Source organism: Roseateles sp. P4_D2 (assembly GCF_056401875.1).
The window spans coordinates 278,829-336,106 of sequence record NZ_JBFUIM010000005.1 but is presented as its reverse complement, the minus strand read 5'-3'; the positions used below and the strand labels follow the sequence as shown (position 1 = coordinate 336,106).

The 57,278-nt window shown below is 68.4% G+C and carries 45 protein-coding genes and 2 tRNA genes (2 of these 47 cut by a window edge); 22 read left to right on the top strand and 25 right to left on the bottom strand.

Going from position 1 to position 57,278, the window contains the following annotated elements; translation table 11 throughout:
- The 5 genes from pgsA to AC1DW0_RS11550 all read left to right on the top strand — a co-directional run.
- A protein-coding gene (gene pgsA, locus AC1DW0_RS11570; RefSeq protein ID WP_056201673.1) for a CDP-diacylglycerol--glycerol-3-phosphate 3-phosphatidyltransferase crosses the window boundary here: on the top strand, window positions 1-287 show its 3' portion. 280 nt of this gene lie to the left of the window's left edge; the window shows 287 of its 567 coding nt (coding positions 281-567); the start codon falls outside the window, past its left edge; the stop codon is at window positions 285-287.
- Window positions 288-513: 226 nt separating this feature from the next.
- Window positions 514-786: an HU family DNA-binding protein gene (locus AC1DW0_RS11565; protein ID WP_056201680.1), complete on the top strand. Its 273-nt coding sequence runs from the start codon at window positions 514-516 to the stop codon at window positions 784-786.
- Between the two features lie 25 nt (window positions 787-811).
- A tRNA-Val gene (locus AC1DW0_RS11560) sits at window positions 812-887 on the top strand.
- Window positions 888-991: 104 nt separating this feature from the next.
- Window positions 992-2,905 carry a SurA N-terminal domain-containing protein gene (locus AC1DW0_RS11555; RefSeq protein WP_056201682.1) on the top strand — a complete coding sequence of 638 codons (1,914 nt, stop codon included), beginning with the start codon at window positions 992-994 and terminating at the stop codon, window positions 2,903-2,905.
- Between the two features lie 28 nt (window positions 2,906-2,933).
- Window positions 2,934-3,009, top strand: a tRNA-His gene (locus AC1DW0_RS11550).
- Between the two features lie 80 nt (window positions 3,010-3,089).
- On the opposite strand, the gene AC1DW0_RS11545 is transcribed toward AC1DW0_RS11550, so the two are convergent.
- Together AC1DW0_RS11545 and AC1DW0_RS11540 are read right to left on the bottom strand one after the other, a co-directional pair.
- Complete coding sequence (locus AC1DW0_RS11545; RefSeq protein ID WP_477945938.1) at window positions 3,090-3,524, bottom strand: hypothetical protein; 435 nt, start codon at window positions 3,522-3,524, stop codon at window positions 3,090-3,092.
- 102 nt (window positions 3,525-3,626) lie between these two features.
- On the bottom strand, window positions 3,627-4,088 hold the full coding sequence (locus AC1DW0_RS11540; protein WP_457325938.1) for an Lrp/AsnC family transcriptional regulator: 462 nt from the start codon (window positions 4,086-4,088) through the stop codon (window positions 3,627-3,629).
- Window positions 4,089-4,219: 131 nt separating this feature from the next.
- Between AC1DW0_RS11540 and AC1DW0_RS11535 the strand changes: the two genes are divergently transcribed.
- Complete coding sequence (locus AC1DW0_RS11535) at window positions 4,220-6,463, top strand: aminotransferase class V-fold PLP-dependent enzyme (protein ID WP_477945936.1); 2,244 nt, start codon at window positions 4,220-4,222, stop codon at window positions 6,461-6,463.
- A gap of 35 nt (window positions 6,464-6,498) precedes the next feature.
- On the opposite strand, the gene AC1DW0_RS11530 is transcribed toward AC1DW0_RS11535, so the two are convergent.
- Complete coding sequence (locus tag AC1DW0_RS11530) at window positions 6,499-7,578, bottom strand: NAD(P)/FAD-dependent oxidoreductase (RefSeq protein WP_477945934.1); 1,080 nt, start codon at window positions 7,576-7,578, stop codon at window positions 6,499-6,501.
- A 157-nt stretch (window positions 7,579-7,735) separates the two neighbouring features.
- On the opposite strand from AC1DW0_RS11530, the gene AC1DW0_RS11525 reads away from it, so the two are divergent.
- The gene (locus tag AC1DW0_RS11525) at window positions 7,736-8,929 is read left to right on the top strand and encodes an MFS transporter (RefSeq protein WP_457353016.1); all 1,194 of its coding nucleotides are present in this window, start codon (window positions 7,736-7,738) and stop codon (window positions 8,927-8,929) included.
- Here AC1DW0_RS11525 and AC1DW0_RS11520 read toward each other — a convergent pair.
- The 6 genes from AC1DW0_RS11520 to kynB form a co-directional block, all read right to left on the bottom strand.
- Window positions 8,919-9,842, bottom strand: coding sequence for a DUF3616 domain-containing protein (locus AC1DW0_RS11520; RefSeq protein WP_477945932.1), 924 nt, complete (start codon window positions 9,840-9,842; stop codon window positions 8,919-8,921). The two genes, AC1DW0_RS11525 and AC1DW0_RS11520, sit on opposite strands and share 11 nt — an antisense overlap.
- The gene (locus AC1DW0_RS11515) at window positions 9,842-11,659 is read right to left on the bottom strand and encodes an aminopeptidase P family protein (protein ID WP_457394880.1); all 1,818 of its coding nucleotides are present in this window, start codon (window positions 11,657-11,659) and stop codon (window positions 9,842-9,844) included. Before AC1DW0_RS11515 ends, AC1DW0_RS11520 begins: the two co-directional genes overlap by 1 nt.
- Window positions 11,660-11,770: 111 nt before the next feature.
- Entirely contained in the window at window positions 11,771-12,445 is a 675-nt protein-coding gene (locus AC1DW0_RS11510) for a Type 1 glutamine amidotransferase-like domain-containing protein (protein WP_477945929.1), read from the bottom strand.
- 86 nt (window positions 12,446-12,531) lie between these two features.
- Window positions 12,532-13,359 carry a tryptophan 2,3-dioxygenase gene (gene kynA / locus AC1DW0_RS11505; protein ID WP_477945927.1) on the bottom strand — a complete coding sequence of 276 codons (828 nt, stop codon included), beginning with the start codon at window positions 13,357-13,359 and terminating at the stop codon, window positions 12,532-12,534.
- A 102-nt stretch (window positions 13,360-13,461) separates the two neighbouring features.
- Window positions 13,462-14,715 (bottom strand): kynureninase, encoded by a 1,254-nt coding sequence (gene kynU / locus AC1DW0_RS11500; RefSeq protein ID WP_457353006.1) that lies wholly within the window; start codon window positions 14,713-14,715, stop codon window positions 13,462-13,464.
- Complete coding sequence (gene kynB, locus AC1DW0_RS11495; RefSeq protein ID WP_457353004.1) at window positions 14,712-15,353, bottom strand: arylformamidase; 642 nt, start codon at window positions 15,351-15,353, stop codon at window positions 14,712-14,714. The genes kynU and kynB overlap by 4 nt, the downstream gene beginning before the upstream one ends.
- Window positions 15,354-15,614: 261 nt before the next feature.
- On the opposite strand from kynB, the gene AC1DW0_RS11490 reads away from it, so the two are divergent.
- Window positions 15,615-17,222: a rhamnogalacturonidase gene (locus AC1DW0_RS11490; protein WP_477945925.1), complete on the top strand. Its 1,608-nt coding sequence runs from the start codon at window positions 15,615-15,617 to the stop codon at window positions 17,220-17,222.
- 76 nt (window positions 17,223-17,298) lie between these two features.
- On the opposite strand, the gene AC1DW0_RS11485 is transcribed toward AC1DW0_RS11490, so the two are convergent.
- Window positions 17,299-17,538 (bottom strand): hypothetical protein, encoded by a 240-nt coding sequence (locus AC1DW0_RS11485; protein WP_477945923.1) that lies wholly within the window; start codon window positions 17,536-17,538, stop codon window positions 17,299-17,301.
- Window positions 17,535-18,473, bottom strand: a complete 939-nt coding sequence (locus AC1DW0_RS11480; RefSeq protein WP_477945921.1) for a LysR family transcriptional regulator — start codon at window positions 18,471-18,473, stop codon at window positions 17,535-17,537. Before AC1DW0_RS11480 ends, AC1DW0_RS11485 begins: the two co-directional genes overlap by 4 nt.
- Before the next feature lie 142 nt (window positions 18,474-18,615).
- On the opposite strand from AC1DW0_RS11480, the gene AC1DW0_RS11475 reads away from it, so the two are divergent.
- From AC1DW0_RS11475 to AC1DW0_RS11465, 3 genes are read left to right on the top strand one after another with little or no spacing between them, the layout of a single operon-like run.
- Window positions 18,616-19,500 carry an MBL fold metallo-hydrolase gene (locus AC1DW0_RS11475; protein WP_457353000.1) on the top strand — a complete coding sequence of 295 codons (885 nt, stop codon included), beginning with the start codon at window positions 18,616-18,618 and terminating at the stop codon, window positions 19,498-19,500.
- A gap of 5 nt (window positions 19,501-19,505) precedes the next feature.
- Window positions 19,506-20,201 (top strand): DsbA family protein, encoded by a 696-nt coding sequence (locus tag AC1DW0_RS11470; RefSeq protein WP_477945918.1) that lies wholly within the window; start codon window positions 19,506-19,508, stop codon window positions 20,199-20,201.
- A 13-nt stretch (window positions 20,202-20,214) separates the two neighbouring features.
- The gene (locus AC1DW0_RS11465) at window positions 20,215-20,607 is read left to right on the top strand and encodes a nuclear transport factor 2 family protein (RefSeq protein ID WP_477945916.1); all 393 of its coding nucleotides are present in this window, start codon (window positions 20,215-20,217) and stop codon (window positions 20,605-20,607) included.
- Window positions 20,608-20,623: 16 nt separating this feature from the next.
- Here the strand turns inward: AC1DW0_RS11465 and AC1DW0_RS11460 are convergent, their stop codons facing one another.
- The 4 genes from AC1DW0_RS11460 to AC1DW0_RS11445 form a co-directional block, all read right to left on the bottom strand.
- The gene (locus AC1DW0_RS11460; protein WP_477945915.1) at window positions 20,624-23,749 is read right to left on the bottom strand and encodes a hypothetical protein; all 3,126 of its coding nucleotides are present in this window, start codon (window positions 23,747-23,749) and stop codon (window positions 20,624-20,626) included.
- On the bottom strand, window positions 23,746-29,049 hold the full coding sequence (locus AC1DW0_RS11455; protein ID WP_477945913.1) for a hypothetical protein: 5,304 nt from the start codon (window positions 29,047-29,049) through the stop codon (window positions 23,746-23,748). The genes AC1DW0_RS11460 and AC1DW0_RS11455 overlap by 4 nt, the downstream gene beginning before the upstream one ends.
- Window positions 29,050-29,307: 258 nt before the next feature.
- Window positions 29,308-30,429: an ABC transporter substrate-binding protein gene (locus tag AC1DW0_RS11450; RefSeq protein WP_056201733.1), complete on the bottom strand. Its 1,122-nt coding sequence runs from the start codon at window positions 30,427-30,429 to the stop codon at window positions 29,308-29,310.
- A gap of 657 nt (window positions 30,430-31,086) precedes the next feature.
- Window positions 31,087-31,725 carry an FMN-dependent NADH-azoreductase gene (locus AC1DW0_RS11445; RefSeq protein ID WP_056201736.1) on the bottom strand — a complete coding sequence of 213 codons (639 nt, stop codon included), beginning with the start codon at window positions 31,723-31,725 and terminating at the stop codon, window positions 31,087-31,089.
- A 103-nt stretch (window positions 31,726-31,828) separates the two neighbouring features.
- Between AC1DW0_RS11445 and AC1DW0_RS11440 the strand changes: the two genes are divergently transcribed.
- Together AC1DW0_RS11440 and AC1DW0_RS11435 are read left to right on the top strand one after the other, a co-directional pair.
- Window positions 31,829-32,716, top strand: coding sequence for a LysR substrate-binding domain-containing protein (locus AC1DW0_RS11440; protein WP_056201739.1), 888 nt, complete (start codon window positions 31,829-31,831; stop codon window positions 32,714-32,716).
- Window positions 32,717-32,970: 254 nt separating this feature from the next.
- On the top strand, window positions 32,971-33,924 hold the full coding sequence (locus AC1DW0_RS11435; protein WP_477945910.1) for a hypothetical protein: 954 nt from the start codon (window positions 32,971-32,973) through the stop codon (window positions 33,922-33,924).
- Here the strand turns inward: AC1DW0_RS11435 and AC1DW0_RS11430 are convergent, their stop codons facing one another.
- From AC1DW0_RS11430 to AC1DW0_RS11415, 4 genes are all read right to left on the bottom strand, one after another.
- A complete protein-coding gene (locus AC1DW0_RS11430; protein ID WP_477945908.1) occupies window positions 33,925-35,172 on the bottom strand; it encodes a hypothetical protein in 1,248 nt (415 codons plus the stop codon).
- 125 nt (window positions 35,173-35,297) lie between these two features.
- Window positions 35,298-36,074: a GH12 family glycosyl hydrolase domain-containing protein gene (locus AC1DW0_RS11425; RefSeq protein ID WP_477945906.1), complete on the bottom strand. Its 777-nt coding sequence runs from the start codon at window positions 36,072-36,074 to the stop codon at window positions 35,298-35,300.
- Window positions 36,075-36,268: 194 nt separating this feature from the next.
- The gene (locus AC1DW0_RS11420) at window positions 36,269-37,903 is read right to left on the bottom strand and encodes an alpha/beta hydrolase family protein (RefSeq protein ID WP_477945904.1); all 1,635 of its coding nucleotides are present in this window, start codon (window positions 37,901-37,903) and stop codon (window positions 36,269-36,271) included.
- A 118-nt stretch (window positions 37,904-38,021) separates the two neighbouring features.
- Window positions 38,022-38,897: a LysR family transcriptional regulator gene (locus AC1DW0_RS11415; protein WP_477946039.1), complete on the bottom strand. Its 876-nt coding sequence runs from the start codon at window positions 38,895-38,897 to the stop codon at window positions 38,022-38,024.
- Window positions 38,898-39,036: 139 nt separating this feature from the next.
- Here AC1DW0_RS11415 and AC1DW0_RS11410 point away from each other — a divergent pair, with 139 nt between their 5' ends.
- From AC1DW0_RS11410 to AC1DW0_RS11400, 3 genes are all read left to right on the top strand, one after another.
- On the top strand, window positions 39,037-40,215 hold the full coding sequence (locus tag AC1DW0_RS11410; RefSeq protein ID WP_477945902.1) for an acyl-CoA dehydrogenase: 1,179 nt from the start codon (window positions 39,037-39,039) through the stop codon (window positions 40,213-40,215).
- Between the two features lie 268 nt (window positions 40,216-40,483).
- Window positions 40,484-41,218, top strand: coding sequence for a DUF6445 family protein (locus AC1DW0_RS11405; protein WP_477945900.1), 735 nt, complete (start codon window positions 40,484-40,486; stop codon window positions 41,216-41,218).
- 212 nt (window positions 41,219-41,430) lie between these two features.
- Window positions 41,431-41,889: a YybH family protein gene (locus tag AC1DW0_RS11400; RefSeq protein ID WP_477945898.1), complete on the top strand. Its 459-nt coding sequence runs from the start codon at window positions 41,431-41,433 to the stop codon at window positions 41,887-41,889.
- Window position 41,890: 1 nt separating this feature from the next.
- On the opposite strand, the gene AC1DW0_RS11395 is transcribed toward AC1DW0_RS11400, so the two are convergent.
- From AC1DW0_RS11395 to AC1DW0_RS11370, 6 genes are all read right to left on the bottom strand, one after another.
- Window positions 41,891-42,673 (bottom strand): glutaminyl-peptide cyclotransferase, encoded by a 783-nt coding sequence (locus tag AC1DW0_RS11395; protein WP_477945896.1) that lies wholly within the window; start codon window positions 42,671-42,673, stop codon window positions 41,891-41,893.
- A gap of 4 nt (window positions 42,674-42,677) precedes the next feature.
- Entirely contained in the window at window positions 42,678-43,019 is a 342-nt protein-coding gene (locus AC1DW0_RS11390; protein WP_477945894.1) for a low molecular weight protein tyrosine phosphatase family protein, read from the bottom strand.
- A complete protein-coding gene (locus tag AC1DW0_RS11385; protein WP_477945892.1) occupies window positions 43,016-44,404 on the bottom strand; it encodes a TolC family protein in 1,389 nt (462 codons plus the stop codon). Before AC1DW0_RS11385 ends, AC1DW0_RS11390 begins: the two co-directional genes overlap by 4 nt.
- Before the next feature lie 170 nt (window positions 44,405-44,574).
- Window positions 44,575-46,590, bottom strand: a complete 2,016-nt coding sequence (locus AC1DW0_RS11380; RefSeq protein ID WP_477945890.1) for an ATP-binding cassette domain-containing protein — start codon at window positions 46,588-46,590, stop codon at window positions 44,575-44,577.
- 1 nt (window position 46,591) lies between these two features.
- Window positions 46,592-47,743, bottom strand: a complete 1,152-nt coding sequence (locus AC1DW0_RS11375) for an efflux RND transporter periplasmic adaptor subunit (protein WP_477945888.1) — start codon at window positions 47,741-47,743, stop codon at window positions 46,592-46,594.
- Between the two features lie 177 nt (window positions 47,744-47,920).
- A complete protein-coding gene (locus AC1DW0_RS11370) occupies window positions 47,921-49,828 on the bottom strand; it encodes a glucokinase (RefSeq protein WP_477945887.1) in 1,908 nt (635 codons plus the stop codon).
- 350 nt (window positions 49,829-50,178) lie between these two features.
- On the opposite strand from AC1DW0_RS11370, the gene glk reads away from it, so the two are divergent.
- The 6 genes from glk to AC1DW0_RS11340 form a co-directional block, all read left to right on the top strand.
- Complete coding sequence (gene glk / locus AC1DW0_RS11365; protein ID WP_477945885.1) at window positions 50,179-51,171, top strand: glucokinase; 993 nt, start codon at window positions 50,179-50,181, stop codon at window positions 51,169-51,171.
- Between the two features lie 455 nt (window positions 51,172-51,626).
- A complete protein-coding gene (locus AC1DW0_RS11360; RefSeq protein ID WP_457446346.1) occupies window positions 51,627-54,416 on the top strand; it encodes a TonB-dependent receptor in 2,790 nt (929 codons plus the stop codon).
- 221 nt (window positions 54,417-54,637) lie between these two features.
- Window positions 54,638-55,930 (top strand): alpha-amylase family glycosyl hydrolase, encoded by a 1,293-nt coding sequence (locus AC1DW0_RS11355; protein WP_457352955.1) that lies wholly within the window; start codon window positions 54,638-54,640, stop codon window positions 55,928-55,930.
- Entirely contained in the window at window positions 55,927-56,673 is a 747-nt protein-coding gene (locus tag AC1DW0_RS11350) for a sugar nucleotide-binding protein (protein ID WP_457352953.1), read from the top strand. Before AC1DW0_RS11355 ends, AC1DW0_RS11350 begins: the two co-directional genes overlap by 4 nt.
- Window positions 56,666-57,049 (top strand): RidA family protein, encoded by a 384-nt coding sequence (locus AC1DW0_RS11345; protein ID WP_457352951.1) that lies wholly within the window; start codon window positions 56,666-56,668, stop codon window positions 57,047-57,049. The genes AC1DW0_RS11350 and AC1DW0_RS11345 overlap by 8 nt, the downstream gene beginning before the upstream one ends.
- Window positions 57,050-57,080: 31 nt before the next feature.
- On the top strand, window positions 57,081-57,278 hold the 5' portion of the coding sequence (locus AC1DW0_RS11340; RefSeq protein ID WP_477945882.1) for a PA4780 family RIO1-like protein kinase. The gene runs 642 nt beyond the window's last position; 198 of the gene's 840 nt are visible here — the first part of the coding sequence; it begins with the start codon at window positions 57,081-57,083; its stop codon lies beyond the right edge, outside the window.

The following is a 57,278-nucleotide window of genomic DNA, read 5'->3' as shown; positions in this document are numbered from 1 at the left end:
TCGCCCTGGTCATCGTCGGCCGCGAGATCGCGATCTCGGCCCTGCGCGAATGGATGGCCCAGATCGGCGCTTCACGCAGCGTTGCCGTGCACATGGTCGGCAAGCTGAAGACGACGGTGCAGATGGTGGCCATCCCCTTCCTGCTCTATGACGGCCAGCTTTTCGGCCTCATTCCGACGCGGCTCTGGGGTACCTGGCTGATCTACGCAGCCGTCGTGCTGACCATCTGGTCCATGGTCTATTACCTGCAGAAGGCCTTGCCGGAAATCCGTGCCAAGGCCCGCTAGGGCGCCGTCCTGGTTCACGCCGGACGCCGAGTTGTATCGGGACTTTTCCCGCCCCGCCCACCGCCGGACGCGCGTCTAGAATCCGCTTCCCCGCGCGCGCCTTGGCCGCTTGTAGTCGGCCTGTCACAGGCTGCGCAGTGCGCGGGATCGACATCTGCATCGCAGTCTTGCGGCCGGTCACGGTGCAGGGCTCAACAGTCCGCTGAATCGTCATGAGGGGGCACGAGTGAACAAGTCCGAATTGATCGAGCACATCGCCAAGCAGGCCGACATCTCCAAGGCTGCTGCAGGCCGTGCGCTCGAAGCCGTGATCGGCGGCGTCAAGACGACGCTGAAGAAGAACGGCACCGTCTCGCTGGTAGGCTTCGGCACCTTCAGCATCACCAAGCGTGCTGCGCGCGCCGGCCGCAACCCACGCACCGGCGATACCATCAAGATCAAATCGGCCAAGGTGCCCAAGTTCAAACCCGGCAAGGCGCTCAAGGACGCCGTGAACTGAACCTTCGGCCAATCCCGGTTTCCCCGGGCGCTTAGCTCAGTTGGTAGAGCACCTCCCTTACACGGAGATTGTCGGCGGTTCGAGCCCGTCAGCGCCCACCACCCGACCCCAGGGCGGCGTCAGCCGTCTCGCATTTAGAATGCGGCTCCCTCGAAGGCGAACCTCGGTTCGCCTTCGTCGCGTTTGATCCTCAAGGCTCCCCGAGATGTTTGAATTCGTCCGCACGCACAACCGCCTGTTCCAGTTCGTCCTGCTGTTGCTGATCCTGCCGTCCTTCGCCCTCGTCGGCATGCAGGGCTACACCAGCATGATGGGTGGTGCCAACACCGGCGTGGCAAGCGTCGATGGCCGCAAGATCACCCAGGCCGAATGGGACGTCGCCCAACGTGAGCAGGCCGACCGCATCCGCCGCCAGAGCCCGGGCGTCGATGCCAAACTGCTGGATACGCCGGAAGTGAAACGCCAGGCCCTCGAGAACCTGGTCAACGAGCGCACGCTCAAGGCCGCCGCGGAGCACCAGCACTTCACGCCCAGCGCTGAGTCCGTCAACGCCCGCTTCTGGAATGACCCGCAGTTCGCCTTTCTGCGCAACCCCGACGGTACGGTCAACAAGGCCCTGCTCGCGGCCCAGGGCATGACGCCTTCCATCTTCATGGAGCGCCTGCGTCAGGACTACGCCGTCCGTCAGGTCACGGCCCCCATCGAGTCCTCGGCTGCCGTCGGCGCCGCCAGCCCCAAGCTGGCCTTCGACGCCCTGCTGCAGCAACGTGAGGTGCAGCTGCAGCGTTTTGACGTCAAGGACTTCGCTGCCAAGCTCAACCCGAGCGATGCCGACGTCGAGGCCTTCTACAAGGAACCGGCGAATGCCGCCAAGTTCCAGCTGCCCGAATCGGCCCAGATCCAGTACGTCGTGCTCGACCTGGACGCGCTGAAGAAGGACGTCAAGTTCAGCGAAGACGACCTGCAGAACTACTACAAGGAAAACGCAGCACGCTATGGTGTGCCCGAGGAGCGCCGCGCCAGCCACATCCTCATCAAGGTGGAGCGCAATGCGCCAGCCGAAGAGCGCGCCAAGGCCAAGGCCAAGGCTGAGGAGATCCTGGCGCAAGTGCGCAAGAACCCCGGCGAGTTCGCCGCGCTGGCCAAGAAGAATTCCCAGGACGAAGGCTCGGGCGCCAACGGCGGCGACCTCGACTTCTTCAGCCGCGGCGCCATGGTCAAGGAGTTCGATGCGGCGGTCTACGCGATGAAGCAGGGCGAGATCAGCAACCTTGTCGAGACCGATTTCGGTTATCACATCATCCAGCTGACCGGTACCCGCGGCGGCGACAAGAAGCCCTTCGAGGCCGTGCGCACCGAAGTCGAGAACGAAGTGCGCAAGCAGCTCGCCCAGCGCCGCTACTCCGAGGCTGCCGAGCAGTTCGGCAATCTCGTCTACGAGCAGTCCGACAGCCTGCAGCCCGCAGCCGACAAGCTCAAGCTGCAGGTCCAGACCGCCACCGTGCAGCGCCTGCCGCAGCCTGGCGCAGCGGGCCCGCTCGCCTCGCCCAAGCTGCTGGAAGCCGTCTTCGGCAACGATGCACTGCGCAACAAGCGCAACACTGAAGCCGTCGAGACCGGTCCCAGCCAGCTCGTGTCGGCTCACGTCACCCAGCACAACCCGGCCCGCGTGCCGCCGCTGGCCGACGTGAAGGACAAGGTGCGCGAGCAGCTCGTGCACAAGCTCGCCGCCGATCAGGCCAGGAAGGCCGGCGAAGCCCGCCTGGCCGCGATGAAGGCCAACCCGGCGGACACCGCCGGCCTGGAAGTTGCCGTCTCCGTTTCGCGTGCCAAGCCGCAGAACCTGACGCGCACCCAGCTCGAAGCCGTGCTCGGTGCCGATGCCGCCAAGCTGCCGGCCGCCGTTGGCGTGGCGGCCGACGACGGCGGTTATGTCGTCGTGCGCATCAACCAGCTGCAGCCACGCGACGCCGCCGTCATCGACGACAAGCGCGCAGCCCAGCAATACGCCGGCGCCTGGGCGCGTGCCGAAGGCGCCGCCTATCTGGCCGCGCTGAAGGCGCAATACAAGGCCGCCATCAAGGTCGAGGCACCGGCCTCGGCGGCCAGCGCACCCTGATTTATCGGTTATACTTTTTGGCTCTGCGGTGGCTGTAGCTCAGTTGGTAGAGTCCAGGATTGTGATTCCTGTCGTCGTGGGTTCGAGTCCCATCAGCCACCCCAAATAAAGCAAGGACCTGGAAGCGAAAGCCTCCAGGTCCTTTTTGCTTTTGGGCGGCCGCCGTACGCGGCCGGTTCACGCCTCAGCGCATCGTGTAGCCGCGCCCGTCCATGCAGGCTTCGACGGCGCGTTGGAACACACCGGCGTCGGACATGGCGGCCTGCTGAGTCGTCGCCCAGCGGTTGCATTCGCGGCTGTCGGCTTCCAGTTGGACGCCGCTCTGGCCGTTGCGCGGATAGATGATCGGCACGGCACGCGACGGCTGGGTGTAAACCGGTTGCACGGGCTGCACATACACCGGCTGCGGTGGCGGGGGCGGCGGCACATAGACCACCTCGCGCTCAGCCTGATTCGCCATCGCGATCAGCGGCACCGCCACTGCCAGGCCGAGGACCAAGCCACCGAGGCCGGGGCCTCGGTAATGATGGTGATGGTGGTAGTAGCGGGGGCCGGCGCTCGCCAGACCTTGGGCGGCCAGCAGGGCCAGAACAACAGAGGCGCGGACAAAAGTCTTCATGGCGGGCTCGCTCAGGTCGAATGCGGTGAACTTAACGCCGCACCGCCTGTACGGTGTACTGCGGCTGCCCGCAATTTGCAACACGCCGTAGCAAATGACGCGTCAACCGGCATAGCCCAAGGGCAATGCCGTCGTCAGCTTGAGTTCCTCCATGGCGAAGCTGGAGCTGACGTCGCGCAGCTGAGTGCCGGCGATGAGGCGCTTGTAGACCCTGTCATAGGCGGCAATGTCGGGCACCACCACCCGCAGCAGATAGTCCACGTCGCCGCTCATGCGATAGAACTCGACGACCTCGGGGATGGCCTGCACCGTGGCCTTGAAGGTCTCGAACCAATCCTGGCTGTGGGTGCTGGTGCGCACCGAGACGAAGACGGTGACGCCGACATTCACCTTCTGCGCGTCCAGCAGCGCCACCTGGCGTGTGATGACGCCCGATTCCTTCAGACGCTGGATGCGCCGCCAGCACGGCGTCGTCGACAGGCCGACCTGCTGCGCCACCTCGGCCGTCTGAAGCTCGGCGTTCTGTTGAAGGATTTCGAGGATGCGGATGTCTATGGAATCCAATTTCATGGAATCGATCATATAAAGTATTGCATGCTCGGCTCGGGCGATTGAAAGCCGGCTTGTGCAAACCGTTTGTGCCCAATGCTGGCAACAATACCGCCAGCGCATCCACTGCCGCAGCGGCCAGCACCATGGAAATCTATCTCGACGCCAACGCCACCACGCCCGTCCTGCCGCAAGCCCGCGAAGCCGCCATGGCCGCGATGGCCGATGACTTCGGCAACCCCAGCAGCGTCCACAGCACCGGGCTGAAGGCGAGGGCGCTGATGGACGGCGTTCGGGCCCGTGCTCGCCGCGTGCTCGGGGCGAGCTCGGGCAAGCTGCTTTTCCTCAGCGGAGCGACGGAGGGCATCCAGACGGCCGTGCTGTCGGCGCTGAGCGCCTTGAGGGACGTGCCAACCCGGCCCAAGCTGCTGCTCTACGGCGCCACCGAGCACAAGGCGGTGCCCGAGGCCATCAAGCACTGGAATGCGCTGCTCGGCCTGAACCTGCAGGTGCTGGCCATTCCCGTCGGCCGCGACGGCCGCCATGACCTCGCCTGGCTGCGCGAGCACGCGCCGCGCGCCGGCCTCGTCTGCACGATGGCGGCCAACAACGAGACCGGCGTCATCAGCGATCTGGATGGCATCGAGCAGGCGCTTTTCGGCAGCGCGGCGCTGTGGATGGTGGACGGCGTGCAGGCCCTGGGCAAGTTGCCGCTGCGCCTGGCCGAGCGCCGCATCGACTTCGCGCCGTTCTCGGGCCACAAGCTCTACGCCCCCAAGGGTATCGGCCTGCTCTATGTGCGCGAAGGCGCACCGTTCACGCCGCTGCTGGCCGGCGGCGGCCAGGAGGGCGCGCTGCGCTCGGGCACCGAGAACATGTCCGGCATTGCCGCCCTGGGCGCCGTGCTGGCGGCGCTGGAGGACGGCAAGACCTTTCGCGATCACGCCACCCTCGTCGCCTTCCGCGACCGCCTGGCTGGCGCGCTGCAGCAGGCCTTCCCCGGCCTCGTGTTCAATGCACCGCCCGAGGTCTGCCTGCCGACGACGCTGAACTTCGCCGTGCCGGGTGTCAGCTCCAAGCTGCTGCTGGACCTTTTCGACGCTGCCGAGCTGCGCGTCAGCGGCGGCTCGGCCTGCAGCGCGGCCAAGGCGCAGCCCAGCTATGTGCTCGAAGCCATGGGCCTGCCGGCCTGGCAGACGGCCTCGGCCGTGCGGTTGTCCTTCGGCCCGGTGGCCGATGCCGCCTTCATCGACGAGGCCTGCGCTCGCATCCGCATCTGTGGCGAGTCCCTGCGCGAGAGCTGCCTGGACCCGAGCGCTCCCGGCCAGGCCCTGCCGGCCGATGGCCTGACGCGCTTCGTCGTCGATGGCGCCTGCTGCTATCTGCTGGCCGATGCCGCCAGCCGCCGTGCCGTTGTCGTCGACCCGTTGCCCGAGCTGACCGAACGCCTGGCTCAGTGGCTGACCTGCCAGGGTTATGAACTCGCCGCCGTGCTCGACACCCACAGCCATGGCGACCACGCCTCGTCCGCGTCCGAGCTGCTCGCCGCCGCCGGCCAGTCGCGCGGTGATGTCGACGGCCTGGGCTGGCCAATCGGCGCCGACGCCATCGCGCTGGGCACCTCCCGGCTGAGCCGCATGCCGATTCCCGGCCACACCCAGGACTCGACGGCCTATCTGCTGTACGACGCGGGCGGATTGCGCCTGGCCTTCGTCGGCGACACCGTCATGCCCGGCGCCCTGGGCCGCAGCGACTTCGAACAGAGCGCGCCGCTGGCCTACGGCAGCTCGCTGGGCCGCCTGGAAAAGGCCGTCGGCCCCCACGCCCTGCTGCTGCCCGGTCACGACTACGACGACCGCTTCGCCAGCACGCTGGCCGTGGAATGCGTGGCCCAGCCGCTGCTGGGCGACGTGCTCAGTGGCCGCATCGATGGCGCTGGTTTCGCGGCCGCCAAGGCCCAGCTCGAGCAGGGCCTGGCCCTGACCGAATACCAGACCGTGGCCTGCGGCGCGCGCGTCGACAGCGCCTGCCCGCTTGCTTCAAGCGAGATGAGCCTGGACGAGCTGAATGGCCTGCTGCGCGAGCACCCGCAGCTGCTGCTGGTGGACGTGCGCGAGCCCTACGAGCAGCGCCTGGGCCAGGCGCCCGAGCTCGGCGCGGGCGTGCGCCGCGAGGCCGTGCCGCTGTCGGGCCTGCCCAATGCGCTGGCCCGCTGGCTGACCCTGCCGGCCGAGACGCCCATCGTCTTCTTCTGCCGCAGCGGCAACCGCAGCGCGCAAGCCGCGCAGGCTCTACGGCGGCTTGGGCATGAGCAGGCCTGGAGCCTGGGCGGTGGCCTGGCGCTGTGGCCGCGGGCGCTGGCCGGTGCCGACGCCGCGCTCGCCATCTGAGCGCCGGACCTGAAACCAGTTTCAGCGTCCTGGGTTCAAAGCCGGGCGGCGACCTCTTCGGCCAGGGCCAGCGAGGCCGTCAGCCCGGGCGACTCGATGCCGAACAGCTGCACCAAGCCCGGCGTCGCGGTGTCGATGCGGAAGTCCGCCGCCGCCTCGCCCGGGCCGCTCAGCTTTGGCCGGATGCCGCTGTAGGCCGGCTGCAGCGCGCCCGCGGGCAGGCCCGGCCAGTAGCCGCGCACCTCGGCCTCGAAGGCCGGTGCCAGGGCAGGGTCGACGGCGTAGTCCAGCCTGGCCGGCGCGCGCTCGGTCAACCACTGCACATCAGGCCCGAAGCGCGCCTGGCCGCCCAGATCCAGCGTCAGATGCACACCCAGGCCGCCGTCTACCGGCAGCGGGTAGATCAGGTGCGAGAACGGCGCCCGTCCGGCGAGTGAGAAGTAGTGGCCGCGGGCAAAGCGCAGTGGTGGCACAGGCGTGCCCAGGGATTCAGCGACCTGCGCAGCAAACAGCCCAGCTGCATTGATGACGCAGCGCGCGCCCAGCTCGAAATCCTCCACCAGCAGCCGCCAGCCATCACCCTCCCGCGCGCCACCGGTCACCGCACTGGCCAGGGCCAGCGTCGCGCCGGCGTTCTCGGCGTCAGCCAGCAGGGCTGTCATCAGGCCATGGCTGTCGACGATGCCGCTGGACGGCGACAGCAGCGCACCCGCGGCGTTCAAGGCCGGCTCCAGCGCCAGCGTTTCGGTCCGACTCAGCAGGCGCAGGTCGTCAACGCCATTGGCCACGCCAGCCTCGGCGATCTGCTCCAGCCGCGGCAGGTCCTCGGCGCGTGTCGCCACCACCAGCTTGCCGCAGCGACTGTGCGCAACGCCGCGCGCCGCGCAGTAGTCGTAGAGCAGCATCTTGCCGCGCACGCACAGCCGCGCCTTCAGGCTGCCGGTTGGGTAGTAGAGGCCGGCGTGGATGACCTCGCTGTTGCGCGAGGAGATGCCCGTGCCGATGGCGCCGACGGCCTCGATGACGACGACCTCACGCCCGCGCAGCGCCAGCTCGCGCGCGATCGCGAGGCCGACAACGCCGGCACCGATGACGGCAATATCCACCTGGTCCATGAACGGAGTTTGCCTTGCCTAAAATGCGCAGCGCTTCGCGGCGAGTGCCGTGACGCCGTCTCTGCCGAGGGGTGCTGCGACGAGGGTCATGATGCCTTCGCCACGCTTGGTGAGGACGACAGGACAAGGGCGCCCTCTGTGAAGAAGAGGCTCCCGCATGCATTCCCCTCCAGCGTCCCCTTCCGCATCGATACGCACCATCCTGCCGCTGGCTTTCGTCACTGGCGTCAGCATGGCCGCGATGGATCTCTACCTGCCGGCCGTGCCCGCCCTGCAGGCTGGCATGGGCATCAGCGTGCCGTTGGCCCAGGCCACCGTGGCCGTCTACCTGGCCGGCCTGGCAGGCGCCCAACTGCTGTGGGGCGAGCTGCTGAACCGCCTCGGTCCGCGGCGCTGCGTCGAGGTGGGCCTGCTGCTGCTGGTGCTGACCAGCCTGGGCTGCGCTTTAGCGCCCAACATCGAGACGCTGCTGGTGCTGCGCCTGCTGCAGGGTGTGTCAGCCGCGGCGGCGACGGTGGTGGCGCCGACCGTCGTACGCGCCACGCTGGCCGATGCCGACGTGGTGCGCGGCATCGCCGCCATCTCCATGGTCGAGGCCATCGTGCCTGCTGCCGGCCCCGTGCTGGGCGCGCTGATGCTGCGCGTGACGGACTGGCGCGGCACCTTCTGGGTGCTGGCGGCCCTGGCCCTGCTGTTGCTGCCGTGGGTGGTGAAGATCGCGCCGCGCAGGCTGCCCGGGCTCAACCTCGAGCACGACGCCGGCTATCTCGGCATCCTGCGCAACCGCAGCTATCTGCGGCTGGCCGGTTCGCATGCGCTGTGCATCGGTGCCTTGCTGACCTTCTTGGCCAGCGCGCCCCAGCTGCTGCAGCACACCCTGGGGCTGGGCACGGCAGCATTCGCGCTGCTGCAGGTGCTGGGTGTCGGCTCCTTCATGCTGGGCGCCTCGCAGTCGGGCCGGCTGGCCGCGCGCCTGGGCCATGCGCGCGTCGTGAGGCTGGGCAGCGTGGTGCAGCTGGTGGCCTGCACGCTGGCGCTGCTGGCCGCCTGGAGCGGGCAGCAGCTGCCTTATGCGGCGGTGGCGGCCTACTGGATGTGCTTCTGCGGCGCCCTGGCCATTCGTGGGCCGGCCACCTTCGTCGATGCCCTGGCCGTGCCGCCTGCGCAGATGGGCCGCGCGACGGCCTTGCTGGTGCTGGCGCTGCTTGCCGCCGGCGCCGTCGGTACGCAGTTGGTGGCGCCTTTCCTCGGGCATGCGGACAGCGCAGTGCCGTTGTTCAGCGGCGTGCTGTTGATGCTGCTGGCCAGCGCGGCGCTGGTGTGGCGCTATCCCTTGGTGCCTAAGGCTTGAGGTCCAGGGCGCGGAAGGCGCGCTTGCCCTTGTTCGCGTCCTTGCAGGCCTTCTTGCCCACCATGACGCCGCCGTCGTCGCTGAGCAGCGTGACTTGACCGTCCGGCCAGGCAAACAGCGCCTCGGGGCGCAGCGTGCCGGGGTCGGCCTTGATGGGCGCCGGCACATCGGTGGCCTTGCCGCTCCAGCGGAACAGCGCGAAGCTGCCCACGTCGGCCGGCGGGCCAGCGGCGATCAGATAGCCGCTGCCCACGCGCTCGATGGAGCGCACGCCGCGTCCACCCAGGTCCAGGCGGATGGCGCTGCCAAAGCGCGCTGGGCTCTTCCCGCTCACCAACTCGGCCGGGTTCAGCAGCGGAATGACGAGGGCACGCCCCTGCGGAATCGGGTTGCGCAAGCCGATCAGCAGGCTGCCGTCCGGCGCGGCGGCCAGGCCTTCGATGTTGAAGCCGCCTTCCGCCTCGGCCGCACGGCCAGCAGCGTCGGAGAGTTTCAGCGGCGCCAGGGCCGGCGCCGCCAGCAGGTCGGCCAGCAGGCCCGTGTAGGGCTGGCCCACCGGCTCCACCGTCGTGCCGTGGATGTCGGTGGCGAAGAAGCGCAGCCGGTCCTCGCGCAACTTGCCGGCGCTGTTGCGTGCATGCGAGGCGATCCAGTAGATGCGGCGGCCGACCTGGGCCGCGCCTTCGAGGTCGGCTTCCTTGTCGGCCTTCAAGAACTTGTCGAGGTCGATCCCGCCGACGCTTTTGGCTTCGCCGCGCCTGTAGATGGTCAGCCGGTTGTGCTCATCATCGGCAACGACGAAATGACGCGCATCCAGCGCCACCGCCGCCGAGGCGTCGCACAGGCCCTCATAGCGCGTCTGCGCCGCGGCTGCGCCTACCGCACACAGCAGCAGCGCAGCCAGCGCGCGCATCAGGCCGCCAACGGCGCGGTGCGCAGCAGCAGCCAGGCCAGGGCCGCGCCGCTGACCTTCGGGCCGAGGCGCTCACGCACGGTGGCGTGGTAGCGGTTCAGCCAGTCGATCTCGTCGGCGCGCATCAGGCTGATGTCGATGCAGCGCGTGTCGATGGGGCAGAGCGTCAGCGTCTCGAACTCCAGCATCTCGCCGAAGGCGTTCTTCTCGGGCGTATCGATGGCGACGTTGAGCACCAGGTTCTCGATGCGCACACCCCACAGCCCCGGCCGATACAGGCCTGGCTCGATGGACGTGATCATGCCGGGCTCCATGGCCATGGCCGGCTCGGCAATCGCCTTGCTGATGCTCTGCGGGCCTTCATGCACATTCATGAAGTAGCCCACGCCGTGGCCCGTGCCGTGGCCGTAGTCCAGGCCGTGCTCCCACAGCGGCGCGCGGGCAATCGCGTCCAGCATGGGGCTGAGCGTGCCGCGCGGGAAGCGGGTGCGCGACAGCGCCAGCGTGCCCTTGAGCACCAGCGTGTAGTCGCGCTTCTGCGCCGCGCTGACGGTGCCGATGGGCCAGACGCGCGTGATGTCCGTCGTGCCGCCGACGTACTGGCCGCCGGAGTCGATCAGCAGCAGGCCGTTGCCTTCGATCTGCGCGAACGACTCGGGCGTGGCGCGGTAGTGCGGCTGGGCGCCATTGGCCATCCAGCCCGCAATCGTCGAGAAGGACAGGCCCACGAAGCCCGGGCGCCTCTTGCGCGCGGCCGTCAGCTGGGTGTCGACGTCCAGCTCGCTCCAGCGTTCGCCGCGGGCTATTCCAGCCTCGAAGTCGGCATAGAACTCGCACATCGCCGCGCCGTCCTCGGCCATGGCCTCGCGGATGAAGGCGGCTTCGGCGGCGGTCTTGCGGCTCTTCAGCAGCGTGCTCGGGTTGATCTGCTCGACGACGGTCACGCCCATGGGCACGGCCTCGCGCAGGCCCAAGGTCACGCGGCGCGGGTCGATCAGCAGCTTGGCGTCGGCGGGCAGGGCGGCCAGGGCGGACGAAGCCTGTCCATAGGGGGCCAGCTGGATGCCATCCGCCGCAAGCCGCGCGGCCACGTCGGCTGGCACCTTGCCGTCGCCAATGAAGAGGCGGCCACCGGTGGGGTCCAGCAGCAGGTGGGCGATGAAGACCGGGTTGCACTGCACGTCGCTGCCGCGCAGATTCAGCAGCCAGGCCACGTCGTCCACGGTAGACACGAGGTGGTGGGTGGCCTGCACAGTCGCCATCGCGGCGCGCACGCGGGCCAGCTTGTCGGCGCGGGACACGGCGGCCTGCGGCGCGGCGTGCTCGTAGACGGGTTCGGTGGGCAGGCCGGGGCGGCCGTCCCAGGCGTGCTGCACGAGGTCGAGGTCGGTGCGCAGCGTGATGCCGGCGCGCTGCATGGCCGTGCGCAGGGCATTGGCCAGGGAGAGCCCCAACACCTGGCCGTCCACGGCGATCGACTGGCCGGGTTGCAGGGCTTTGGCGATCCAGTCGATGTATTGCGTCGACGCGCCCGAGTTCATCTTCTCGAGCTGGATGCCGCTGCCGGCGATCTGCGCCTCGGCCTGGGCCCAGTAGCGGCTGTCGGCAAACAGGGCGGCCTGGTCGCGCGTGACGACAAGGCTGCCGACCGAGCCGGTGAAGCCCGACAGCCATTCGCGGCCCTGCCAGCGGTCGGGCAGGTATTCGGACAGGTGCGGATCACTGGACGGCACGAGCACGGCATGCACGCCGTGGGCGTTGAGGGCATCGCGCAGGCGCTCGATGCGCAGGCGGGTTTCGTGGGTGCGGGTGTCCATGGCGTCAGGACCTCGGTGATGGTCCCGCGCCGGGTGGGCTCGGGACCGTGAAAAGGGTGCCTGGGATTGTAGAAGCCGGGTGCACCATGCCGGTGGGCACGGTGCCTGCCGTCAGCGGGCGAAGAACTTCCAATGCCCTGCCGACACGACTTCCGCGGCGCCGTCCACCACCTTGATGGCGCTCTCGTCGTCGAGAGCGTAGGCCGGGCAGCCGATGCCGGCCGCCCATGCCTCGGCGGCGGCCATCGAGTTGCTCGGCCAGCCGGGGTAGTCCAGGTGGGGAAAGATCGCGAAATCGACCACGCCGAGCGCCCTGTCATCGCCCGTGATGGGCGGCCTGGTTTCGACGAAGGCCTCGCCGACGCGCGGCGTCATGACCATGCTCCCTGCGCTCAAGCCCACCCAGACCATGTCCGGCAGCGACTGCAGCAGGTCGGCCAGCCCCGACTGGCGCATCCAGTGGCACAGGTACAGCGCGTCGCCGCCGTTCACCAGCAGCACGTCCGCCTGCCGCACCCAGCCTTGCCAGCGCGCCCCGTCGATGCTCGGCAGCGCAGTGAGTTCCAGCACCCCGACCGACTTCCAACCCAGCTCGCACATCGGCGTGGACGGCTCCTGGCCGCTGATGAAACGCCACGTGTTGTCAGGGCTGCCGTGCGGATGCCCGTACAGCGCCGTGGGGATGCACAGCGCGTGGCACTCGGCGATGGGTTTGCCCAGCAGGTCGAGCAGCGCGGCATGGATGCTCGCGTTGCGGATGCCGGCGGAGGTGAGGAGCAGTTTCATCGGGTCCTTTCCAAACCCGGCCGACCGGGCCGGGCCAGGAACGACGGTCGAGGCCGGCCGAAATCGACAACGCCCGGCGTTTTTCCCTACAGCTCCGTGCGCAGCGCCCACAGCTCCGGGAACAGCACCACGTCCAGCATCTTGCGCAGATAGCTGACGCCGCCCGTGCCGCCGGTGCCGCGCTTGAAGCCGATGACGCGCTCTACCGTCGTCACGTGGCGGAAGCGCCAGAGGCGGAAGGCGTCCTCCAGGTCCACCAGCTCCTCGCCCATCTGGTACAGGTCCCAGTGGTCCTGCGGCTTGCGGTAGACCGTCAGCCAGGCCTCCTTGACGCCCTCGTCGGCCACATGGGGCTGGGTCCAGTCGCGGCTGAGGTTTGCAGCCGGCACGGGGATGCCGCGCCGCGCCATCAGCTTGAGCGCCTCGTCGTAGAGGGACGGCGCGTCATAGGCTTGCTTCACCTGGGCCAGCAGGTCGGGCCGGTGCTCGTGCGGCTTGAGCATGGCGGCGTTCTTGTTACCGAGCAGGAACTCGATGCGCCGGTACTGCGCGCTCTGGAAGCCGCTGCTCTTGGCCAGGTAGGGCCGGATGGCGCTGTACTCGGGCGGCGTCATCGTCGCCAGCACGTCCCAGGCGTGCACCAGCTGCTCCATGATGCGCGACACCCGCGCCAGCATCTTGAAGGCCTCGGGCAGGCGGTCGGCCGCCACGTTCGCGATGGCGGCTTGCAGCTCGTGCAGCATCAGCTTCATCCACAGCTCCGAGGTCTGGTGCTGCACGATGAAGAGCATCTCGTTGTGGTCGGGCGAGAGCGGCTTCTGGGCGCTGAGGATGGCGTCGAGCTGGAGATAGTCCCCATAGCTCATGTCCTTGGAGAAATCGAGCTGGGCGCCGTGATGATCAGTGGTTGCCATGGGAATGCGTAGTGCCTTACCGAGTGACTGCCGTGGAACCGGCTTTGCCGGGCCGCTGGCAGTGCCCCCTTGAGGGGGCTCGCGAAGCGAGTAGGGGGTGGGTCAAGTCACCTTGGAGCGGCTGGTGAACTGCGGCGCATCCCAGGAGCGTGAGTCAAGGATGTCCCCCAGCACCCGCACCGCGCACGCCACATCGGCGAAACCGTTGTACAGCGGCGCGAAGCCGAAGCGCAGCAGCTCGGGGTCGCCGGCGCGGAAGTCGCCGATGACGCCCTGGGCAATCAGCGCCTGCATGACCGCATAGCCATCGATCCCCTCGGGCAGCGAAAACGACACCTGCGAGCCGCGCATGGCCGAGTCCCGCGGCGTGGCAATGACGGCGCCGGGCACGCGCGCCTCCACGCCACCGATGAAGGCCTCGGTCAGCGCCAGCGACTTGTTGCGCAGCGCCTTGATGCCGCCCAGTTTGTTCGCCGCGTCGTACACGTCCAGCGCCGTGTCCAGCCCCGTCATCGCCAGCACCGCGGGCGTGCCGCACTGGTACTGCTGAATGCCCGGCGCGGGCTGGTATTCGCTGTCGAAATCGAAGGGGTTGGCGTGTCCCAGCCAGCCGGTCAGCGGCTGCCACACCTGGCCCTCGTGGCGCGGGTGCATCCACACGAAGGCCGGCGCGCCCGGGCCGCCGTTCAGGTATTTGTAGCCGCAGCCAATGGCGAAGTCCGCCGCGCTGCCCAGCAGGTCGATGGGCACTGCGCCGGCGCTGTGCGCCAGGTCCCACACGGCCAGCGCGCCGGCCTGCTGCGCCCAGCGCGTCAGCAGACCCATGTCATGCATGCGGCCGGTGCGGTAGTTCACATGCGTCAGCATCAGCACGGCGCAGCGCTCGTCCAGCAGCGGCGGGATGTCCTCGGGCGACTCGGTCAGGATCAACTCGCCGCCATGCGCCCGCACCACGCTCTGCGCGATGTAGTTGTCGGTGGGGAAGTTGCTGCGCTCGCTGATGACAACCTTGCGCTTGCCCTGCTGCAGTTGCAGCGCGGCATGCAGCACCTTGTAGAGATTGACGGAGGTCGAATCCGCCACCAGCACCTCGCCCGGGCGCGCGCCCAGCCACGGCGCCAGCCGGTCGCCCAGGCGGCGCGGCAGGTCGATCCAGCCGGCGGTGTTCCAGCTCTTGATCAGGCCCTGGCCCCACTCCTGCTCCACCGCGCGCTGGATGCGCTCGGGTGTGGCGCGGGGCAGGGCGCCCAGCGAGTTGCCATCCAGGTAAGTGACGCCGTCGGGCAGCGTGAACAGCTCGCGCAGGCTGCGCAGGGGGTCGGCGGCATCGAGCCGCTTGGCATCATCGAGATTCATGGCAGTTCCCTCAGGACGGCGCGCACCGGGGAGGCACAGGCGCCTTGTAGTTTGAGTGGCAGGGCGATCAGCTCGTAGTCGCCCTCGGGCACGTCGTCGAGCACCAGGTTCTCCAGCACGCGCAGGTCGTGGTGGCGCAGCTGCTGGTGGCTGTCCAGCACCTTGGAGTCGGCCGGGTCCACGCTCGGCGTGTCGATGCCGATCAGCCGCACACCGCGCGCGGCCAGCCATTCGACGGCCTCGGGCGCGTAGGCGGTGAAGGCCGGGTTCCACACCGTGTCGGCCTTGTCGCAGCAACGCACCAGCACGCGCGGCGGCAGGTCGTTTTCGGCGTGCTGAAGATGCCCGACCATGATCAGCGGCGCGGCGCCGATGGCGTGGATGACGCGGCAGCGGCCCAGATAGGTGTCCAGCGGCACCTGGTGAATAGCCGGCGCATCGTTGGCGTAGTGCAGCGGCGCATCGGCATGCGCGCCCACGTGAGGGCTCATCGTGATGGCGCTGAGGTTGACCGGGCAACCGGGCGACAGCTGCGCCGTCCAGCGAAGGCTGTAGGGCTCGTCGCCCGGGAAGATGGGCGCGTCGGGGGCGACGGTGGGAGAGATGTCCCAGAGTCTGGGAGAGAGGTTGGAGCTCATGGCGGCGGCACCTTAGCGTTGCAGCGGCCCGTGTGGTGTCGGTTAATTCCAACTGGCTGTCAATCGGGCGCGGCAGCCGCCTCGGGCGCTGCACCTTCTTGCAGCTGCGGCTTTATGCCGTTTTAAGTGGAATGGACGGCCGGCACGGCAGGTGGTTGATCGCAACCGCGCAGCAGGGCCGGGTGATGTCAATATGCGTATGGGTCGGGGCGAATAAGTCATTGGTCGAATTGTTCGCGCGGACAAAGACTGTGCGGTTCCGTGGCGTTCAAGAAATTTACATTGCTACCTATACGCAGACATTTCCTGGCACGGGCCGTTGCGCTCGTTGCCGCGCTGCCGGCCTGCTCGCTGGCAGCGCCGCCCATACCAACGAGTTCGCTGTTCGACGTCAGGCGTTTCGGCGCCAAGGGCGATGGCCGCACGCTCGACTCGCCGGCGGTCAATGCGGCCATTGCTGCCGCGGCGGCCGCGGGCGGGGGTACTGTCTATTTCCCGCCTGGGCGCTACCTGTCGGCGTCGATCCGGCTCAAGAGCAACATCACGCTCTACCTGGAAGCTGGCGCGGTGATCGAAGCGGTTGACGCCAGCGTGGCGCGCTACGACCTGCCCGAGCCGAACGAGGCCGGCGGCAACTATCAGGACTACGGCCACAGCCACTGGCAAAACAGCCTGATCTGGGGTATTGGACTGRACAACGTGGCCATCGTCGGCGGCGGCTTGATTCATGGCAAAGGCTTGATCAGCGGCCACGACAAATACACCGGCTACTACACCGACAAACCGGACCAGCCCGGCGAAGCCGACAAGGCGATTGCGCTGCGCGAATGCAGCAACGTGACCTTGCGCGATTTCTCGATCCTGCATGGCGGCCATTTCGGCATCTTGGCGACCGGCTGCGGCAATATGCTGATCGACCACCTGATCATCGACACCAACCGTGACGGCATGGATATCGACGGGTGCAACAACGTGCGCATCACGAATTGCAGCCTGAATACGCCCTGGGACGATGCGATTTGCCTCAAGGCCAGCTACGGCCTGGGGCGCATCCAGCACTGCGAAAACATCACGATATCGGATTGCCTGGTATCGGGAAATTTCGACGAAGGCAGCGTGATTGACGGCACCTTCAAGCGCAGTGCGCCGGAATACCGGTCGGGGCGATACGGCCGCATCAAGATGGGCACCGAATCGAACGGTGACTTCAAGAACATCGCCATCACGAACTGCATTTTCGACGAGTGCCGCGGCCTGGCGATCGAGAGCGTGGACGGTTCGCACATCGAGGACCTGACGATTTCCAACATCACCATGCGCAACGTGGTGAACGATCCGATCTTCATCCGCTTGGGCGCGCGCCTGCGCGGACCGAATCAGCCGCGGGTGGGCACGATCAAGCGCATCAATATCAGCAACATTGTGGTGTCCGGTGCGCACGTCAATCACGCCAGCACCATCGCCGGGCTGGAAGGGCATCTGATCGAGGATATTCGCATCAGCAATGTGCAGATAGAAACGCAAGGCGGCGGCGATGCGGCCTGGAGCAAGGCGGTTCCGCCCGAAAACGCAAACGGATATCCGGAGCCCGGCATGTTCGGCAAGGCCCCGGCGTATGCGTTTTACCTGCGCCACGTGAAGGCCATCGAGGTTCATCACGTCAAAGTCGGCTACGTCCAGCCGGAGGGGCGAACCGCGGTCGTGCTGGACGATGTCAGCGATGCCAGCTTCCATGCCGTCAATCTGCGGCGCGGGCAGGGCGGGGCGGCGCTGTTCGCGCTGCGCGGGGTCAGCGAATTCTCGGCCAGGGATGTGCGCGGCATGCCGGACCGCGAGGTCCCGGGGCGTGTGGATGCGCTGACATTTTGAGGGGCTCGCGGCCGGCCAGCGCCTGACCCTGCACCTGAGCGGCCGCCAGGCCGGCCTGCGCGCGCTGTCGCGCCAGTTAAAGACGCAGCTGCCGCTCCAGCGCGTCCAGCTCCTCGGCCAGCCCGAGGCGGCGCCGGAAGTCCCGGCCGGCCTTGCCGTACCAGTACTCGGCGTCCTCCAGGTCGCCCTCCTGCACATGCACCAGGGCATGCAGCCAGGCGGCCTCGGGCGAATCGTGGCGCTGCACCTCGTCGTGCGCCTGCACCCATTGGCCGGCGCGCAGCAGCGCCAGCACGTCGAGCAAGGGCTGGTTCATTCGGTCTCCTCGTGCGCAGCCACAGGGGCGGCGTTCAGTTCACGGTCCCAGGGCTCGCCTGCGAAGCGTGCCGCCAGGAAGTCCACCAGCAGCCGCAGCGCCAGCGGCTGGTGCTGGCGCGACAGGTAGATGGCATGGATGCCCAGCACCTCGGGCTGGTGGTCGGGCAGCAGGGGCAGCAGCCGGCCGGCGCGCAGATCATCGCCCAGGTAGTAGGTGGGCAGCATGCCGACGCCGGCCCCGGCCAGCACGGCGCGGCGCAGCACGGCGGTCTCGTTGGTGTGCAGGCTCCATTCCACCGGCACGGTGATCAGTTCGGCGCCGCGCATGAAGCGGTACTGCTTGCCGATGCCGAAGGCGTGGGCCACGCAGCGGTGCTGGCGCAACTCGTCGGCGGTGCGCGGCGTGCCGTGCTGCTGCAGATAGGCCGGCGAGGCGCACAGCACCGAGCGGCACACCGCCAGCGGGCGGGTGATCATGGCCGGGTCCAGCGTGTTGGTGATGCGCACGGCCAGGTCGACCCGCTCGGCCACCAGGTCGGCCGGCTTGTCGGCCACCGACAGCATCACTTCCACCTGGCGGTACTGGCGCTGGAAATCCACCACCGCGGCCGTCAGCTGCGCTTCGGCCAGCGAGCCCGGCGTCGTCACGCGCAGCAGGCCGGCCGGCTCGCGGCTGCGCTCGGCGGCCAGGTGCTGGGTCTCCAGCGCCAGGTCCAGCATCTGGCGGCAGGCGGGCAGCACGGCGCTGCCGGCATCCGTCAGGCTGACGCGGCGCGTCGTGCGGTGCAGCAGCCGCGCGCCGAACCAGTCCTCGGCCGCCGCCAGATAGCGGCTGACCATGGCGGTGGACATTTCCAGCTGATCGGCCGCCTGGGTCAGGCTGGCGCGGTCGGCCACCTCGACAAAGACGCGCATGGCGGTCAGGCGATCCATGTTCTCTTTCTCTGATTGCGACGAAAAACGAAATAAATAGTCAACCGAATCGGTCTTTATCAACCATACCGCAAAACCTAGAGTTCGCCCCACACCCCGCCGACACCTCGGCACGTCCCCCTGATCACCACCGGAGATGCTCATGTTCCCTCTCAGCCAACTCGCCCGCCGCCTGCTGCCCACCCTGGCCCTGGGCATGGTTGCCACGGGCAGCGCCCTGGCCCAGGCCCCGCTGGCCGTCAAGGTCTACAACGCCGACGGCAACAGTTTCCACGTCAACGCCGTCGTCATCAGCGGCAAGACCGAGGCCCTGGTCATCGACAGCGGCTTCACCCGTGCCGATGCGCTGCGCGTGGCCGCCAACGTGCTGGACAGCGGCAAGACGCTCAAGACCATCTTCATCAGCAACGCCGACCCGGACTACTACTTCGGTGCCGAGACACTCAAGACCGTCTTCCCCCAGGCCCGCGTGGTGACCACGCCCGCCGTGCGCGAGAAGATCCAGGCCAAGCTGGCCGGCAAGCTGGCTTTCTGGTCGCCCAAGATGGGCGCCAACGCGCCCCAGCAGCCGATCGTGCCCGAGGCCCTGCAGGGCACGACCCTGACCGTCGACGGTGAGACCATCGAGGTGCGCGGCACCACCGGCGCGCTGGCCCACCGGCCCTATGTGTGGATCCCGTCCATCAAGACCGTGGCCGGCAACATCGCCATCTTCGGCAACTTGCACGTCTGGACGGCCGACACCCAGAAGCCCGCCGAACGCCAGGCCTGGCTGGCCCAGCTTGACGAGATCGAGGCCCTTCAGCCCGTCACCGTCGTGCCCGGCCACATGGCCGCCGGCACCGCGCTCGACACCAGCGCCATCCGCTACACCCGTGACTACCTGCGCCGCTTCGACGCCGAGGCCGCCAAGGCCAAGACCGGCGCCGACCTCATCGCCGCCATGAAGCAGGCGTATCCCCAGGCCGGTCTGGGCATGGCCCTGGACATCGGCGCCAAGGTCAACAAGGGCGAAATGGCCTGGTGAGCACCATGACGAGCCCTGTCCTCCACTACATCTACGACCCCCTGTGCGGCTGGTGCTGGGGCGCCGCGCCCCTGGTGCGCGCGGCCCGCGGCCTGCTGCCGGTGCGCCTGCATGCCGGCGGCATGATGACCGGCCCGCAACGCCAGCCCGTCACGCCCGAGTTGCGCGCCTACGTGCTGGCGCATGACCAGCGCATCGCCCAAGCCACCGGCCAGCCCTTCGGCGACGCCTACCGCGACGGCCTGCTGTGCGACCCACAGGCGGTGTTCGACTCCGAGCCGCCCACCGCCGCCATCCTCGCCGCCGAAGCCCTTGCCGGCCGCGGCGCAGACCTGTTGGCCGAGCTGCAGGCCGCCCATTACGTGCAGGGCCGCCGCATTGCCGAGCCCGCCGTGCTGATCGAGCTGGCCGGCACCATCGGCCTGCCAAGGGCGGAATTCGCGACCGAGCTGGGCCGCCAGAGCCTGGGCCCGGTGCAGGCCCACATCGAGCAGACGCGCAGCTTCATGGCGCAGACGGGCGCGCGCGGATTCCCGAGCTTTGTGCTGGAGACCCAAGCCGGCCTCAGCCGCGTGGACGCCACGGCCTATCTGGGGCGGCCGCAGGACTTTGCATCCGCCTTGCAGGGCATGCTCGGCCAGGCGCCAGCGCAGCCCGGCGACGCAGCCGCGCTCTGCAGCATCGATGGCTGTGCCTCGTGAGCCGGAGGCAGGCGTGAAGAGCAATCTGCAAATCATCAGCGACCACTACGCCGCCTCGGCGCGCGGCGACGTCCTGGCCATGATGGCCGACATGGCTCCCGACGTGGCCTGGACGGAGATGGCCGGCTTCCCCTGCGCGGGCACCTGGATCGGCCCCGCGGCCGTCGTCAGCAACGTCTTCGCGGTGCTGGGCCGTGACTGGGACGACTATCGCTTCACGCTGGAGCAACTCATCGACGGCGGCGAGCAGCTGGTCGCCCTGGGCCACTACAGCGGCCGCCACCTCGCCACGGGCAAGGCCCTGCATGCGCGGGTGGCCCACGTGTGGCGGCTGAAGGCGGGGCGGGTGGTGGCCTTCGAGCAGTTCACCGACACCTTGCTGGTGGCCAGGGCGATGACGGCCTGAGCCACCGCCGCCGGCGTCACACCGGCGTGGCGGTGACCCGCAGCAGCGGCGCCTCGCGGCCGACCGGGTCGACCAGCACCAGCGCCAGCTGCAAGGCCGGCACCGGCGGCACGGCAGGCACGGCACGCTCGATGACGAGGTCCAGCGCACCGCTGTCCAGCGGCACCGCGGCAGCCTCGGGCGCCCAGTCGCCGTCATCCAGCTTCAGATGCACCTGCACCCTGAAGCCGCCCACCGCGCGTGGGTGGGCCACCGGGCCGCCGCGGATCGCCAGCGTCAGCCGCCACGTGCCGGCTGCGGCACCGGCGCCTACCGTTGCCGTCACGCTGCCGTCCGGCAACGCCGGGATATCCGCCGGCACGAACATGGCCATCGCGGGCGCGGACGCGCTGCTGAACGCGCCCGGCGCGTCCAGGCGCTGCGCCGGCTGCAGCGGCTCGACGGCGCCGGCGGGCAGCGGGATCTCGGCTACGCCGGGCGGCAGGCGGCGCTCGGGCGGCATGCGCAACTCGGCCCAGTAGTGGTAGCGCACATAGGCGCTCAAGCCCTCGGGCGTTGGCGAGTCGTCCACCTCGGCGACGAACTCCCCGCCGCCGCGCCGCAGCATGCCCCGGCCGATCTCGCGGGCGTAGAGCGCCTCGGGCACGCCGCCGCTGGCGCGCCGCAGCCGGTACTCGGGCGGCCGCGCGTCCGCGGCCGGTGGTTCGTCGAACAGGCCCGGCTCGGCGGCGCGCAGCGCCACCAGGTCCAGGCCCGGCGCGCGCACCGTGACGGTGGCCACGCCGCTGACCGGGTCGACGCGGGTCTCCACCCGCGGTGCGGGCGGGCGCCGGTCGCTGGGCACGGCCACCGGCAGCAGCGGACAGCTCTCGAATGCGGCCTCGTTGCCCTGGCTGCTGAGTGGCACGAAGCGCAGGAACTGCACGGTCTCCAGCGCCCGCGGCAGGCGCGTGTCGAACAGCACGCTGCCGTCGCCGCCGGGCGTCAGCGGCGTGTCGGTGAGCAGGCGGAAACGGTCGCGCAGCCCCAGGCCTGCCAGGCCCCGCTGCGCGCCATCGACGGCCACCTCGGCGCGGGTACGGGGCCGCTCGCCGTCCATCAGCGCGATCTCCAGGCCGCGCGCATCCGCCAGGTAGGCGCGGTAGCGGGCGCCGGCCACGCCGGTGAAGCGCAGCCGGAACTCGACATCGGTCGCCGGCGCCGGCCGGCTGCTCCAGACGATGGCGATGCCCGTCTGCGGCACCGGCGGCGTGCGCGGGTCGTGGAGGGCGATGGTCGCTGCCACGGTGGGGCCGGGCGTGCCCTCGTCGTCCTCGAAATGCGCCGTCGCGGTGACGGCGCGGCTCTCCATCGGCAGCAGCGCCGGCAGCTCGAAATCGAAGTGCAGCACGCCGCCGTCCTGCGGCGCCGCGGCGGCCTGCAGCGCGCCATCAAGGTCGATCACGACGCGCGACAAGGGCCGCGAGCCGGCCGTCATCTCGTGCAGCGCGGGCACCACCACCGACCAGCGCACGCTGCCGGCCACGGCCGCCGCGTCGCCAGCCGCCCGCCCGACCAGTTGCAGGTGTGAGCGCAGCACCGGCTGCGGCATGGGCGGCCGCGGCGGCGTCGGCACGACGACCTCGGTCGCCGCGCCGAAGCGGCCGAACACGTCGGCCAGGGCCACGCGGTAGCTCCAGGGCGCGTTGCCGGCGTCGATGTTGGCATCCGACACGATGCCGAAGACGCCGTCGTGCAGCTTGTCGGCATTGCCCAGCATGCGCGGGGCGGCGCGCTCGGCGGGGTCGGCATCGGGCGTGGCGGGGGTCAGGTCCACCATGTCATGGCGCGTGCGCCAGCCGTCGGCCTCGAGCCGGCCCAGCGCCACCAGCGTGGCCAGCGCCGGCGTGGCGATGCGCAGCTGCTGGCGGAACCGAATGCTCGGCCCCTCGTCCTCGCGCTGCCAGCCGGCATCGCCCAGCAGCACCTCGGGTGCGGCTGGCAGGTCGGGCGGCGGCGCGGCCAAGGCGGTGGCCACGAAGGCACGCAGCGTCAGCCCATGGCGCTGCACGGCCAGTTCGGCCGGGCCGCGCAGCCCAGGTTGCAGTTGCATCAGCCGCTCGATCAGTTCCAGTTCCGTCGCGTCGGCGTCTGGCAGCTCGAAGCGCATGGCCGGGCCGACGGCAAACAAGCCCGCCGCCAGCCAGCCGCGCGCGCCGGGTGGCTGGAACGGGTTGTCAGGCACGAGCAGGTTGTCCAGCAGCGTGGCGGTGCCCAGGTACCGCCCTGCGCCAGGGTCCAGCGCCTTCATCAGCAGGCTGCCCTGCACCCACTCGGTGGCGCGCTGCCACGGCCGGCGCTTGCCGTTGAGAGCCACGGCAGCCTCCCAGAGATGGGTGCGCTGCACCAGCGACGGCGGCTTCTCCGCGTCGCCCACCAGGCGTTGGGTGTCGTCGTCCAGGTCGGCCTGCAAGGCGGCCACGCGCGCGCGTTCGGCCGACGCAGGCAGGGCATCGAACGGACCGTCGGGCCGGTCAGTCCGGGTCCAGCGCTCCGGTGCGCCGCGCTCGGCGCGCGCGAGCGCTACCGCGGTGCCTTCGCCGCCGGCATACCAGGGCTGGTCGCCCTCGATGGGCAGCGACAGGCTGGCGAAGGGCTGCTGGCCGAGCAGCGCCTCGATCGCCCGCCCGGCCGAGATCCCCCAGCCTTGCAGCGTGACCCGACCGCGGCCGCGCAGGCGCAGGCCGGTGATCTGCGGCGCGGCCACCAGCCAGCGCGGCGAAGACCGAGCCGCCACGACACGGTCGCCGCTGCGGCCCAGCAGGGCCAGCTCGCCGCTGCCCTGGAAGCGCGCCTCGATGCCGGCCACGCGGGCGTCGCTGGGCGCCTCGAGCTGGCGGCGGCCGATGAGCTGGCCGCCCCCGACGTCGAGGTTCAGCGCGGGCAGCAGCCGGCCGTCGCGGGCGAACCAGTCCATGGCCGGCGCATCGGTCGCGGACGCCTCCACCGGCCACACCAGAAAGGGCGCCAGTGGAAAGCCGAGGGCCGCCGACGGGAACAGGCGCAGATGCGTGCCCTTGGGCAGGTCGGGGTCGGGGGCGACGATGCCGGCCGCCGCCGCGTGGGCCGAGAAATAGCGAGGGTCAACGAGCCAGCTGTTCATGCGGCCTCCTGGGCAAAACTGGGCTGCAGCGGAACTTCAAGCAGCCCCTGCAACGGCTTGGGTGGCAGGCCGATGGGCTGGTCGGTGCAATGCAGGCGCAGCCTGGGCATGACCCACGCGAAGCCGATGCCGCGCCGCGTGCGCCGCGGCACGAAGGGCGCGGACGCGGCGAACAGCAGCCGCGAACCGCTGCGGTCACGCAGCCGCACGTTGAAGTTGGCGCTGTTGGCGCCGCTCACGAGTTGCAGGTCGGTCACATCGAAACGGCCGTCTCGGTGCACCGGTTCGGGCGATTCGATCAGCGCGCCGGCACACAGCCAAGGTGTTCCCGCGGCCACCGGCGGCAGCCACAGCAGGCTGATGCGCGGCTCGGCGGCGGCGGGCCAGCCGTCCATCCCGAGGCTGTCGAGGAAGGCATCGAAGGCGGCGTCGTCACCCTTGCTGACCTGCGCGGCCAACACCGTGCCGGGCTGCAGCGCCACGTCGCCCTGCGGGTGACCAGCCAGGCCACTGATCGGGAAGTGCAGGCCCGCCAGCATCTCGGTGCCGGTGGCCCAGCGCGAGGTGCGAAAGCTCACGCCGGGCAGCCGCCCGTCCGCCACGCCTTCCCGCTTTGACTTGGCCAGCGCGAACACCTCGTACCAGGTGTCGCGCGTGAGCGTCACGTCCACGCGCAGCTCGGCCACGTTGGGCGCCAGTCCGCAGGTCGAGGCGAGATAGGCATTGGCGATGAGGGCGGCGCTGCCGGCCAATTGTGTGGTGCTGGTGACCCAGGCGAGCTTGGGCACGAGCAGCTGGTCGGGCTCCACCTCCTCGGGCTGGTCGAGCCGGCGCAGGCCGCACAGCAGCTCGTACTTGTAGGCGGCGGCCAGCAGCGCCACGTGGCCCGGTGCGAAGCGCATGCGCACGGGGTCGTGGGCAAACCGGTGCAGTTCGCTCTGCGCGGGCTCATAGCCCAGCAGGTAGCGCTGGAGCATGGCCGGGTCAAAGAAATCGCGCTTGCGGTGAATCAGGTCGAGATAGGCATGCGTGCTGGGTGCCGGCTTGCCGCCCGCCCCGAGCAGCGGCGCGGTGCGAAACCAGTAGCTGCGCACGCTGTCGGTCGTGCCATCGGCGGCTTGTGGCACCAGCACCTGCTTTTGGCCCTTGTCATCCACCTCGTACAGCGTGCCGGACCAGCGCATGCGCACATCGATGCGGTACAGCCGCCCGGGGTCGAGCACGGCGCGGCGCGTTGTCGATGGCTTTGCGTCGGCCTTGGGCGGTCCGTCGTCGGCAGCCTTTTTCTGCTTGGCCGCTTCGGCAGCCGTGGCGGCATTGCGCGCCGCAGCGGCAGCGGCGGCCGACAGCGTGATGCCGCCCAGCGCCAGCAAGCCCAGCCGCGTCCCTGCGACGCAGCTCGCCTCAATGAGCTTGACGGCGCCGTCGGCGGGCGGCAGCCAGCGCACGGCCAGCCAGCCGTCGCCCAGATCCGCTTGCAGATCGGGTGCCCAGCGGCGCGCCAGGTCGTCGACGACGACAAAGGGCCGCGCCCCGGCGGCATTGGCCTGCCAGTCGGTGGCGCGCACCACCAGCCACAGGCGCGGCTGCGTCAGCGCCTCGTCGGGCACGATGCGCAGGTCGTGCCGCGGCTGCACGCGCTGGAAGGCGAAGTCGATGCGCGGCGTGAACTGCACGGCGCCGGGGTCGAGCCAGGCGTTGAACTGCCGCCCGTCCAGCGACTGCGGCGCGAACGGCCACACGCGCGGGCCGGTGTAGCCCATGTGCAGGGGCAGCAGGTTCGCCGCGGTCTTGTCGAGCACGACGGGGGCTAGCGCGGGCTGCGTCAGCAAAAGCTCCACGCGCGCCCGCACCTGGCTTTGCAGCGGGTCGGCGCTGTGCGGGTCGGGCGGCAACCGGAAACCACTGCCTTCGCGCGCGGCCGAGCCGCCCAGCGCCCAGCCGAAATGTGCATCCGCCCGCAGATGACAGATGTCGGCGAGCTCCTGCAGCGGCTTTCCCGCCACGCCTGCGCCCGCGTCGCCCACCGCATGCATCCACGGGTCGCGAAAGGGCGTCAGCAATAGCAGCTCGGCCGGCTGCGGCTGGCCGCCGGCATTGCCATGCTTGCCTCCGTGCCAGGCACTGCTGAAGGGCCCGGCGACCACCACGTCGGCCTCGGTGGCGTCGATCAGCGCCACGTCCAGCAGCTCCCAGTCGTAGCTGAGCAGATCGCTGCCGAGGGGCTTGGCACGCAAGCCCTCGGGGTAGCCGCCGGCATCGGGGAATTGCGCCGAGGCGAACGACAGCTTGGGCGCGGTGCTGAAGGCCAGCAGCGGGATGCTGTCGGGCCACACCGCACTCTCGGACGTCGCATCCTCGGGCTTGGTGGCCAGCGGCGCCAGGCGGTGGTATTGGTCGTCCACCAGCGAATGCCCGTGGCCATCCAGCGGGTGCTCGGGCTCGGGCACCTTGTCCTTGGGCGACGGGCTGCCGTACTCCAGCGTCACGCACTTGCGGATCTCGTCGAAGAACAGGTCGATGCTGCCGCACAGCTCGGCCTTCACGTGTGGGTCGGAACCGTCCACCAGCACGACGTTGATGGTCGCGTCGATGCCCACCGAGAAGATGCCGATGTGCAGCCCGCCGCCGATGGTGCCCGCGCCGACGAAGCTCATCGGGTGCGTCGCCACCAGGATGTCGGCCCGCGCGAACACGTCCGCCCAGACCACGGGCTTGAAGCCATAGACGATGTCAAAGCCGACGCCGAAGGCAAGGACGAAGCTGCCCGGGGCGGCGCAGAAGGTGCCGCCGCGCGGCCAGTTGTTGATGCCGTTGCCGCGGATCATCAAATAGGCGTCGGAGCTCTGGCCCACGATGTCGGGCAGGAAGATGGAGCGCACCGGGCCGCGCTCACGGCTTTCGGCGGGGTAACCGTCGGCGCCCAGATGGATGAACCAGTCCGCTGATTCCGTCGGGAAATGCGCGCCCACGGGCACCGTGGTGGTGACGATGTGCGGGATCTTGTACTCGCCCTCGACGGCGATGGTGACGCCGTCGGCCGGGTCCACCAGGATGACGCCCTTGGCCTGCAGCAGCGACAGGTCGTTGCCGCCGCGTGCGATCTTCATGCGCGGGCCCATGTAGCGGCCTTCGACCGAGCCGCGCACGATGATGTCCGGTGTGGTCACGAACAGGCCGGCACGGGCGCTGAAGGTAAAGCCCATGTCCGGCGCCGTGCCGATCACGGCCTCCAGGCCGAAGCTGAAGGCGCCCGTTTCCTCCACGAACATGCCCGCTTCGCGGTAGTCCCAGTCCAGCGCCGCCTGCACCGGGTCATCGCCCGGCGGCACCGGCTTGGGCTTGGCGTTGATCGCGAACATGCCGCCCACGCCGTAGATCGCCAGGCCCGAGTTGGCCAATGGCAGCGGGCCAGGCAGGTCCACGCCCAGCGCCAGCTTGAGCATCTCGCCTTCGGTCTCGATCTCGGCGCTCGCGCCCAGCTTGCCCAGAGGCATGATGCTGGCTTCCATCGCGGCGCGGAAGCCATTGGGCGTCAGCATCACCGCGCCGCTGCCGGTGATCATGGGCTGCAGCGCGATCGACGCTTCCAGCCCGCGCAGCTCGCCGCTGAGCTTGCCGTTCTCGTCGAGCGTGCCGCGGATGGTGCAACCGCTGACCTTCACCGGCCCCAGGTCGAGCTTGAAGCGCAGGTCCACTTCGATCCACATCGAGCCGCGGCCCGAGCGTGTGCCCAGCACGTCGAAGAGCGAGCCCGGCCCCTGCACCAGCCAGCCGCCGGGGTCCTCCACCTCCATCGAGCTGCGGGCGTAGTCGAGATGGAATTTCTCCAGCCCGGGCTTGTCGGGGAAGATGCTCAGCACCACCTCGCGCACCCGCACGCGCAGCGGCTGGTTGGGCTGCATCTGCACCGACAGCACACCCACGTCGATGCCCGTGACGGTGGCCGCCACCGAATAGTCGAGCTTCAACCGCACCGCGTCGCCGCCCGGCAGCTTGGCACCGCTGCTGATCAGCTCCGCGCCGTGCAGCACCAGCTCGCCGTGCTCCAGGAAGCTCGACAGCCCCGTGGCCGCCACCAGCAGCGTCTGCAGCACCACGCCGCTGTTGTCGCCGCCGGGCGGCGGTGGCTGCTGGGCAATCAGCGCGGTGGCCAGCGTGGCCGCGGTGACGGCGATCTTGGCGCCCAGGCCGCCGGGCGTGCTGTCGATCTTCAGCAGCCCGTCCGGCCCCTGGCTTTCCAGCGCCAGGCTCATTTCAGACGCGGGCGCCGCGCCGGCCGATCCCGGCTTGCGCGCATAGCGCAGCCGCGCCAGCACCGGCGTGCCGGCCGCAAACGTCAGCGCGTGGCCGAAGTTCTCGGTGCGGCCATTCAGTGGCAGCTCCATCACCGCCTCGACCAACGTGGGCACGAAGCCGTCCAGCCCCGTCGCCGTCGGGTCGCGGCATTCGATGCGCACGGCAATGGCCGGCCGGTCGCCGTCGGCCGGCACCTGGGCATTCACGATGAGGTCGATGCCCGGCGTGGGCGGCAGGCCGAGCTGCAGCCAGGCGTCCACCGCATGGCCGCCGAGGAAAGGCACGCCCTGGGGCAGGAAGAAGCGCGCGCGGTTGACGGCAATGCCCTGCCAGGCGGGCGCGTCCGCAGGCGTGGCGAGCGCGACGCCATCGACCACCACGCCGTCCGCCGGCCCGGCCTCGCTGGAAAAGTCCAGCACGATGCCGTGCGTGAACTCGAACCCGAAGCCAGTGCCACCGAGCAGCACCGTGGGCGGCTGCACCTGCAGCACGACGACGTCATCCGGCGCCTCGCGGTTGGGCGACAAACTCAGCTTGACGCTGCCACCGGCCTGCCCCTGCAGCACCAGGAACAGGCCCTGGCCGACGAGCTGCACCGGCGGGTTGCCCGGGGCGGCCGTCAGCGACTGGCCGTCTGCCGCCAGCGTGGCTGCCACCAGGCCATGCGATGCCACCGAGCGCGCCAGGTTGAATAGCGGCCGCTGCGCGCCTTCCTCGAGCGACACCGCCAGCCGGAAGCCCGTGCGCGCGCCAGGCGCGCCGTCGAAGGACAGGAAATAGTCGCGTTCGGGAACCGCTTCAGGCGGCGGCACCAGGTGCAGGTTGAACACACCCAACGCCTGCTCGTCCGCGGCCAGCAACATCCTGCCTTTTTCGGTCTGATCGGACAGCACCGTGGTGGAGACGATCTGCAGCGTGGACAGCAGTGCGTCCACCGGCACGCTGGTGATGAGCTCGGCCAGCAGCTTTTCGTCGGACAGATGTTGTCTGGTGCTCTTCATACGTCCCTGCCTCGCCTTGCTGCGGCCCATGCATGCGCCGGCCTAGGCGGCGGACTGTTGGACGTGGGGCGAGCGGGCGCCATCCCGCAGAACACAGGGCGGGAGCGGGCAGTTGGGCGGCCCTCCATGGCCGCGCGCGCCGGTGCACTCCGGCGCCTTCATCAATCGGGAGGAAGAGGGGCGTGCTGGGGTATGCGCGAAGCCGCGCCGTTAGCAGAAGAGGAAGAAGGCGAGGGCGTGCAGCGCCGGGTCAGCCCCTCAGCGGCGGAACTTGCCGTTCTGGTCAATGATGGCCAGGTCCACATAGTCCAGGCCGCTGTGGTCCGTCGGGCTGTAGCCCAGCTCGATGCCGCCCAGGTCATAGCGGCTCATGCCCTCCAGCGCCTTGCGCAGGCCGTCGCGCGTGGGCTGCTTGCCGGCGCGCTTCAGGCCTTCCACCAGCACCTTGGCCGACACATAGCCCTCGACGACGGTCGGCGTCACGTCCACGCCGGCCTTCTGGGCTGCCTCGGAGATCTCCTTGATGATCGGCTTGGCGATGGAGCGTTCATAAGGGAACACCTGGCTGACGATGACGCCGTAGCCGATGTCGCCCAGGTCCTTGATGAAGCCCATCGAGGCGTTGTTGGACAGGGTCACCAGCTGCGCATTCGAGCCCGCGGCGCGCACGGCCTTCATGCCCTGCACGACGGCAGTGCCGGAGCCGATGAACATCACCGCCTGGGGCTGCTTCTCCAGCAGCTTGGGCACGATGGGGCCGAAGTCGGGCTTGGCGCGGTCGTACTTCTCGTGGGCCACGGGCTTCTTGTTCGTCTTGGTCAGGCCGGCCATGGCGCCCTGCACGGCGTCGTCGCCAAATGAGTCGTCCACCTGCACGATGGCGATGCGCTCCATGCCGATCAAGCTCAGGTGCTCGATGGCCCGCTCGGCCTCGCGCTGGTAGGTGGCGCGCACGTTGAACAGCCACGGGTGCACGGGCTTGTGCAGCACCATGGCGCCTGTGGACGGCCCCACCAGCGGTACCTTGTGCTCGGTCAGCAGCGGCATGATGGCCTGCGTATGGGGCGTGCCGCGGTTCAGGAACAGCGAGATGACGCCCTGGTCGATCAGCTGCTTGGCATTGGTGACGGCGATCTTGGGGTCGAACTTGTCGTCCAGCGACACCAGGTTGATCTTCTGGCCATTGACGCCGCCGCCGGCGTTGATGATGTCGAAGTAGAGCTTGGCGCCCTTCGTCGCCTCACCGACGCTGGCCGCCACCTGGCCGGTGTGGCCGGCGGTCTGGCCGATGGTGATCTGGGCGTGGGCGGTGGTGGCCAGCGCTGCGGTCGTGGCGGCGAGCAGGAGGCGGTGGGCCAACTGCCGAAGTGACGTCGTCATGGGTTTGTCTCCAAGCTGCCCCTGGTTGCGGCGGGCTCTTGGATGCTCTGGACGGCCTGCGCGCGGGATAGCAATTCAAGCATGCGGCGTGTGTCACTAGGGCGTTGCCGCGATGTGGATAGTGCGTATGTCGCGACTTTGGCTTAACGCGTGAGGTCCAGCGGGGAGTTCGCCCCCGCGGGCGACTCACTTTCTTGGGCGCCCAAGGAACCGAAGGTTCGGCGAAGTCAAAGTAAGCAAAGAAGCTGCCCCGGTTCCGCCGCCCCTCGCGTTGCGAGGGGTTCCCTGTGCGCCGTGCCGCTTGCAGGCGGCATGTCCTTCGACAGGCGTCGCGCAGCACGCAGATGCTGCGCTCGGTCCCTCCTCAGTCTCGGTCGCCGAGACCTGGGCAAAACTCCCGCCGCTACGCTCTGGTCAAACAGTTGCGCGGAGTCAGTTCACGAAGCGTGCTGCGCACGCGCCTCGGCGCCCTGCGATGCTCTGCGGCTCCTTCGTGGGCCTTTAGATTAAAGGCCTGACCCCGATCCGTGCGATCCGCGATCTGATCGACCCCGATCCGATCTGGTCGCGCAGCAAGGGCGACTGATCGTCGCCATCGGCGCCCCGCGTGCGACGAAGGTGTGTAGCAACCCGGCTCGCGCGACTCGACCTCCCCCTTCAATCGAGGCCGTCCACTGCGGCGATCGCTTCGCGCCGGGCCGACTCCCGAACGGATGCGTTTACCTCCGGTCCGTAAAGCGTCTTGTCCACGGTGATGGTGTTGATGCGCTCTATGCCGACGAACTTCAGCCAGGCTTCGAGATAGGGCTTCTGAAAGTCGAGCGAGTGGAAGCTGCCCACGCCGTCCGCGGCATAGTCCAGTCCTCGAGCCAGAACCAGCGTGGCGGCCTTGCCGCCGAGCAAGCCTCTCGCTCCTTCCTCCGGGGAAAAGCTGAACAGGATGTCCTTGTGGGACACCGCATCGATCAAGTGCTTCAGCTTGTAGGGGATGCCGAAGTTCCACAGTGGCACCGACAGCAAGATGTGATCGGCCGCGTGAAACGCTTGGCCAAGTAACTTCACGCGCTCCCACGCATGCTGCTGCACCGGTGTCAGAGGCGTGCCGTTGATGCCGGCGTACTTGGCTTCCAGCAACTCGGCAGAGACTTCAGGAAGGTCTAGCGACCAGAGGTCGAGCGTAACGACTACGCTTTTCGGGTGCCGCTGCTCGCAACGCTGAATGAACGCTTTCGCCACGTCGATGCTGGCCGATTGGGTCTTGCGAGGGGAGGCCTCGATGTACAGGAGGTGTTTCATGGAGTGTGGGCTGGAGGTCCGAGACGGAACGGAGAGTAGGCATAACCTCCTCAGACCTCAATCAACTTAATATGAGACTTTTCAGAAGTAATCTCACTGAATCATGCTCATTGATCCGCAGCTCCTCAGGAGCTTTGTCTCTGTTGCCGATCTGGGGAGCGTCTCGCGTGCCGCGGAGCGAGTGCGTCTGACGCAGTCGGCGGTCAGCGCCCAGATCAAGCGACTGGAGGCTCAGCTGGGATGCCGCGTCTTCGCTCGCACCACCCGTTCGCTTCGGCTGACAGCACAGGGAGAGGTCCTGCTGGGTTACGCAAGGGGCATCCTCACGTTGAACGATCACGCCGTCCTTCATCTGGGCGCTGCGCGGCGCATCCGCGATACGGTGCGCATCGGCTGCTCGGAAGGCCTTCCGGCCGATTGGCTGTTCGCTGCGCTGACTAGGTTTCGCGAGAAGTACCCCGAGGTCGAACTGGAAGTCACCGGAGGAATCAGCATTGCGTTGTCCGAGCTCACGCGGCGGCGCGCATTGGACATCTCGATTGGCGGGCGGTGCGGCGGCTCCGGTGTGGGCGAACTCCTCTGGAGCGAACCGCTGGTTTGGGCCTTCTCGGAGCGCTCCTTCCTGAACCCTGCACGGCCTGTGCCGATGGCCTTTCTCTCCGAGCCTTGTCCCTACCGCGATGCGGCGCTTGTCGCCCTGGCAGGGCATCGGCGACGCTGGCATATCGCACTGACGGCCCAGAGTTCCGGCGCCTTGCTGGCTGCGGTGGCATCGGGCTTTGCGGTAACGCCTCTCACGCCGTCCCTCATGGCAACGGGTTTGCGCGCTGTTCCGACGGGGGACATCCTTCCCGACCTGCCCCGTGCGGAGTTCACGATGCAGCTGCGCGAGGGCCGACTTGGCGAAGCGGCAACCGAAGTGGCAGCCGACATTCGCCACGCCTGCCATCGATGGCTTGGATCGCTCCAGTTGAGGCCTGGCTTCGTCTAACGCAAAAGCCTCAGCACCCCGCCTGATCAGCCGCAAAAAATGTACGTTCGTGGCGAACGGCATGCGATTTGCACGCGCCTGCCGACATGCAACGGCCCTCGCCGTCGGAAAAGCTGAAAGCGAGGATGGGGTCAGGTTTAAAGTTTTAAGTCTTGCCGGGCATCGTGCACGCCCGTTTGCCCGCGAGCAATTCATCGTGCAGGTAGAGGATGTGCCGGGCGCGACCACCGCCTGTTGCCGTTGACAGGCCAGCGATGCAGGCGCAAAACGGGGCGTTGCCGGATTCGGCACGCGGGGAGCGCAGCATGAACGACGTTTCGCAGGCGGTTCGCAGCTCTTGGCTTCTTGCCGCACTTGTAGGCCTCCTGCTCTGCACGCCAGCGCTGGCCGACCCCGTGCCGGTGGTGCATTTTGAGCATGAGGACGTCGACAAGTTCGGTGATCTGTCTCAGAAGAATGTGGCTCCCTGTCCCAACATGGCCTGCGGGCCGGTGGCAGCCGTCAACTCCTTTGTCTTCCTGCAGCGCGAGTACTCCCTGATCTACGGCTCCAAGCTGATCCCGGCAGTCGATGGCACCAAGCCCACTCAAGCCGAACTTATTGCGGTTGCCGCCGACCTGGCGAAGAACTACATGGACACCTGCTGTGAGAAGGGCACTCACATCACGAACTTCATCAACGGCAAGCAGAAGTACTTCGACACGGTGGCGCCCAACACCACCGTCATCCACGGGCAAGTGAAGGACTGGGATCCGGTTGAGGGCGGCGCCAAGCCCGACAACATCGACGAAACCAACCCGACGCCGCAATTCCTGCTGAACGAGTTGAGCCACAACCAGGATATCGAGCTGCTGCTCGACTTCGGCACCGACGGTGGCCACTACGTCACGCTGACCTCTTTGTTCTGGAGCGACGACGACGGCGACGGAAGCATCGACGCCGGTGAGGCCGCGAACATTGGCTATATCGATCCGGAGGATGGCAAGTCCACCAGCGCACGCCTCGGCGAGTTGGCGGGCGCCCTGACCGTTCAGTACCTCAGCCCGGTCACGGGCAACGTGCGCAGCGGCACGATCTTTGCCGCCATCGCGGAGTCGCCCGAGCACCGCACCAACCCTGAACCCGCAAGCGCGGCCCTTGTGCTGGCGGCGTTGGCGGCCGTGTGGTGCGTCAGGCGCCGGTCGGCCACTGCAGACCGAGGGGGATGACTACCAACTCGCCTGGAATGAATCCCCGCTGAACCGGCTGTCCCCCGTGACCACGCCCATGTCCACGAACTCAAAGTCCGACGCCCGCAGCGACTTCAAGTTCGAAATCGTCGCGTCCTGCCACTGCGCACTGGGCTCGCCCTGCACGTACAGGTCGGAGCCGATGTCGGCGACGTAGAGGCCGTAGCGCTGCATAGCCACCGCGACGGCCTTGGCCTGGGCGCTCCAGGAGGCCGGCGGTACGAAGCTGGCCTTCAGGCGCAGCACGGCGCCAAAGGGCACGCCGCCGGCCGTCTCGCCGCCGGCGTGATGGCGCGCCGGCCAGACGTGGCTGCGGGCCAGCACGCTGTCGCGCAGCGTGACGCGCAAGGCATGGCGGATCTCGCCCGCGCTGGCTTCGTTTGCCCGCGCCAGCAGGGGCAGCATGGGCAGGCCGGCGGCGTCGCCCGAGGTCCAGGTGTCGGGTCGCATGGCGTTGCTCTTCAGGTCCCACGCGGCTGTCGAGTAGCTGTACCACTGCGCGTTGAGCTTGAAGCTGGCGTAGCTCTCCCACAGCCGGCAGCTGCCTTGCTCGACCACCAGCACATGGCGGTCGCCGCATTGCTGGGCGTCATTGCAGGCGCCGCCCTCGGCCTTGAGCAGGTCGTCGCGCGGGAAGGGGAAGCGGCGGTTGGGCGCGGTCAGCGTCGTGCAGTCGCGCACGAGGCTGTAGCCGCCGCCCACGGGCGCGGCGCAGTCGCTCTCGTCGGGCGCGCCGTCGCCGCTGCCCGCGCGCGGGTCGGTGGGATTGAAGGCGACCGTCGGCCAGCTGCTGGTGGCTGTGGCCGCGGTGCTGCCGTCCACCACGTTGTACGGGATGCCGTAGTAGTCGGCCGGCTGCTGCTGGTTTTCGCTGGTGCCCCAGTCCGGATGAAATGACCTCGTCGCGCCGATGCTGGTGATCCACGCCGCGCTGCTGGCGTGCGCGGGGAAGCGCTGCGCGTCGTCGATGCGCGTGTTGAACACCGCCGTGGCGGGGAAGACGTCGCAGCCGCCGATCTGCGGCGCGGCGCCGGGTGCGGGGGAAGGCGTGGGAGCCGGAGCAGGGGCCGGCGGAGGTGGCGGCGGCGCAGGAGAGGGCGTGGGAGCGGGCGATGGGGCTGGCGGCGGCAGGGGGCTGCCGCCACCGCCGCCACAGGCCGTCAGGCCGACGGCCGTGGCCAGCAGGACGAGCCCGCCGATGCTCTTTTTGATCGGGTCGCTTTGCATTTGTTCTTCTTCAACAGGGCGCCGGCCGAAGTGCCAGCGGCTATGTTGAAACAAGTGCGTCGCAGCGAGCACGCCCAGGTGTACGGGGATGTAAGCGCGGCCGTGTTGGCCGCGCTTTGCCGCGGCTACCTCACGGTGACGGAGAAGTTCCTCGACCCGAAGTTCATGCCGCCCGACGACGACGTGATTTCGAAGCCGTACTGCACATCACCCACGACCAGGTCGGCCATCCAGCCGAGGTTCCTCAGGTAGTTGAGGATGCCCAGCACGTCGATGGTCGTGTTGTTCGTCTTCGAGGTGCGCAGGAAGGAATAGACCATGTTGGCGCCGTTGTTGCCGCGGTAGACGTTCCAGGTGGCGCCGCCCACGTTCACGTTGGTGTAGACGGGGATGGCGCAGCCCTGCGCGTTCCAGTTGTAGGAGATGGGCTTGACGTTGCCGCAGCCGGCCGCGGTGCCGGTGTAGTTGAGCCACAGCATGATCTCGTGGGCGTTGTTGCCCACCCAGACGTCGAAGGTCGATGACCAGGCGCCGCCGCCCGGCGTGGTGGCGGCGATGGTGGACGACAGCTGCGACAGCGAGCTGATGGTGCGGTTGACCGCGTAGCCGATGTGCGGGTACGACTTGATCCCGCCGGTGTTGGGCTGGTCGGACCAGACACCCCAGTCGGCATTCGAGTTGACCCAAATGGTCTGCGGGCCGACGGCGGCGCCGCCGCACGGGCCCCAGACGTCGTTGTTGAAGTTGTAGCTGCCGTAGTTCCAGCTGGCGAACAGGTTGGGGGCCGAGCAAGATGACGTGGCGGGCGAGGAGGCCCCCCAGGTGGCGGCCTGCGCGCCCGGGGAGGCGAGGGACATGACGACAAAGGCGGCAGCGCCCAACGCGCGGTGGATTGATTTCATATGTCTCCGTTATGGTTGAAAGGGTCATCGCCCATGACCGCTACCTTGTGAATGGCAGCGTTGTCATGGGCAAATAAATTCGAGCCGCGAACAATTAGTTCGACCATCGGGCTTACCCGCTGATGTGAAACAAGTCGTCGGGCCGGCTCCGCTTCGCCGTCGTATGCGAGCGTGCGCTTGGAGCGATCAGGCGGTCAGCGCTTGTCGGTCCCTTGCCCTGTCAGCCCGTGCGCCTTCAGCCAGCGCACCAGCGTGGGAAAGTAGTCGGCGTGAAAGCCCGTCGTCGTGGCCGCCTTGTGGCCGCTGTCGAGGTCGGTCGCCCACAGGCCGTGGGCGGCGTGGTCGAGGAGGGTGATCTGGTGGTCGCGGTTGCCGGCTTGCGCGAGGGCCTGGCGCAGCAGCGCCACGCTGCGCTCGACCGGCACGAAGGCGTCGCGGTCGCCGAAGACGGCGAGCATGGGCACTTTGACCTGGGCGTAGGACGGCATGGGGTCGAAGTACCAGAAGGTCTGGGCGCGCCGGCTCGGCACGTCGGGCAGCTTCTCGTGGAACTCCACGAGGTGGGCCCAGCGCGCGTCGAGCTTGGTGCGCGCCGCGTCCTGCAGCCACTCGCGGCCTTCGCCGGTCTTGACCCAGTGCATCAGGCGGCGCTCGTAGTCGGCCGCTTCGGCCACTTCCGCCGCGCTCAGGCCTTCGTTGCGGGCGCTGGTCTCGACGCGGTAGATCTCCTGTTCGGCCGCGGTGACCGACGGCCCGGACTGGGCGATGACGAAGGCGACGTCGCTGCTGCGCGCTGCCGCGATCGGGGCGACCCAGCCGCCCTGGGAATGGCCCCAGACGCCGATGCGCTGCGGGTCGACGCCCGGCGTCTGCTTGAGCAGCCGGACGGCCGCGACTGCGTCGTCGGCCAGGTCGGTGAGGCCGGTTTCGCGCACGTCGCCCTTGGACTCGCCGACGCCGCGCTTGTCGTAGATGAGGGCGGCCAGGCCCTGGCTGACGAAGAACTCGGCCTGCTGGCGGTAGGCCTCGCGCGGTGCGTCGGTGGACATCGGCGACAGCACGACGGCGGCATGCGGGCCGGGTGTGGGCGGCAGCATCAAGGTGCCACCCAGGCTCAGCGCCCCGTTCGTCCAGCGCATCGGGCGCTCGACGATGTCCACCCGCTCGCCAATCTGCGGCGCGGCGCCGTTCTCGCTCCACAGCAGCCGCTCGGCCTGGCCTTGCGCGGGCAGGCGCTTCAGCGTCAGGCGCACCGGCCACGGAGATTGAAGCGATGGCCCCGCGGTGGCCTCGCCCGCGCCGCGCTCGAACAGGAAAGCCCAGCGGCCGGAGCCGAACTCGATGACGGTCGGCTGCGGGAAGTCGGTGAAGGACCCGATCGACACGAGCCGGCCGTCACGCAGCCGATACAGGCCGGGTGTGATGGCGGGCTGCGGCGGCGTCGCGACCTGCACCATCGACAGGCGGCAGCTGTCGGTCGCCGCGGAGAGCAGTGCCTTGCCCTCGTGCCGGGCCGTGCATGAGCCACCGCCCATCGCAGCCGGCAACGTGAAGCCGATGCGGCCATCGCCCATCGTTGCGCCGGGCAGCGGCTGCCAATCGCCACCGGCGTTCACGCCGCCGCCCGGCATGGCGTAGGCCAGGCGCGGCTGGTTGTCGACGAGTTCGGTGCGCAGGCGCCAGAAGGAGGGGCGGCCGGCCACCTCGATCAGGCCGGAATATTCGCCGTGGGCGGGTTCATTCACCGCAGCGTGCGCGCCCGGCAGCGGGGCGAGCAGGAGGGAGAGCAAGGCGGCGCCGAATCGGGCGCAAAAGCGGGAGCGGGTCATGAAAAAAGTTGTCGGATCAGTCGAACGAAGCCTGCATCTTGCTCAGCCGGGGCCGGCGGCGCTGCTGCGGTGCGACAGATTGCGGGATGGCGGCGATGAAAAGTTGCACCGGGGCCGGTCAGCTCGCTGGCCGTGCGGCCAGGAAGCTTTCCCGCAGCACCGCCTCGGCATCCTTGCGCCACGCCGCAAACACCGCAGACGCCTCGATGGCTTCGGCCAACGGCCGGAACACCGCGCCCTGCACGCCCGCGCGCTGGAAGGCGGCCGGCACGATGCTGATGCCCATGCCCTGCGCCACCAGCGACACGACCGACAGCCAGTGCCGCCCTTCGTGCTGCAGCCGCGGGTAGAAGCCGTGCTGGCGGCAGATCTCGACGATGCGGGCGTGGTAGTCGGGCGAGCCCTTGCGGGAGAAGAGGATGAAGGGCTGGTCGCTCAGCGTCGCCAAGGGAATCTTCTTCAGCTTGGCGCTCGGGTGGTTGGCGGGCAGGCAGGCGAGGAAGGGTTCGCTGTAGAGGGGCTGCGAGGCGAGGGCGGGGGGCAGGCGGTCGGTGTGGACGAGGCCGAGATCCAGCTCCTGCCCCAGCAGCGCCTCGATCTGGTCCTGCGAGTTCAACTCGATGACGATCACCTCGACCTTGGGATGGCTGGCCTGGAAGGCCCGCAACCAGGCGGACAGGCCGTTGAACAGCGTGGAGCCGACAAAGCCTAGGCGCAACCGCCCCACCTCGCCGGCCTGCACCTCACGGGCGAGGGCGCAGGCGTCTTCGGCGCGGTCCAGCAGGGCTTGCGCGCTGGTGCGGAAGGCGTCGCCCGCGGGCGTCAGGCGCACGCCCTTGCTGTCGCGGTCGAACAGGCGGGCGCCGACGCTGGCCTCCAGCTGCTGGATGGCGACCGACAGCGGCGGCTGGGAGATGGCCAGGCGCTGGGCGGCGCGGCCGTAGTGCAGCTCCTCGGCCAGGGCGATGAAGTAGCGCAGGTGGCGGAACTCCAAGGAGCGGGTAACGGTGTCGATAGGCATTGCGAATCGTCGAAGTCGTTTCTTGAATTGGACACGAATCGGGTCGCGGCGCAATACTTCTGCCATTCGCGCCCGGCGCTTTTGCCGGGCGTTGCTCATTAGGACGCGCACCATGGCCACCAAGGCAAGCTTTCACTGGGACGACCCGCTGCTGCTGAACGAGCAGCTCACCGACGATGAACGCATGGTGCGCGACGCCGCCGCGGCCTACTGCACCGACCGCCTGAAGCCGCGAGTGCTGGAGGCCTTCCGCAACGAGAGGACCGACGCCAGCATCTTTCGCGAGATGGGCGAACTGGGCCTGCTGGGCCCGACCATCCCCGCCGAATACGGCGGTGCCGGCCTGAATTACGTCAGCTACGGCCTCATCGCCCGCGAGGTGGAGCGTGTCGACTCGGGCTACCGCTCGATGATGAGCGTGCAGTCGTCGCTCGTCATGGTGCCCATCAACGAGTTCGGCAACGAGGCCACCAAGCAGAAGTACCTGCCCAAGCTGGCCAGCGGCGAGTGGATCGGCTGCTTCGGCCTGACCGAGCCCAACCACGGCTCCGACCCCGGCTCCATGATCACGCGTGCCCGCAAGGTGGACGGCGGCTACGAGCTGACCGGCAGCAAGATGTGGATCACCAACAGCCCCATCGCCGACGTGTTCGTCGTCTGGGCCAAGGACGATGGCGGCCAGATCCGCGGCTTCGTGCTGGAGAAGGGCGCCAAGGGCTTGAGCGCCCCGGCCATCCACGGCAAGGTGGGCCTGCGCGCCTCCATCACCGGCGAGATCGTCATGGACGGGGTGTTCTGCCCCGAGGAGAACGCCTTCCCCGAGGTGCGAGGCCTCAAGGGCCCGTTCACCTGCCTGAACAGTGCCCGCTACGGCATTGCCTGGGGTGCCCTGGGTGCGGCAGAAGACTGCTGGCACACGGCGCGCCAGTACACGATGGACCGCAAGCAGTTCGGCAAGCCGCTGGCGGCCAACCAGTTGGTGCAGAAGAAGCTGGCCGACATGCAGACCGAGATCACGCTGGGCCTGCAAGGCTGCCTGCGCCTGGGCCGCATGAAGGACGAGGGCACGGCCGCCGTGGAGATCACGTCCATCATGAAGCGCAACAGCTGCGGCAAGAGCCTGGACATCGCCCGCATGGCGCGCGACATGCTCGGTGGCAACGGCATCTCCGACGAGTTCGGCATCGCGCGCCACCTCGTCAACCTGGAGGTCGTGAACACCTATGAGGGCACGCATGACATCCATGCGTTGATCCTGGGGCGGGCGCAGACGGGGATTGCGGCGTTCTGAGAATTGGAAGGCTGGGGCGTCCCCTGCAGGCTGGACGACCGGCGCCAGCGCTGGCCTCACCTATCATTCTGGACACCGCAGTTGACGGGCCGTCAGCCGTGTTGGCTCACCGCCATATTCACCCGTCGAAAGACAACGCTGCCAGTACGCCGGCCGCGTAGCTCCTTCCTTTCGGGCAGAACTGCGCACCTCGCCATCGCAGCCCTTCGGACGAGCCCGCCGCGGTTTCCAGGATGAACGAACACAAGACAGGTTGGAGAGGAGCGCCGTGTTGACAGAGTGGCCGGACGCCGAGGGTCGTTTTTTTCATCCCGAGCCGCAAGTGCGGGTCGTGCCTCTGCCACATGGCAGCCACTGCGTGGTGGTGGACAACGTCCTGGCCAATCCGGAGGGCGTGCGCCAATGGGCGGCCTTGCAAGCTTTCCGGCCGCCGACACACTTTCCTTATCCGGGCTTGGTGCTCGACGCGCCAAAGGTGCTGGGCGAGCGGATGGCCGATTTCTTCGCGGAGCATGCGCGCGCGCCGCTTGGTGGCCGTCGCACGCTGCATCAGGAGGCGCGGCTGTCATTGCTGAACACGCCTCCCGAGGCGCTTGATCACCGGCTTTGGCTATGCCACCGCGACGTTGTGCTCGTCGACCGAAGTTTGTTGTGCGCAGCCAGTGTGCTGTATTTGTTTCATGACCCCACGCTGGGGGGGACCAGCTTCTATCGCCCACTGCGGGACCCGCAAGAGATCGACCGCGTGCTGGAGGACAGTTTCAAGCTGGACGGCCCGACTTTCAGTGCGCGCTACGGGTTAGAGCCGGGCTACATGAAAGGCGACAACGCGCATTTCGCGCGTGTGGCCAAAGTCCTCGCGGTCTGGAACCGCGCCATCTTCTACGACGGCTCCCTTTTTCATTCGCCTGACGTGGATCAGCCCACGCTGCTGAGCTCCGACGCGCTTCAAGGCCGCCTCACGCTGAACGGTTTTTTCACGTGCAAGCGCCAGGCGGCGTGAGCGGCAGCGCCAGCTCACGCTCGGCGGACCGGCCAGCACTTCTGGATCCGGCCCGCGTCTACCGGGGAGCGGGTGACGAAGAGGGGCGAGCCGTGGTTGCTGCCGATCCCGGGTGCCGAGCAACACGAGCAAGACCGCAAACGCGCTGGGTGACTTGAGGCAGGGCGTGGCCCGCGAGGCATGCTCGTGGCTTCCAGCAAACGGAGAAGCCGATGACCACCCGCCGCCATGCCCTGCTTGCCGCCGCCACGCTGCCTGCCGCTGCTTCGGCCGCGTCGGAACCAGGCTGGCCGTCAGCCGACGAAATCGCCAGGCGGGTCGAAGAGGCTCGCGCCGCCGAGACCGCCTTTGCCGCGGCCTTCGCAGCACGTGACGTGGCGGGGTTTCGGCGCATGCTGGCGCCCGACACCATCTGGATGGGCAAGGCGCCGCTGCACGGCCCCGATGCCGTCATGGCGGCCTGGAACGGCCTGCTCACGTCGCCCAAGCCGCCCTTCAGCTGGTCACCCGACCTGGTGCTGGTGTTGCCCAGTGGTGACTTGGCCCGCACCACCGGGCCGGTGCTGGATTCCGACGGCAAGGTGACGGCGCGCTTCCAGTCGGTGTGGCGGCGCAAGCCGGCTGGCGGCTGGGAGATCGTCTTTGACTTCGGGACCGAAGTCTGCCGTTGAACTATTTCCTGGTCAGCTGGATCTCGAACAGCTTCGGCCAGAGCTTGCCGGTGACAAACAGCCGCTTGGTCTTGGCGTCGTAGGCAATGCCGTTGAGTACGGCGTCCGGGCTGCTGCGCAGGTTGTCAGGCAGCAGGCCACCCAGGTCGATCCAGCCGGTCACGCGGCCGGTCTTGGGGTCGATGCGGGCGATGCGGTCGGTCTGCCAGATGTTGGCCAGCACCTCGCCGTCCACCCACTCAAGCTCGTTGAGCTGGTCGACGGGCTTGCCGTCGGCCGTCACGCGCACGCGGCGCAGTTCCTTGAAGGTCAGCGGGTCGAGGAAGCGCAGATCGGGGCTGCCGTCGCTCATGACCAGCTCGCGGTCGTTGTGCGTCAGGCCCCAGCCCTCGCCGGGGTAGGAGAACTTGCGCCAGAGCTTGAAGGTCTTGAGGTCGAGCACATAGGCGGTCTGCTCCGTCCACGTGATGCCGATGAGGCGGTCACCCCATTGCGAGATGCCTTCGCCGAAGACTTCGGCCGGCAGGTCCACCTGCTGCACCACCTTGCCGGTCTCGATCTCGACCTTGCGGATGCTGGAGCGCCCACGCAGGCCGGTGCCTTCGAACAGGAAGCCGTCATGGAAGAACAGGCCCTGGGTGAAGGCCTGGCCGTCGTGCGGGTAGCTCTTGACGACCTTGAAGCCCTGGACAGGCGTGGCGGCGATGACTGGCGCCGTCAGTGCCGCGGCGATCAGCGCGAGGGCAGCGCGCCGCTGCAGAAAAGAGGAGGAGGTAGAACGCATGCCGTCAGCCTAGCCGAAGCAGCGGGGGCACAGCTGTCTGCAACAGTTCGACCAGTTCGGGGTCCATGAAGCGGTAGTCGTCCGGGATGTCCAGCACATGCAGTTCTTTACCCGCCAGCGATGCGGCGTGATCCTGCATGAGGCGCGACCGGTGCTTGCTTTCCATGACGAGGATGACATCGGCCCACTCGACGTCGGCGGCGCTGACCTGCTTGCGCGCGCTGGCGCTGGTGCCGGCCGAGCGCACGTTCAGCGCCGGGTGGCGGCGGAACACCTGCTCGGCCGTCGGGCTGCGCCACTGGTTGCGGCTGCAGATGAACAGGACCTTGAGCCTGTCTGGGCTCATGCCCCGCCGAGCGACTTGAACAGCGCCGCCTGCCTGACCCACTGCTGCAGCCGCAGCCGGATGCGTCCCTGCTCGGCGTCGAGCACGGCGCTGCGCGTCTGCAGCCAGTCGGCGCGGGCCACGGCGCCCACCTCGTAGCGCAGCGCGGCCAGGCGTTCGTTCTCGGTCGCCTCGCGCAGCCGGCCTTCGTTGGCGGCAAGCTGCTGGGCCACGCGCTCGGCCTCGATGCGCTGGGTCTCGATGTCGGCCAGCGCGCGTTGCAGCGTGTCGCGCAGGGTCAGCGCGGCCGCGTCGAGCTCGGTGCGGGCGCCGTCGCGCTGCAGGGCCAGGCGCTGCCAGTCGATCATCGGCACGATGAGGTTGGTGCCGAGAGACGCCAGCGGCTGCGACAACCAGTCTCGTGCATGGCTGCCGCCAGTGCTCAGGCCCGCGGAGAAGGACAGGCGCGGGTAGCGGTCGGCCTCGCTGACGCGCAACCGGGCCAGGGACGCATCCACACCGAAGCGGGCCTTCTGCACATCGGGGCGGCGCGCGAGCACCTCGGCGGGCTCGGCCAGGCGCCAGCGTGGCGGCTCACCCGCCGGCAGCGCAGCCTCGGGCGAGGGGCCGGGCAGGGGCTCGTCGAGCAGCAGGGCGAGGATCTGGCGCTGCAACTGCGCGTCGGCGGCGAGGTCGGCCAGGCGCGACTCGGCGGCCTGCAGGTTGACGGCGATCTTGTCGACCTCAATCGGCAGCAGCTTGCCTTCACGAACGCGGGATCGCGTCAGCTCCAGCGTCTCGCGGGTCAGCGCGAGCTGGGTCTCGGCCAGCGGCTTTTGTGCGCGGATGGCGGCGAGCGTCCAGTAGGCCTCGGCCACCTGGCTGCGGATGGACAGGCGGGCGGCGTCGATGTCGGTGCGGGTGGCCTCGGCATTGGCGCGCTGGGCGGCCGTGCTCTGGGCCAGGCGGTCCCACAGGTCGAGTTCGTAGCCAACGCCGACGGACGCACCGTAGCTGCGGCTCCAGCCGGTCGAGGTCGTTACGGGAATCGTCACGCCGCCGACCTCGACGTTGCGCGTGCTGCTCTGGGTCTCGATCGGGCGGCTGGCGTTGGCGGACAGGCTGGCGCTCGGAGACCAGCGCAGCGCGCTCTGCTCGGCCAGCAACTGCGCCTGCTTCCAGCTCAGCGCGGCGCGGGCGATGTCGCGGTTGGCTTCCAGTGCGCGGGCCTGCAGCGCGGCGAGCTGGGGATCGAGCAGCCCGGCCCAGTCGGGCGCCACGTCGCCGCTGCCCAGGCTCCAGGCCGTGGGCACCGGTACGTCAGGTGCCTTGGCCGCGGGGCCGAGCGCGCAGCCGGCAAGCAGCAGGGCGGCGGCCAGGACGATCAGGGTCTGTCTCGTTTTCATATCAGTTGTCCATTCGCCTCGCGTCGCATACGTCGTGAATCTGGCGGGACGAGCGACGGGCCGCTCCCTAGCCGGCCCGCTCTGGCGATGTGCTTGCGGCTTGATGCCGCAAGCATCGCCGTCCCCTCGGGGGACCGGCCAAGGTTCTCCTTGGACGAGGGGCTCCATTTCTACTCCCGTGCCAGCGCGTCGACCGGGCTGAGAGCCGCCGCACGGCGCGCGGGCAGCGTGCCAAACACCAGGCCTACGCCGCTGGACACCGCAAAGGCCACGCCGAGTGCCGCCCAGCTGATGACCACATGCAGATGCTGCTGGGCCGCGTTGACGGCCTGGGCCGCCAGCCAGCTCAGGCAGACACCCACAAGGCCGCCCAGGATGCACAGCACGACGGCCTCGATGAGGAACTGCAGCCGCACATCGCCCTGGCGCGCGCCAACGGCCATGCGGATGCCGATCTCGCGGGTGCGCTCGGATACCGACACCAGCATGATGTTCATGACGCCCACGCCGCCCACCAGCAGCGAGATGGCCGCGACGCCAGCGAACAGGGCGGCCATAGCGCTGGTCACGCTCTGGAACTTGCGGAACTCCTCTTCGCCGTTCCAGGTGCCGAAGTCCTCGCGGCCGTGCAGGGCCTTGAGGCGGTGGATGATCTGCTCGCGCACCTGCTGAGGCGGCACGGTCAGGTCCAGCAGCACGTCGAAGTTGTCGACGTCGGCGCGCGCGTCCAGCTTGCGCGAGAAGGTGGTGTGCGGGACGTAGAGCTGGCCCAGCCAACTGCCAAAGCTGAAGGCGCCGCCCTCGGGTGCGACGACGCCGACGACGGTGAAGGGCAGGGCGGCCGTGGGCGGTGGTGGCGCACCCGGTTGCTGGGCGGCCTGGGCGTCAGGCGCCATGCCGGGGTTGACGAAGACGAGCTGGCCCAGTGGCGACTCGCCTTTCTTGAACAGCGCGTCGCGCGATTTTTCGTCGAGCACGATGACCTGGCTGCGGGTCTCGTAATCCATCGCGCTGAGATAGCGGCCCTGCACGAGCTTGAGCTTGCGCGCCTTCAACGTGGCCGTGTCGCCACCGATGGCCTCCAGCATCGCGTCACGCGACTGGTGTCGCGCGGTCAGCTGCATCTGGCGGTTCAGCGTGATGCTCTTGACGCCATTGAGCGCGCGTAGCGAGTCGATCTCGTGTGGCCGGAAGGGCTGGGGCACGGCCCCGGGTGGCAGGGCGGGGTTGCCGCGCCAGACGGGGATGCGGCCGGAGATCAGGCTGCTGAGGTCGGTCTCGATGGAGTCCCGTGCCGCGGTGGTCAGCGCGACGATGCTGACGACGGAGGCGATGCCGATGCTGATGCCCAGCATGGACAGGGCCGTGCGCAGCCGGTTGCCCTTGAGCGCCAGCAGGGCCGTCGCGACGGCCTCGCGCCATTGCACCTGGAGGCGGCGCAGGCGGCCGCCTTCCTTCACGGGCGGCGCATCGCTGGGCAGCTCGGTGGGTGCGATGTGGCCGGCCGGCGTGCCGTTGTCGGCAACGACCTTGCCGTCCTTCAGCTCGATGACGCGCCGCGCATGAGCCGCCACGGCGGCGTCGTGGGTGACGAGGATGATGGTGTGGCCGCGCTGGTTCAGCTCTTCGAGCAGGCGCAGCATCTCGGCGCCGGATGCCGAGTCCAGTGCGCCGGTGGGTTCGTCGGCCAGGATGATCTGGCCACCGTTCATCAGCGCCCGGGCGATGGACACGCGCTGCTGCTGGCCGCCCGAGAGTTCATTGGGCCGGTGGTGCAGGCGGTCGCCCAGGCCCAGCCGCTCCAGCAGCGCCCGAGCCCGCCCGCCGCGCGCGCCGGTGCCGACGCCCGCATAGACGGCGGGCAGGGCGGCGTTGGCGCGCGCGTCCAGGTGGGGCAGCAGGTGGTAGCGCTGGAAGATGAAGCCGAAGCGTTCGCGGCGCAGGGCGGCGAGCTCGTCGGGGCCGAGGGTGCTGGCGTCCTTGCCGTCGATGACGAAGCTGCCGCTGGTGGGGTTGTCCAGGCAACCGAGCACGTTCATCAGCGTGCTCTTGCCCGAGCCGGACTGGCCCATGATGGCAACGAATTCGCCGGCCTCGATGTTGAGGCTGACGCCGTCGAGGGCGGGAACGTCGATTTCGCCCAGCTGGTAGTGCCGGGCGACGTCCTTCAGCTCGATGAGAGCCATGTCAGGTGGACGCTGCGCTGGCGGGAGCGGAGGCTGCGTCGGCCGCACTCGGCGGCGCCAGCAACACCTTCTCACCGGCCTTCAGGCCATCCAGCACCTGCACCTTGGCGCCGTCCTGCAGGCCCACCTTGACCTGCCGCGGCGTCTGCTTGTTCGCCGCGTCCAGCACCTGCACCGTGAAGCGGCCGTCCTTGCCGCGCTCGCCCAGGGCGACGATGGGCATGGCCAGCACCTGCTTGGCGGAGCCGGTCTCGATGTCGACCTGCACCGTCATGTCGCTGAACAGCGCCCGCTCGCGGTTGTCCACCTCGAACAGCACGTTGTAGAACACCGCATTGCCCGCGCGCTCCGGCACGGGCTGGATGACGCGCACCTTGCCCTCGTAGCGCTTGCCTTCGCCCGACAGCGTGGTGAAGCGCGCCGTCTGGCCCACCTTGATGGCCTGGATGTCGGCCTCGGGCACCTTGGTGCGCACGGTGATGGTGTCGAGGTCAGCGAGCGTCAGGATGACGGGCGTGATCTGCACCGAGATCAGCGTCTGTCCCACCTGCACGGGCAGGTTGACGACGGTGCCATTCATGGGCGCGGTGATGCGCGTGTAGGAGAGGCTGACCTTCTTCTTGTCCAGCTCGGCCTGCAGGCGCGTGAGGTTGGCGGCCTGGCCACGCAGATCGGCTTCGATCTTGGCGATGTCGATCTCGGCCTTCTCGGCTTCGTTGCCCGAGGTGGCCTGGCCAGCCAGCAGGCGCTGCTGGCGCTTGAGTTCGCGGCGGGCGGCTTCGGCGTCGACGCGGCGGCTGTCGATAGACGCGCTGGCCTGGGCCACGGCGGCTTCGGCTTGCGCCACGTCGCTGCGCGCCAGCTCGGGGTCGAGGCTGACGAGCAGGTCGCCCTTCTTGACTTGCTGGCCCAGCTCGATGTGGATGGTCTGGACCTGGCCGCTGACCTGGGCGCCGACGTCGACGCGCGTCTTGGCCTGAAGCACGCCGGCGGCCTGCACGGTCTGGGTCACGTCAGCCAGGGCGACGACGCCGCTGGGCGGAGGGGGAGGCGGGGGCGGTGTGCGAGTGAACCACCAGGCGGCGCCAGCGGCAGCGAGCACGGCGATGACGATCAGGCGCACGCGCCAGCGTTTCAGAAAAGAAGCTTTCATGTCCCTCCCAGGACGATGGGGTCTTATTCGCCCCTTCCGGCCGGCATTGGCGTGATGGGTCGGCTAGCGTAGCAGTTGAACGGAGCCTGGCGGCCCCACTTCACACATCGTCGTGAGTGAAGCGCCGCTTGGCAAAAGTCATGTGGGGTCAGGGCTTGAGTACTTCAAGCCGTGCACTCAGCGGCTGTGCGAGGTCAGCCGCGCCAGCGGCGAGGCCATGCTCACTCCGGGGGCCGCCGTGCTGGCGCCGCGTGCAGTCTTGCCGTCGTCGTCCTCGCCGCCGACGGTCAGCGCGGCGATGCTGTCGGGGCTGCGGCGCATGGCCACGCCCACGGCCAGGATGTCGATGACCAGCAGGTGCAGGATGCGGCTGACCATGGGCAGGTGGGTGGCGATGTCCTCGATGTGGTCGACGATCAGCGTCGCATCTGCCTTCTTGGCCAGCGGGCTCTGGCTGGCCGTGATGGCCACGACCTTGGCGCCGCGTTCCTGCGCCTTCTCGACGACGGAAAGCAGCTCGGGCAGGCGGCCGCCGCTGCTGATGACGACGGCCACGTCGCCCTCGCGCAGCACGTCGGCGGCCAGCAGCTGCAGGCGCGGGTCGGTGTAGGCGCCGCAGGGCATGCCGAAGCGCAGGAACTTGAACTGCGCGTCCTGCGCGACGACGCCGTAATGCCCGAGCGCAAAGAACTCGATGCGGTGGGCCGACAACAGCATGTCGATGGCGCGGTCGATGGTGTCGCGGTTGAGGTGGCTGCGCACCTGCAGGATGGCGCTGGCGGTGTTGCCCAGCACCTTGGCGCCGAGCTCCAGCATGGAGTCGTTGGTGTTGACCTGGGTGTGCGTTACCGGCACCGTGCCCGTCAGGCCGGAGGCCAGGCGCAGCTTGAAGTCGGACAGGCCCTCGCAACCCAGCGACCGGCAGAAGCGGATGACAGTCGGCTGGCTGACACCGGCGGCGCGGGCAATCTCGGCGATGGGGTCGTTCAGCACCGAGCGTGGTTGGGCCAGCACCAGGTCGGCCACGCGCAGCTCGGCGGGTGACAGCTCGCTGCGCGCACGGCGGATCTGGCCGAGGATGGCCGAGCCGGGCGAGGCCTGCAGGTTGCGCAGCTGGTTCTCGAGGATGGCCGACGCGCCCTTGAAGGTGGCGTGCTCGGCTGTGATGACGAAGGTCGGGATGGCCGACACGTAGTCGCGGAAGCGCCCCTTGTCCTCGAAGCGCTCGCGAAACGGGCTGCGGTCGAAGTACTCGCCCAGGCGCGGCACGATGCCGCCGCCGATATAGATGCCGCCCAGCGAACCGAGCGTCACGGCCAGGTTGGCGGCGCAGGTGCCAAGCAGGCCGCAGAAGACTTCCAGCGTCTCCAGGCACAGCGCGTCGCCGTCCTCCAGCGCGCGTTGGGTGATGGCAGGCGCCTGCAGCGGCTCGGTGGCCACGCCGTTGCGGTCGGCCAGGGCCTTGTAGATCAGCTCCAGGCCGGGGCCGGAGATCAGGCGCTCATAGGAGACGTGGTCGAGCGTCCTCCAGGCGAACTTCAGGATGTCCATCTCGCGCTCATCACGCGGGCCGAAGTTGACGTGGCCGCCCTCGGTGCCGAGCGCAATCCAGCCTTCCCCGGCCGGGATCAGCCCCGACACGCCCAGGCCCGTACCCGCGCCCAGCAGGCCGATGACGCTGGGTCGGCGCGCCTGGCCGCCGCCGACCTGGTGCACATCCACTTCGGCCAGCCGGGGCAGGGCCATGGCCAGGGCGGTGAAGTCGTTGACGACGACGAGGGTGTCCAGGCTCAGGCGCTGGCGCATCTCGTCGATGGAGAACTGCCAGTGGTAGTTGGTCATGCGCACCCGATCGCCTTCGACCGGGTTGGCGATGGCGATGGCCGCATGCGCGATTTGCTGTGCGCCGCCGTCCTGCCAGCTCAGGCCTTGCAGATAGGCGCGCACGGCGGCGTGGAAGTCGGCGTGGTCGGCGCAGCGCAGCGAGGCCATCTGCGTGAACTCACCCGGGCCGACTTCCAGCGCGAAACGGGCATAGGTGCCGCCAATATCGGCAAGCAGGCGGGGGCTGTCGAAACGGGGCATGGGCGCTGAAGGAACCTGAGGAAAGACGGGCGATTATCAGCAGGCGCGCAGGCGACCTGCCTTGGACCCTTTCGGGGGCGATTCCTGGTGTGGAAGCTCAAACAGGTTGTAGCTTCACTACAGATCCTCGGCAATCGAGTTTCCCCAGGGCGATGGCTGGCTTGCCGGGAGTTGAAAGCGTTTTCTCATTCGAGATGAGATTCCAAGGGCGAGTATGTATTGTCGATTGGATGTAGTTTTGCTACCGTCCGCCGCGACCGTCATTTCACCCTTTTCAGCCCTGTGTTTGCCACTGCCCGACTCCTGAATATCCGCTGCCTTGCGCCCCTCCTTGTTTCGGGAGTTTCTGTATGAGTGCCGCCTACCCCTGGTTGGTGGCCGACGTCGGCGGCACCAATGCGCGTTTCGGCACCGTTGCCGGGCCCGGCGCCGCGGTGGAAGACGTGCGGGTGCTGTCGGTGGCGGGCCATGCGGGGCCGGCGGCCGCAGTGCGCGCATATCTGCAGGGGCAGCCAGCCGGCAAGGCCCAGCCGCAGAGTGCGGCCTTTGCGCTCGCGACGGCGCTGGACGGCGATCACATCGAGCTGACCAACGGTGCCTGGAGCTTCTCGCGCGCCGGCACGCAGGCCGAACTGGGCCTGAAGACGCTGCTCTGCCTGAATGATTTCGAGGCCCAGGCGCTGTCGCTGCCGCGGCTGCGGGCCGACCAACTGCGCGCCTGGGGTGCGCCCCCGCCCGCGACCGGTGACGTGGCCGTGGGCACGGTCATGGCCGTCATCGGCCCGGGCACCGGCCTGGGCGTGGGTGGCGTCGTGCGCGCCCCCGGACGCTGGCTGGCGCTGCCGGGTGAGGGTGGGCACGCGACGCTGGCGCCGGCGGACGATTTTGAGAGCGCCGTGCTGAGCCAGGCGCGCCGCGAGTTCCCGCATGTGTCGGCCGAGCGCTTCCTGTCGGGCATCGGGCTGCCGGTGCTGTGCCGCGCCGTCGCGGCCGCGCTCGGCGAGGGCGAAGACGTCAGCTCGCTGCCGACCGAGCAGATCGTCGCCCGGGGCCTGGCCGGTGAATCGACTGCTTGCGTGCGCACGCTGGATCTCTTCTGCGCCATGCTGGGTGGTTTCGCCGGCAGCGTCGCGCTGACGCTGGGTTCGCGCGGCGGCGTCTTCATCGGCGGCGGCATCGTGCCGCGCCTGGGCGAGCGCTTCTTCCAATCGGAGTTCCGCGCCCGTTTCGAGGCCAAGGGGCGCTTCCAGCCCTTCCTGGCGGGCATCCCCACGGCCCTCATCACCGACACGCTGGCCGCATTGTCCGGCGCCGCCCTGGCGCTGGAGCAGGCCGACGCCTGACACGGCGCGCGCGGTCTGCGCGCGCCGTCTTCTCACACGCGATCTTTGGCACCACGCCGCCGCCGCGCGGCCGGTGTGGCTTCGCCTTGCGTGCTCTCGCCTTGCATGACCGCCCTTGCGCCTTGCGTCGCCCGGACGCGATTGGTCACGCCGGCAGACCTGTTGTTAACCCCTAAGTTGATGCTGTAGTTGCGCTACAAGTTTTGACTTCTTGCGTAGTTGTTCGCCCTGATGTTTCGCCGGCAGTGTCAATTCCATGCTGGTTTACCCGCGGTTTTTGACTGAAATCGGGTCGTTTCTTCGCAACGTCTAGGGTTTACGCAGATGCTGGAAAAAATCTAGTTTTGATACAAACCTGCTCGAGACGTTGGGTTCTCGCCCACGAGACGCGCGCCGGTGGCCCCGGAGGCGGACTTCGGGCCAAGCCGTTTTCCAATGAACTAGAGGAGACATTCATGACCATGAGCCAAGACAAGTGCGGGTCGGGCACCGCGGCGTCGTTCCGCATCAGTCCGATTGCCATCGGCTGCACATTGCTGATCGCCGCCGCAGGCGCACAAGCGCAGACCCAGCAACTCGAAACGGTGACCGTCACCGGCATCCGCAGAGGCATCGAGGCATCGATCTCGGTCAAGAAGAACGCCGACAACATCGTTGAGTCGGTCTCGGCCGAAGACATCGGCAAGCTGCCCGACATCAGCATCGCCGAGTCCATCGGCCGCCTGCCGGGCCTTTCCGCCCAGCGCGTGGCGGGTCGCGCCCAGGTCATCAGCGTGCGCGGCCTGTCGCCCGATTTCGCCACCTCGCTGCTCAACGGCCGTGAGCTGGTGAGCACCGGCGACAACCGCTCGGTCGAGTTCGATCAGTACCCCTCCGAGTTGCTGGCCGGCGTGAGCGTCTACAAGACGCCGGACGGCGGCCTGGTCGGCCAGGGCCTGTCCGGCACCATCGACATGCAGACCGTGCGCCCGTTGAACTTCGGCAGCCGTGTGATGGCCGTCAACGTGCGCGGTCAGAGGAATTCGCTGGGCGGTGCCGCCGGTTCCAAGGGCACGGGCAACCGCGTCAGCGCCAGCTACATCGACCAGTTCGCCGACCGCACCGTCGGTCTGGTGCTGGGTTATGCCCACCAGGAAACCCCGATCCAGGAAGAGCAGGTCGGCCTGTACGAGCCCTGGCAGTCGCTGGGCGCCGGCTGGCGCCCGGGCGTGGCGGCAGGTACGTTCTATTCCGATGGCATCAAGGCCCTGCGCCGCACTGGGGTGACCAAGCGCGACGCCTTCATGGCGACCGCCGAGTTCCGCCCGAACAAGGGCTTCACCAGCGTGGTGGACTACTACCACACCAGGGCCACGCAGGAGGACACCGCGAACCAGTTCGAAGTCAATCTCGGCGGCTACAACGGCGGTTACAACCCGGGCCTGAACATCGCTTCCCCGGTGGTGAACGGCAACAACACCTTCGTCGGCGGCAGCGCCAGCGGCCTGTACCCGCTGGTGCGTGGCATGTACAACGACCGCAGGGACACCATCGATGCCTTCGGCTGGAACAACAAGCTCAAGCTGGCCGGCGGTGGCACGCTGACGGCGGATGTGAGCTACTCCAAGGCTGACCGCAAGGAAACCAATCTCGAGAACAACACGCAGTTGCTGCCCACCGGCGCAACCGCACCGCTGGACACCCTGAAGCTGAATTTCGCCACGTCCAGTTTCCCGACGCTGACCCCCACGCTGAACTACTCCGACCCGACCAAGCTGTTCCTGCGCGGCACGATCTACGGCTCGGGCTACGGCAAGCGTCCCAGCGTTGAGGACGAACTCAAGTCGTTCAAGCTGGCTGGCAACTTCCCGCTGCCGGATTCGATCAAGGGCTTCTTCCAGGACGTGGACCTGGGTGTCAACTACGCCGACCGCTCCAAGAAGAAGCGCCAGCCCGAGGGCAACATCAACGTCGGCTCGCAGGGTGACACCGCCATTGCCAGCGACCTGCAGTACGCCCCCGTGGACCTGAGCTTTGCGGGCCTGGGCAGCATCCCGGCCTGGAACGTGCCGGGCGCCGTGTCGCGCTACATGACGTTCAACCCCAGCGAGACCAGCGCGGCCTATCTGATCCCCAAGGCCTGGAACGTGTACGAGAAGGCCACCACCGGCTTCATCAAGGGCAACATCGACACCGAGTGGGGCGGCATCCCCATGCGCGGCAACGTGGGCCTGCAAGTCATCCGCGTGGATCAGTCGTCCACGTCGAATTATTGGGACAGCAACGCGCCCGCCGGCAGCAATGTCAAGACCAACAGCGACGGCAAGGTGCGCACCGACGTGCTGCCAAGCATGAACCTGGCTTTCTCGCTGGCCGATGACCAGACCCTGCGCGTGGCCCTGGCCCGCCAGATGGCCCGCCCGCGCGTGGACCAGCTCCGCTCGGGCATCGAGTTCGGCGTCGACAACTCGACCGGCAAGCCCGGCGCCAGCGGCGGCAACCCCAAGGCCGATCCGTGGATCGCCAATGCCTTCGACGTGTCCTATGAGAAGTACTTCGGCACCAAGGCCTATATCGCCGCGGCGGGCTTCTACAAGGACTTGAAGAGCTACATCTACACCCAGAAACAGGACGGCTACGACTTCACGGACTTCGTCAAAAGCTACACGCCGCCGAACACGTGCACGACGCCTGCCGGCCCCAATCAGCCTTGTCCCGCCGCGCTGCCCACGGGTACGTTCACGGCGCCGTTCAACGGCAAGGGCGGGAAGCTGTCTGGTGTCGAGCTCTCGGCCTCGCTGCCGCTGAGCCTCGTCTCCGACACCTTCAAGGGCTTTGGCATCCAGGCCAGCGCCAGCTTCACCCACAGCAGCATCAAGATCCAGGATCCGGAGAGTGCGAGCAGCGTGGGTGGCGGCGACATCGCGCTGCCCGGCCTGTCCAAGCGGGTCTACAACCTGACGGCCTACTACGAGGCCAATGGGTTCGAGGCCCGCGTGAGCCAGCGCCGCCGCTCGGACTTCATTGGTGAAATCGGCAACTTCAACGGCTCACGTACCCTGCGCTACGTTGTTGGCGAGAAGATCACCGACCTCCAACTGGGCTACTCCTTCAACGAGGGCGCCTTCAAGGGTCTGGGGCTGCTGTTCCAGGTCAACAACCTGACCAACGAGGCTTACCAAACCTACGCCGGCACCAAGGATCGCCCGTTGGAGTACATCCGCTGGGGGCGCACCTTCCTGCTGGGGGCGAACTACAAGTTCTGATGCTTCGGTGTTGAATGAGGCCCGGCCGTGCGCCGGGCTTTTTCGTTTGGGGGCCCTCATCGGCCCGGTCGGGAGACGGGCGATGATTCAGGGGACACATGACGCACAAGCTGGAGAGAAGCTCGACCTCTGTCGCACGCATGGACGCATCTTCCGTTTCAATGGCGCCACCGCTTGCCACTTGCCCGCGATCACGCAGCACGTCCCTCATCGAGACCGCCATGCCCAACCGCCGCACCGTACTGACCGCCGCCACCTCACTCGCCCTGCCCGCCATGAGTGCCTCTGCCGCCGCTTCCGTCGAGATGCCCCATCTGCCCTGGACCCGCCAGGCCGTCATCTACCAGATCAACGTTCGCCAGTTCTCGCCCGAAGGCACGTTCAAGGCCGTGCAGTCGGACCTGCAGCGGCTGAAAAGGCTGGGCGTGGACATCCTGTGGCTGATGCCCATCCAGCCCATCGGCAAGCTCAACCGCAAGGGGACGCTGGGCAGCTACTACTCGATCAGCGACTACACGGCCGTGAACCCCGAGTTCGGCACGCTGGCCGATGCCAAGGCGCTGGTCGCTGCGGCGCACAAGCTGGGGTTCAAGGTCATCCTCGACTGGGTGGCCAACCACACGGCCTGGGAACACCCCTGGGCTACGGCACACAAGGATTGGTACAAGCTCAACGGCAAGGGTGAGATCCACGCCGTCACTTTCAACGAAGGCCAGCCGGGCGAGGAGCACTGGGACGATGTCGTCGCGCTGAACTACAAGAGCCCGGGCTTGCGCGCCGCAATGATCGACGCGATGAAGTTCTGGGTGCGAGAAACCGGCATCGATGGCTTCCGCTGCGATGTGGCCAGCCTGGTGCCGACCGACTTCTGGGTGCGTGTGCGCAAGGAGCTGGACGCGGTCAAGCCGATGTTCATGCTGGCCGAGTCCGACGCCATCGACCTGCACACCAGCGGCGCCTTCGACATGACCTATTCCTGGGACCTGGCCGACCAGGTGTTCAAGAAGATCGGCAAGGGCGAGGCGGGCGCCCCACGGTTGAAGGAGTGGCTGGCCAAGCAACCGGCGGGCTTTCCCGCCCATGCCTACCGCATGCGCTTCACGAGCAATCACGACTTCAACTCCTGGCACGGCACCGACGCCGATCTCTACGGCGACGCCTACCCCGCACTGGCGGTACTGACGTTCACGCTGCCCGGCATGCCGCTGGTCTACAACGGCCAGGAGTCGCGGTTGACCAAGAAGCTGGAGTTCTTCGAGAAGGACGCCATCGACTGGAAGACCTATGAGCTGAGCGACTTCTACGCCAGCCTCGCTGCGCTCAAGCACCAGCATCCGGCGCTGGCCGCCGGCCAGTACGGCGCGCCGGTGAAGCTGCTGGACAGCCCGCCCGACATCGTCGCCTTCGAGCGCCGCCTGGACCAGGACCTGGTGCGCGTGGCTGTCAACCTGTCGAAGATGGAACAGCTCTGGCAGGGCCACAAGCTGCGCCCATGGGGGTGGCAGTTGTCATGAGAATCCTCATTACTGGCCTGAACGGCACGTTGGCGCCACGCTTGGCCGAGGCTGCGCGCGCAGCCGGGCATCAGGTCATCGGCTGGGACCGTACCGCGGTGAACCTCGACGATGAGAAGCTGTCAGCCACCTGGCTTTCCGCGCAGTCGGTGGACGCGATCGCCCACCTGGGCATGGCTTCGGCGCGCTTCGCGGGCTGGCTGGCGTCGCGCTGTCCGAACTTCCTGTTTACCAGCACGGTCATGGTCTTCGACCACGAGCCCGACGGTCCGCATGACGTGGCCGACGCGCGCAACGCCAAGGACGAATACGGCCGCTACAAGGCCGAGTGCGAAGACGCCGTGTTGCTGGCCAATGAGAGGCCCGTCATCGCCCGCATCGGCTGGCAGATCGACGCGACCCGGCCTGGCAACAACATGCTGATGACGCTGGATGAATGGCAAAAGCGCGATGGCCATGTGGCCGCAAGCCGAGCATGGACGCCGGCCTGCTCCTTCATGACCGACACGGCCGCCGCGCTGCTGGCGTTGATCGAACGGCCGCTGCTCGGTGTGCACCACCTGGACAGCAATTCCGAGGAGGGCTGGCGCTTTGATGAGGTGGCGCGCGCACTCGCGATCGAGTTCGGCCGCGACTGGCAAGTCCAGGCGGACGAGGGCTACCGGCATGACCAGCGCCTCATCGGCGGCGTCAGCCGCTTGCCACCGCTTTCGGCGCGCTTGCCTGGGCTCACCCGTGATTGAGCGCTGGCCCATCAACGGCAAGGGCCGCAGCCGCACGGTGGCTCATGGGGGTTTTGGCGGCCTGGTCTGGACGGTGGCCAACGCGACCGACTTCTCGGCCGGCTTTGAAGAACAGGTGCGTCAAAGCCTGCAGATGCTCGAAGCGCATCTGCAGGAAGCCGGCTCGGCGCGCACCCACCTGCTGTCGCTGCAGGTCATCCTCACCGACATCGCCAACCGGGATGCTTTCGACCTGCAATGGCAGGCATGGATCGGGCCGCATCCCGAACATTGGCCGCAGCGGGCCTGCTTCCAATCTGGCCTGGCGCCGGGGTTGTTGATCGAACTGGTGGTCGTCGCGGCGCCTGTTTCGGCGGGGCAGAAGCTGGGCTCCTGAGACCAGGCCCGCCCGCGTCGACAATGACGCCATGAAACCACCCGCCCGCCTGCAGGCACTGATTGATGAAGGCCTGATCGACAGCGTCGTTAGGCAACTGAAGAGCGGCAAGGAAGCCGATGTCTACGTCGTGCGCTGCGGCGATGACACCTGTGCCGCCAAGGTCTACAAGGAGGCCAACAAGCGGGGCTTCCGCCAGGCCGTCGACTACACCGAGAACCGCAAGGTC

What these genes read in the sequence shown, in the direction of transcription:
- AC1DW0_RS11555 (WP_056201682.1), top strand. Translation starts at nt 992, where the DNA reads ATGTTTGAATTCGTCCGCACGCACAACCGCCTGTTCCAGTTCGTCCTG.
- AC1DW0_RS11545 (WP_477945938.1), bottom strand. Translation starts at nt 3,524, where the DNA reads ATGAAGACTTTTGTCCGCGCCTCTGTTGTTCTGGCCCTGCTGGCCGCC.
- AC1DW0_RS11535 (WP_477945936.1), top strand. Translation starts at nt 4,220, where the DNA reads ATGGAAATCTATCTCGACGCCAACGCCACCACGCCCGTCCTGCCGCAA.
- AC1DW0_RS11530 (WP_477945934.1), bottom strand. Translation starts at nt 7,578, where the DNA reads ATGGACCAGGTGGATATTGCCGTCATCGGTGCCGGCGTTGTCGGCCTC.
- AC1DW0_RS11525 (WP_457353016.1), top strand. Translation starts at nt 7,736, where the DNA reads ATGCATTCCCCTCCAGCGTCCCCTTCCGCATCGATACGCACCATCCTG.
- AC1DW0_RS11520 (WP_477945932.1), bottom strand. Translation starts at nt 9,842, where the DNA reads ATGCGCGCGCTGGCTGCGCTGCTGCTGTGTGCGGTAGGCGCAGCCGCG.
- AC1DW0_RS11515 (WP_457394880.1), bottom strand. Translation starts at nt 11,659, where the DNA reads ATGGACACCCGCACCCACGAAACCCGCCTGCGCATCGAGCGCCTGCGC.
- AC1DW0_RS11510 (WP_477945929.1), bottom strand. Translation starts at nt 12,445, where the DNA reads ATGAAACTGCTCCTCACCTCCGCCGGCATCCGCAACGCGAGCATCCAT.
- kynA (WP_477945927.1), bottom strand. Translation starts at nt 13,359, where the DNA reads ATGGCAACCACTGATCATCACGGCGCCCAGCTCGATTTCTCCAAGGAC.
- kynU (WP_457353006.1), bottom strand. Translation starts at nt 14,715, where the DNA reads ATGAATCTCGATGATGCCAAGCGGCTCGATGCCGCCGACCCCCTGCGC.
- kynB (WP_457353004.1), bottom strand. Translation starts at nt 15,353, where the DNA reads ATGAGCTCCAACCTCTCTCCCAGACTCTGGGACATCTCTCCCACCGTC.
- AC1DW0_RS11485 (WP_477945923.1), bottom strand. Translation starts at nt 17,538, where the DNA reads ATGAACCAGCCCTTGCTCGACGTGCTGGCGCTGCTGCGCGCCGGCCAA.
- AC1DW0_RS11480 (WP_477945921.1), bottom strand. Translation starts at nt 18,473, where the DNA reads ATGGATCGCCTGACCGCCATGCGCGTCTTTGTCGAGGTGGCCGACCGC.
- AC1DW0_RS11475 (WP_457353000.1), top strand. Translation starts at nt 18,616, where the DNA reads ATGTTCCCTCTCAGCCAACTCGCCCGCCGCCTGCTGCCCACCCTGGCC.
- AC1DW0_RS11470 (WP_477945918.1), top strand. Translation starts at nt 19,506, where the DNA reads ATGACGAGCCCTGTCCTCCACTACATCTACGACCCCCTGTGCGGCTGG.
- AC1DW0_RS11460 (WP_477945915.1), bottom strand. Translation starts at nt 23,749, where the DNA reads ATGAACAGCTGGCTCGTTGACCCTCGCTATTTCTCGGCCCACGCGGCG.
- AC1DW0_RS11455 (WP_477945913.1), bottom strand. Translation starts at nt 29,049, where the DNA reads ATGAAGAGCACCAGACAACATCTGTCCGACGAAAAGCTGCTGGCCGAG.
- AC1DW0_RS11450 (WP_056201733.1), bottom strand. Translation starts at nt 30,429, where the DNA reads ATGACGACGTCACTTCGGCAGTTGGCCCACCGCCTCCTGCTCGCCGCC.
- AC1DW0_RS11445 (WP_056201736.1), bottom strand. Translation starts at nt 31,725, where the DNA reads ATGAAACACCTCCTGTACATCGAGGCCTCCCCTCGCAAGACCCAATCG.
- AC1DW0_RS11440 (WP_056201739.1), top strand. Translation starts at nt 31,829, where the DNA reads ATGCTCATTGATCCGCAGCTCCTCAGGAGCTTTGTCTCTGTTGCCGAT.
- AC1DW0_RS11435 (WP_477945910.1), top strand. Translation starts at nt 32,971, where the DNA reads ATGCAGGCGCAAAACGGGGCGTTGCCGGATTCGGCACGCGGGGAGCGC.
- AC1DW0_RS11430 (WP_477945908.1), bottom strand. Translation starts at nt 35,172, where the DNA reads ATGCAAAGCGACCCGATCAAAAAGAGCATCGGCGGGCTCGTCCTGCTG.
- AC1DW0_RS11425 (WP_477945906.1), bottom strand. Translation starts at nt 36,074, where the DNA reads ATGAAATCAATCCACCGCGCGTTGGGCGCTGCCGCCTTTGTCGTCATG.
- AC1DW0_RS11420 (WP_477945904.1), bottom strand. Translation starts at nt 37,903, where the DNA reads ATGACCCGCTCCCGCTTTTGCGCCCGATTCGGCGCCGCCTTGCTCTCC.
- AC1DW0_RS11410 (WP_477945902.1), top strand. Translation starts at nt 39,037, where the DNA reads ATGGCCACCAAGGCAAGCTTTCACTGGGACGACCCGCTGCTGCTGAAC.
- AC1DW0_RS11400 (WP_477945898.1), top strand. Translation starts at nt 41,431, where the DNA reads ATGACCACCCGCCGCCATGCCCTGCTTGCCGCCGCCACGCTGCCTGCC.
- AC1DW0_RS11395 (WP_477945896.1), bottom strand. Translation starts at nt 42,673, where the DNA reads ATGCGTTCTACCTCCTCCTCTTTTCTGCAGCGGCGCGCTGCCCTCGCG.
- AC1DW0_RS11390 (WP_477945894.1), bottom strand. Translation starts at nt 43,019, where the DNA reads ATGAGCCCAGACAGGCTCAAGGTCCTGTTCATCTGCAGCCGCAACCAG.
- AC1DW0_RS11385 (WP_477945892.1), bottom strand. Translation starts at nt 44,404, where the DNA reads ATGAAAACGAGACAGACCCTGATCGTCCTGGCCGCCGCCCTGCTGCTT.
- AC1DW0_RS11380 (WP_477945890.1), bottom strand. Translation starts at nt 46,590, where the DNA reads ATGGCTCTCATCGAGCTGAAGGACGTCGCCCGGCACTACCAGCTGGGC.
- AC1DW0_RS11375 (WP_477945888.1), bottom strand. Translation starts at nt 47,743, where the DNA reads ATGAAAGCTTCTTTTCTGAAACGCTGGCGCGTGCGCCTGATCGTCATC.
- AC1DW0_RS11370 (WP_477945887.1), bottom strand. Translation starts at nt 49,828, where the DNA reads ATGCCCCGTTTCGACAGCCCCCGCCTGCTTGCCGATATTGGCGGCACC.
- glk (WP_477945885.1), top strand. Translation starts at nt 50,179, where the DNA reads ATGAGTGCCGCCTACCCCTGGTTGGTGGCCGACGTCGGCGGCACCAAT.
- AC1DW0_RS11360 (WP_457446346.1), top strand. Translation starts at nt 51,627, where the DNA reads ATGACCATGAGCCAAGACAAGTGCGGGTCGGGCACCGCGGCGTCGTTC.
- AC1DW0_RS11355 (WP_457352955.1), top strand. Translation starts at nt 54,638, where the DNA reads ATGCCCAACCGCCGCACCGTACTGACCGCCGCCACCTCACTCGCCCTG.
- AC1DW0_RS11350 (WP_457352953.1), top strand. Translation starts at nt 55,927, where the DNA reads ATGAGAATCCTCATTACTGGCCTGAACGGCACGTTGGCGCCACGCTTG.